At 69.3% G+C, this 55,153-nt stretch carries 55 protein-coding genes and 2 pseudogenes (2 of these 57 running past the window's edge); 29 read left to right on the forward strand and 28 right to left on the reverse strand.

Annotation, left to right across the window (positions count from 1 at the left end; all coding sequences use genetic code 11):
* Both M3Q35_RS12840 and M3Q35_RS12845 read left to right on the forward strand, forming a co-directional pair.
* On the forward strand, positions 1 to 201 hold the final stretch of the coding sequence (locus tag M3Q35_RS12840; protein WP_273941948.1) for a sensor histidine kinase. Its footprint begins 2,325 nt before the window's first position; the window shows 201 of its 2,526 coding nt (coding positions 2,326-2,526); its start codon lies off the left edge, out of view; its stop codon occupies positions 199 to 201.
* A 16-nt stretch (positions 202 to 217) separates the two neighbouring features.
* On the forward strand, positions 218 to 637 hold the full coding sequence (locus M3Q35_RS12845) for a roadblock/LC7 domain-containing protein (RefSeq protein ID WP_273941949.1): 420 nt from the start codon (positions 218 to 220) through the stop codon (positions 635 to 637).
* Between the two features lie 2 nt (positions 638 to 639).
* On the opposite strand, the gene M3Q35_RS12850 is transcribed toward M3Q35_RS12845, so the two are convergent.
* Entirely contained in the window at positions 640 to 1,311 is a 672-nt protein-coding gene (locus M3Q35_RS12850) for a YczE/YyaS/YitT family protein (RefSeq protein WP_273941950.1), read from the reverse strand.
* Positions 1,312 to 2,080: 769 nt separating this feature from the next.
* On the opposite strand from M3Q35_RS12850, the gene ileS reads away from it, so the two are divergent.
* The 3 genes from ileS (at position 2,081) to M3Q35_RS12865 (ending at position 7,406) form a co-directional block, all read left to right on the forward strand.
* Positions 2,081 to 5,158, forward strand: coding sequence for an isoleucine--tRNA ligase (ileS, locus tag M3Q35_RS12855; RefSeq protein ID WP_273941952.1), 3,078 nt, complete (start codon positions 2,081 to 2,083; stop codon positions 5,156 to 5,158).
* Between the two features lie 106 nt (positions 5,159 to 5,264).
* Positions 5,265 to 5,630: a thioredoxin gene (gene trxA / locus M3Q35_RS12860; protein WP_273941953.1), complete on the forward strand. Its 366-nt coding sequence runs from the start codon at positions 5,265 to 5,267 to the stop codon at positions 5,628 to 5,630.
* Between the two features lie 90 nt (positions 5,631 to 5,720).
* Positions 5,721 to 7,406: an ATP-grasp domain-containing protein gene (locus M3Q35_RS12865; RefSeq protein WP_273941954.1), complete on the forward strand. Its 1,686-nt coding sequence runs from the start codon at positions 5,721 to 5,723 to the stop codon at positions 7,404 to 7,406.
* Here the strand turns inward: M3Q35_RS12865 and M3Q35_RS12870 are convergent.
* From M3Q35_RS12870 to M3Q35_RS12885, 4 genes are all read right to left on the reverse strand, one after another.
* Positions 7,357 to 8,580 carry a helix-turn-helix domain-containing protein gene (locus tag M3Q35_RS12870; protein WP_273941955.1) on the reverse strand — a complete coding sequence of 408 codons (1,224 nt, stop codon included), beginning with the start codon at positions 8,578 to 8,580 and terminating at the stop codon, positions 7,357 to 7,359. The genes M3Q35_RS12865 and M3Q35_RS12870 overlap by 50 nt on opposite strands.
* A 78-nt stretch (positions 8,581 to 8,658) precedes the next feature.
* A complete protein-coding gene (locus M3Q35_RS12875) occupies positions 8,659 to 9,285 on the reverse strand; it encodes an HNH endonuclease family protein (RefSeq protein ID WP_273941956.1) in 627 nt (208 codons plus the stop codon).
* A 40-nt stretch (positions 9,286 to 9,325) separates the two neighbouring features.
* Positions 9,326 to 10,084: an alpha/beta fold hydrolase gene (locus tag M3Q35_RS12880; RefSeq protein WP_273941957.1), complete on the reverse strand. Its 759-nt coding sequence runs from the start codon at positions 10,082 to 10,084 to the stop codon at positions 9,326 to 9,328.
* Positions 10,085 to 10,088: 4 nt separating this feature from the next.
* Positions 10,089 to 11,003: a TetR-like C-terminal domain-containing protein gene (locus tag M3Q35_RS12885; protein ID WP_273941958.1), complete on the reverse strand. Its 915-nt coding sequence runs from the start codon at positions 11,001 to 11,003 to the stop codon at positions 10,089 to 10,091.
* A gap of 143 nt (positions 11,004 to 11,146) precedes the next feature.
* Here M3Q35_RS12885 and M3Q35_RS12890 point away from each other — a divergent pair, with 143 nt between their 5' ends.
* Positions 11,147 to 11,872, forward strand: a complete 726-nt coding sequence (locus M3Q35_RS12890; RefSeq protein WP_273941959.1) for an SDR family oxidoreductase — start codon at positions 11,147 to 11,149, stop codon at positions 11,870 to 11,872.
* 33 nt (positions 11,873 to 11,905) lie between these two features.
* Here M3Q35_RS12890 and M3Q35_RS12895 read toward each other — a convergent pair whose 3' ends face one another.
* The gene (locus M3Q35_RS12895) at positions 11,906 to 12,505 is read right to left on the reverse strand and encodes a TetR/AcrR family transcriptional regulator (protein ID WP_273941960.1); all 600 of its coding nucleotides are present in this window, start codon (positions 12,503 to 12,505) and stop codon (positions 11,906 to 11,908) included.
* A gap of 213 nt (positions 12,506 to 12,718) precedes the next feature.
* Here M3Q35_RS12895 and M3Q35_RS12900 point away from each other — a divergent pair, with 213 nt between their 5' ends.
* Complete coding sequence (locus M3Q35_RS12900; RefSeq protein WP_273941961.1) at positions 12,719 to 14,425, forward strand: coagulation factor 5/8 type domain-containing protein; 1,707 nt, start codon at positions 12,719 to 12,721, stop codon at positions 14,423 to 14,425.
* On the opposite strand, the gene M3Q35_RS12905 is transcribed toward M3Q35_RS12900, so the two are convergent.
* Positions 14,422 to 14,808, reverse strand: a complete 387-nt coding sequence (locus tag M3Q35_RS12905; RefSeq protein ID WP_273941962.1) for a VOC family protein — start codon at positions 14,806 to 14,808, stop codon at positions 14,422 to 14,424. The two genes, M3Q35_RS12900 and M3Q35_RS12905, sit on opposite strands and share 4 nt — an antisense overlap.
* Positions 14,809 to 14,900: 92 nt before the next feature.
* Between M3Q35_RS12905 and M3Q35_RS12910 the strand changes: the two genes are divergently transcribed.
* The 3 genes from M3Q35_RS12910 to M3Q35_RS12920 all read left to right on the forward strand — a co-directional run bounded on the left by M3Q35_RS12910 (position 14,901) and on the right by M3Q35_RS12920 (position 18,830).
* A complete protein-coding gene (locus tag M3Q35_RS12910) occupies positions 14,901 to 15,965 on the forward strand; it encodes an LLM class flavin-dependent oxidoreductase (protein WP_273941963.1) in 1,065 nt (354 codons plus the stop codon).
* A gap of 9 nt (positions 15,966 to 15,974) precedes the next feature.
* Entirely contained in the window at positions 15,975 to 17,321 is a 1,347-nt protein-coding gene (locus M3Q35_RS12915) for an NtaA/DmoA family FMN-dependent monooxygenase (RefSeq protein ID WP_273941964.1), read from the forward strand.
* Between the two features lie 276 nt (positions 17,322 to 17,597).
* Positions 17,598 to 18,830, forward strand: a complete 1,233-nt coding sequence (locus tag M3Q35_RS12920; protein WP_273941965.1) for an HNH endonuclease signature motif containing protein — start codon at positions 17,598 to 17,600, stop codon at positions 18,828 to 18,830.
* Between the two features lie 384 nt (positions 18,831 to 19,214).
* Here the strand turns inward: M3Q35_RS12920 and M3Q35_RS12925 are convergent, their stop codons facing one another.
* The 5 genes and pseudogenes from M3Q35_RS12925 to M3Q35_RS12945 all read right to left on the reverse strand — a co-directional run bounded on the left by M3Q35_RS12925 (position 19,215) and on the right by M3Q35_RS12945 (position 23,136).
* A complete protein-coding gene (locus M3Q35_RS12925) occupies positions 19,215 to 19,508 on the reverse strand; it encodes a hypothetical protein (protein WP_273941966.1) in 294 nt (97 codons plus the stop codon).
* Between the two features lie 10 nt (positions 19,509 to 19,518).
* Positions 19,519 to 20,672, reverse strand: a pseudogene (locus tag M3Q35_RS12930) (acetyl-CoA C-acetyltransferase).
* Positions 20,650 to 21,249, reverse strand: a complete 600-nt coding sequence (locus tag M3Q35_RS12935) for a TetR/AcrR family transcriptional regulator (protein WP_273941967.1) — start codon at positions 21,247 to 21,249, stop codon at positions 20,650 to 20,652. Before M3Q35_RS12935 ends, M3Q35_RS12930 begins: the two are co-directional and overlap by 23 nt.
* Before the next feature lie 7 nt (positions 21,250 to 21,256).
* A complete protein-coding gene (locus tag M3Q35_RS12940; protein WP_273941968.1) occupies positions 21,257 to 22,027 on the reverse strand; it encodes an SDR family oxidoreductase in 771 nt (256 codons plus the stop codon).
* Positions 22,024 to 23,136: an acyl-CoA dehydrogenase family protein gene (locus M3Q35_RS12945; protein ID WP_273941969.1), complete on the reverse strand. Its 1,113-nt coding sequence runs from the start codon at positions 23,134 to 23,136 to the stop codon at positions 22,024 to 22,026. The genes M3Q35_RS12940 and M3Q35_RS12945 overlap by 4 nt, the downstream gene beginning before the upstream one ends.
* Before the next feature lie 44 nt (positions 23,137 to 23,180).
* On the opposite strand from M3Q35_RS12945, the gene M3Q35_RS12950 reads away from it, so the two are divergent.
* The 5 genes from M3Q35_RS12950 to M3Q35_RS12970 are packed head-to-tail and all read left to right on the forward strand — an operon-like array spanning position 23,181 to position 28,306.
* Positions 23,181 to 24,620 carry a FadD3 family acyl-CoA ligase gene (locus M3Q35_RS12950; protein WP_273941970.1) on the forward strand — a complete coding sequence of 480 codons (1,440 nt, stop codon included), beginning with the start codon at positions 23,181 to 23,183 and terminating at the stop codon, positions 24,618 to 24,620.
* A complete protein-coding gene (locus tag M3Q35_RS12955) occupies positions 24,617 to 25,459 on the forward strand; it encodes an enoyl-CoA hydratase (protein ID WP_273941971.1) in 843 nt (280 codons plus the stop codon). The genes M3Q35_RS12950 and M3Q35_RS12955 overlap by 4 nt, the downstream gene beginning before the upstream one ends.
* Positions 25,460 to 25,503: 44 nt before the next feature.
* The gene (locus M3Q35_RS12960; protein ID WP_273941972.1) at positions 25,504 to 26,619 is read left to right on the forward strand and encodes an acyl-CoA dehydrogenase family protein; all 1,116 of its coding nucleotides are present in this window, start codon (positions 25,504 to 25,506) and stop codon (positions 26,617 to 26,619) included.
* Positions 26,616 to 27,419, forward strand: a complete 804-nt coding sequence (locus tag M3Q35_RS12965) for an acyl-CoA dehydrogenase family protein (protein WP_273941973.1) — start codon at positions 26,616 to 26,618, stop codon at positions 27,417 to 27,419. The genes M3Q35_RS12960 and M3Q35_RS12965 overlap by 4 nt, the downstream gene beginning before the upstream one ends.
* Positions 27,410 to 28,306: an acyl-CoA dehydrogenase family protein gene (locus M3Q35_RS12970; RefSeq protein ID WP_273941974.1), complete on the forward strand. Its 897-nt coding sequence runs from the start codon at positions 27,410 to 27,412 to the stop codon at positions 28,304 to 28,306. The genes M3Q35_RS12965 and M3Q35_RS12970 overlap by 10 nt, the downstream gene beginning before the upstream one ends.
* Here the strand turns inward: M3Q35_RS12970 and M3Q35_RS12975 are convergent.
* Positions 28,291 to 28,983, reverse strand: coding sequence for a hypothetical protein (locus M3Q35_RS12975; RefSeq protein ID WP_273941975.1), 693 nt, complete (start codon positions 28,981 to 28,983; stop codon positions 28,291 to 28,293). The two genes, M3Q35_RS12970 and M3Q35_RS12975, sit on opposite strands and share 16 nt — an antisense overlap.
* A gap of 137 nt (positions 28,984 to 29,120) precedes the next feature.
* On the opposite strand from M3Q35_RS12975, the gene M3Q35_RS12980 reads away from it, so the two are divergent.
* Complete coding sequence (locus M3Q35_RS12980) at positions 29,121 to 29,885, forward strand: hypothetical protein (protein ID WP_273941976.1); 765 nt, start codon at positions 29,121 to 29,123, stop codon at positions 29,883 to 29,885.
* Here the strand turns inward: M3Q35_RS12980 and M3Q35_RS12985 are convergent.
* Complete coding sequence (locus tag M3Q35_RS12985) at positions 29,872 to 30,315, reverse strand: MarR family winged helix-turn-helix transcriptional regulator (protein WP_273941977.1); 444 nt, start codon at positions 30,313 to 30,315, stop codon at positions 29,872 to 29,874. The two genes, M3Q35_RS12980 and M3Q35_RS12985, sit on opposite strands and share 14 nt — an antisense overlap.
* Before the next feature lie 293 nt (positions 30,316 to 30,608).
* Here M3Q35_RS12985 and M3Q35_RS12990 point away from each other — a divergent pair, with 293 nt between their 5' ends.
* The 3 genes from M3Q35_RS12990 (at position 30,609) to M3Q35_RS13000 (ending at position 34,154) form a co-directional block, all read left to right on the forward strand.
* Complete coding sequence (locus M3Q35_RS12990) at positions 30,609 to 32,375, forward strand: glycosyl hydrolase family 18 protein (protein ID WP_273941978.1); 1,767 nt, start codon at positions 30,609 to 30,611, stop codon at positions 32,373 to 32,375.
* A 100-nt stretch (positions 32,376 to 32,475) separates the two neighbouring features.
* Positions 32,476 to 33,201 (forward strand): TIGR00266 family protein, encoded by a 726-nt coding sequence (locus M3Q35_RS12995; RefSeq protein WP_273941979.1) that lies wholly within the window; start codon positions 32,476 to 32,478, stop codon positions 33,199 to 33,201.
* Positions 33,202 to 33,209: 8 nt separating this feature from the next.
* Complete coding sequence (locus tag M3Q35_RS13000; RefSeq protein ID WP_273941980.1) at positions 33,210 to 34,154, forward strand: cyclase family protein; 945 nt, start codon at positions 33,210 to 33,212, stop codon at positions 34,152 to 34,154.
* Positions 34,155 to 34,187: 33 nt separating this feature from the next.
* Here M3Q35_RS13000 and M3Q35_RS13005 read toward each other — a convergent pair whose 3' ends face one another.
* Complete coding sequence (locus M3Q35_RS13005) at positions 34,188 to 35,810, reverse strand: long-chain fatty acid--CoA ligase (protein WP_273944324.1); 1,623 nt, start codon at positions 35,808 to 35,810, stop codon at positions 34,188 to 34,190.
* A 187-nt stretch (positions 35,811 to 35,997) separates the two neighbouring features.
* Between M3Q35_RS13005 and M3Q35_RS13010 the strand changes: the two genes are divergently transcribed.
* The 7 genes from M3Q35_RS13010 to M3Q35_RS13040 all read left to right on the forward strand — a co-directional run bounded on the left by M3Q35_RS13010 (position 35,998) and on the right by M3Q35_RS13040 (position 42,192).
* A complete protein-coding gene (locus M3Q35_RS13010) occupies positions 35,998 to 37,080 on the forward strand; it encodes a hypothetical protein (protein ID WP_273941981.1) in 1,083 nt (360 codons plus the stop codon).
* Positions 37,077 to 38,177, forward strand: a complete 1,101-nt coding sequence (locus tag M3Q35_RS13015) for a toxic anion resistance protein (protein WP_273941982.1) — start codon at positions 37,077 to 37,079, stop codon at positions 38,175 to 38,177. Before M3Q35_RS13010 ends, M3Q35_RS13015 begins: the two co-directional genes overlap by 4 nt.
* A complete protein-coding gene (locus M3Q35_RS13020) occupies positions 38,174 to 39,778 on the forward strand; it encodes a VWA domain-containing protein (RefSeq protein ID WP_273941983.1) in 1,605 nt (534 codons plus the stop codon). Before M3Q35_RS13015 ends, M3Q35_RS13020 begins: the two co-directional genes overlap by 4 nt.
* Positions 39,775 to 40,374: a hypothetical protein gene (locus M3Q35_RS13025; protein ID WP_273941984.1), complete on the forward strand. Its 600-nt coding sequence runs from the start codon at positions 39,775 to 39,777 to the stop codon at positions 40,372 to 40,374. The genes M3Q35_RS13020 and M3Q35_RS13025 overlap by 4 nt, the downstream gene beginning before the upstream one ends.
* A gap of 74 nt (positions 40,375 to 40,448) precedes the next feature.
* Positions 40,449 to 40,961: an ATP-binding protein gene (locus tag M3Q35_RS13030; protein WP_273941985.1), complete on the forward strand. Its 513-nt coding sequence runs from the start codon at positions 40,449 to 40,451 to the stop codon at positions 40,959 to 40,961.
* Between the two features lie 38 nt (positions 40,962 to 40,999).
* Positions 41,000 to 41,422: a DUF6292 family protein gene (locus M3Q35_RS13035; protein WP_273941986.1), complete on the forward strand. Its 423-nt coding sequence runs from the start codon at positions 41,000 to 41,002 to the stop codon at positions 41,420 to 41,422.
* Positions 41,423 to 41,541: 119 nt separating this feature from the next.
* Complete coding sequence (locus tag M3Q35_RS13040) at positions 41,542 to 42,192, forward strand: hypothetical protein (protein WP_273941987.1); 651 nt, start codon at positions 41,542 to 41,544, stop codon at positions 42,190 to 42,192.
* Between the two features lie 40 nt (positions 42,193 to 42,232).
* Here the strand turns inward: M3Q35_RS13040 and M3Q35_RS13045 are convergent, their stop codons facing one another.
* The gene (locus M3Q35_RS13045) at positions 42,233 to 43,402 is read right to left on the reverse strand and encodes an MFS transporter (RefSeq protein WP_273941988.1); all 1,170 of its coding nucleotides are present in this window, start codon (positions 43,400 to 43,402) and stop codon (positions 42,233 to 42,235) included.
* Between the two features lie 4 nt (positions 43,403 to 43,406).
* Complete coding sequence (locus tag M3Q35_RS13050) at positions 43,407 to 43,808, reverse strand: hypothetical protein (RefSeq protein WP_273941989.1); 402 nt, start codon at positions 43,806 to 43,808, stop codon at positions 43,407 to 43,409.
* Between the two features lie 343 nt (positions 43,809 to 44,151).
* On the opposite strand from M3Q35_RS13050, the gene M3Q35_RS13055 reads away from it, so the two are divergent.
* The gene (locus M3Q35_RS13055) at positions 44,152 to 45,525 is read left to right on the forward strand and encodes a glycoside hydrolase family 28 protein (protein WP_273941990.1); all 1,374 of its coding nucleotides are present in this window, start codon (positions 44,152 to 44,154) and stop codon (positions 45,523 to 45,525) included.
* Here M3Q35_RS13055 and M3Q35_RS13060 read toward each other — a convergent pair.
* The 3 genes from M3Q35_RS13060 to M3Q35_RS13070 all read right to left on the reverse strand — a co-directional run bounded on the left by M3Q35_RS13060 (position 45,503) and on the right by M3Q35_RS13070 (position 47,009).
* A complete protein-coding gene (locus M3Q35_RS13060) occupies positions 45,503 to 45,979 on the reverse strand; it encodes a heme-degrading domain-containing protein (RefSeq protein ID WP_273941991.1) in 477 nt (158 codons plus the stop codon). The two genes, M3Q35_RS13055 and M3Q35_RS13060, sit on opposite strands and share 23 nt — an antisense overlap.
* 89 nt (positions 45,980 to 46,068) lie before the next feature.
* The gene (locus tag M3Q35_RS13065) at positions 46,069 to 46,635 is read right to left on the reverse strand and encodes a glycoside hydrolase family 18 protein (protein WP_273941992.1); all 567 of its coding nucleotides are present in this window, start codon (positions 46,633 to 46,635) and stop codon (positions 46,069 to 46,071) included.
* An 11-nt stretch (positions 46,636 to 46,646) separates the two neighbouring features.
* Positions 46,647 to 47,009: a glycoside hydrolase family 18 protein gene (locus M3Q35_RS13070; RefSeq protein ID WP_273941993.1), complete on the reverse strand. Its 363-nt coding sequence runs from the start codon at positions 47,007 to 47,009 to the stop codon at positions 46,647 to 46,649.
* A 257-nt stretch (positions 47,010 to 47,266) separates the two neighbouring features.
* Here M3Q35_RS13070 and M3Q35_RS13075 point away from each other — a divergent pair, with 257 nt between their 5' ends.
* A complete protein-coding gene (locus M3Q35_RS13075; RefSeq protein ID WP_273941994.1) occupies positions 47,267 to 47,968 on the forward strand; it encodes a hypothetical protein in 702 nt (233 codons plus the stop codon).
* Positions 47,965 to 48,423 carry a protein-tyrosine phosphatase family protein gene (locus M3Q35_RS13080; protein WP_273941995.1) on the forward strand — a complete coding sequence of 153 codons (459 nt, stop codon included), beginning with the start codon at positions 47,965 to 47,967 and terminating at the stop codon, positions 48,421 to 48,423. The genes M3Q35_RS13075 and M3Q35_RS13080 overlap by 4 nt, the downstream gene beginning before the upstream one ends.
* On the opposite strand, the gene M3Q35_RS13085 is transcribed toward M3Q35_RS13080, so the two are convergent.
* The 8 genes and pseudogenes from M3Q35_RS13085 to M3Q35_RS13120 all read right to left on the reverse strand — a co-directional run.
* Positions 48,404 to 49,165, reverse strand: coding sequence for a maleylpyruvate isomerase family mycothiol-dependent enzyme (locus M3Q35_RS13085; RefSeq protein WP_273941997.1), 762 nt, complete (start codon positions 49,163 to 49,165; stop codon positions 48,404 to 48,406). The two genes, M3Q35_RS13080 and M3Q35_RS13085, sit on opposite strands and share 20 nt — an antisense overlap.
* On the reverse strand, positions 49,158 to 50,558 hold the full coding sequence (locus M3Q35_RS13090) for an amidohydrolase (protein WP_273941998.1): 1,401 nt from the start codon (positions 50,556 to 50,558) through the stop codon (positions 49,158 to 49,160). Before M3Q35_RS13090 ends, M3Q35_RS13085 begins: the two co-directional genes overlap by 8 nt.
* The gene (locus tag M3Q35_RS13095) at positions 50,555 to 51,355 is read right to left on the reverse strand and encodes a dienelactone hydrolase family protein (protein ID WP_273941999.1); all 801 of its coding nucleotides are present in this window, start codon (positions 51,353 to 51,355) and stop codon (positions 50,555 to 50,557) included. The genes M3Q35_RS13090 and M3Q35_RS13095 overlap by 4 nt, the downstream gene beginning before the upstream one ends.
* Positions 51,352 to 51,930, reverse strand: coding sequence for a TetR family transcriptional regulator (locus tag M3Q35_RS13100; RefSeq protein WP_273942000.1), 579 nt, complete (start codon positions 51,928 to 51,930; stop codon positions 51,352 to 51,354). The genes M3Q35_RS13095 and M3Q35_RS13100 overlap by 4 nt, the downstream gene beginning before the upstream one ends.
* 132 nt (positions 51,931 to 52,062) lie before the next feature.
* Positions 52,063 to 52,974: a hypothetical protein gene (locus M3Q35_RS13105; RefSeq protein WP_273942001.1), complete on the reverse strand. Its 912-nt coding sequence runs from the start codon at positions 52,972 to 52,974 to the stop codon at positions 52,063 to 52,065.
* A 49-nt stretch (positions 52,975 to 53,023) separates the two neighbouring features.
* Positions 53,024 to 53,512, reverse strand: a pseudogene (locus M3Q35_RS13110) (3'-5' exonuclease); the annotation flags it as partial.
* Positions 53,513 to 53,533: 21 nt separating this feature from the next.
* The gene (locus tag M3Q35_RS13115) at positions 53,534 to 54,250 is read right to left on the reverse strand and encodes a PIG-L deacetylase family protein (protein WP_273944325.1); all 717 of its coding nucleotides are present in this window, start codon (positions 54,248 to 54,250) and stop codon (positions 53,534 to 53,536) included.
* Between the two features lie 23 nt (positions 54,251 to 54,273).
* Positions 54,274 to 55,153 carry the 3' portion of a LacI family DNA-binding transcriptional regulator gene (locus M3Q35_RS13120; RefSeq protein ID WP_273942002.1) on the reverse strand. 137 nt of this gene lie beyond the right edge of the window, so the window shows 880 of its 1,017 coding nt (coding positions 138-1,017); its start codon lies off the right edge, out of view; the stop codon is at positions 54,274 to 54,276.

The raw sequence follows: 55,153 nt of genomic DNA on the forward strand, positions 1-55,153 counted from the left end.
CCGAACAAGCACCTCGTGCCCGGCTCGGCGGCCCCCCGCACGGCGATCCCCGACGTGCAGGAGACGCGGCCGCCGCAGTTCCCGGAGCGCAGCCCGGAGACGACGCGCAGCCGGCTGTCCGGCTTCCAGCGCGGTCTCGGGCGGGCTCGCCGGCACGCACTGGACAGCCCGGACGACGACCTGGCCGAGACCCGTGGCTGAGAGTGGAGAGGACCCGATGACCAACCAGGAACCCGGCGACTTCGCGTGGTTCATCACCGACTTCGTGCGCCGCGTGGCCGAGGTGGCGCATGCCGTCGTGGTGTCGGCCGACGGGCTGATGCTCGCTGGTTCGCACGCGTTGCCCTCGGACCGGGCTGAGCAGGTGTCCAGCGTGGCCAGCGGCCTGGTCAGCCTGGCCAAGGGCGCGGCCCGGTGCTTCGACTACGGCGAGGTGGTGCAGACCATTGTCGAGATGCGGCAGGGCTACCTGTTCCTGATGTCGATCAGCGACGGGTCCTGCCTTGCCGTGCTGGCCGCGCCGAACTGCCAGATGGACGTCGTCGCGTACGAGATGTCCATGCTGGTCGAGCGCATGGCCAGCCGCCTGACCCCCGAGCTGCGGGCCCAGCTGATCGCCGCGGCGGCCCAGGTGTGAGGTCATGAGGGCTGGGCCTGCGGTGTGGCCTGGACCGGCGTCGTTTCCCGTTTCGCCCGCTGCTTGAGCAGCACGCCGATCAGCGGGCCAAGGGTCAGCGCGATGGCCAGCGTGCCCGGGCCGACGGTGCCGGCGCGGATGGCCTGCATCGGGTCGGCCAGGATCAGACCGAGGATGAGGACGGTCAGCTCGAGGCCCGTGCGGACCGCACGCACGCTCCACCCCCAGCGAGCGCACGCGCCGGTCATCAGGCCGTCCCGCGCGCCGGGGCCGAGGCCGGCCAGGATCACCAGGGCGGTGCCGGCGGAGAAGACGACGATGCCCCCGGCCAGCAGCGCCGTGCGCGCTATGAGGGCGTCGGGCGGCGGCACGATCGCGAGCACCGCGTCGCACGACACGCCCGGCAGGATCGTCGTGGCCACCGTACCCAGGCCCGGCCGTTGACGCAGCGGCCACCAGAACAGCAGCACCAGCAGCGCCACGCCGATGATCACCGTTCCCGGCGAAACCCCCAGCATCTTGGCCAGCGCCAGGTGCAGCACGTCCCATGGCTGCGCCCCGAGGTGCGCCCTGATCATCAGCGCCAGTCCCGCCCCCATCGCCGATGCCCCGACGATCACCCGGAACAATCGCCAGGCCAGTTTCACCAGCTGAGGCCGCGCCTTTGTGATCACCACGTTTTCCCGCGGCCGTCGCGGCGCCGCCAGGCATTGCGCCTTGTGCACGGGACGCGGTCGACTCGCCATTCCCCGGTCTGCCGGCGGCCGGAGTCCGAGGCAGGTTCTGGTGGGCACTTGCGTGCCGTCCGGTGGCACCCGGATGGACGGTTCGCCCGTTGTGATCGGATCGTTGTCCGCATCGTGTATTCGGCGAATTTCCTCCACCGGAACCGACCTCCTCATACCCCCGGGAACGCGTTCAGTTTCGACGAACACCCCCGGTTCGGAAATAGCCAGAAAAGGTGAATGCGGTAGCGCCACACGTTCGAATTACCGCATGATGATGCAGGTGCACGTGCACGCGAGCATTTCCCCAGTCCACGAACGGTGCTTGTGATCACTCGAACGGAGTCGGACGGAGACGTCCGACCGTCGGACAGGTTACGGAATGGGTAATTGCCACCCCACCATGAAAGCGCTCCATGCAATCCCATGACGCAATCGCGCCATTAAATTCCGGCAACTCACGCCCACTGTCCCGCCGCCTCGCCGGCGCCAGAACCCCTGGGCCCAGCCGCGCCCGATCGTGTGACAGCCCTCCAACGACCACCGGCCCCGAGGTCGCCGGACAACGTCCACGCGCACCTCCGACGGAAGCTCACCCCGCTGGCGGTACTCCTTGTCCTACCGGCTCAGCGCCGCCACGGCGCGTCACCGGCCTCTTCGGCCGGTGCTCCGGCGCCAGCGGAGGAAACCCGGTTTGACCGGCCGATAGATTGACACGGTGAGTGAACGCGCCTTCCGTCCGCTGCCGACCGAGATCGACCTGCCCGCGGCCGAGCGGGAGATTCTGGCGCGCTGGCGGGCCACGGAGGTGTTCCGGCGGTCGCTCGAGCAGACCAAGGACGGCCCGAGCTGGGGGTTCTTCGAGGGACCGCCGACCGCGAACGGGAAGCCGGGGACCCATCACGTCGAGGCGCGGGTGTTCAAGGACCTGTTCCCCCGCTTCAAAACGATGAAGGGCCACCACGTCGAACGGCGTGCGGGCTGGGACTGCCACGGGCTGCCGGTGGAGCTGGCGGTGGAGAAGGAGCTGGGCTTCACCAAGAAGCAGGACATCGAGGCCTACGGCATCGCGGAGTTCAACGCCCGCTGCCGCGAGTCGGCGCTGCGCAACGTCGCCGACTTCGCCACGATGACTGAGCGCATGGGCTACTGGGTGGACCTGGACAACGCCTATCTGACGATGGCGCCGTCCTATGTGGAAAGCGTGTGGTGGTCGCTGAAGCAGGTCTTCGACAAGGGCCTGCTGGTGGAGGACCACCGGGTGACGCCGTACTGCCCGAGGGACGAGACACCGCTGTCGGATCATGAAGTGGCGCAAGGTTATCAGGATGACATCGACCCCTCGGTGTACGTCCGGTTCCAGCTGACGAGCGGCCCCTGGCAGGGCGCGAACCTGGTGGTGTGGACGACAACGCCGTGGACGCTGCCGTCGAACACGGCGGTGGCGGTGCACCCGGAGGCGACGTACGTGCTGGCGGAGCAGGACGGCGAGCGCATCGTCATGGCGGAGCCGCTGCTCCCGGACAACGCCAAGATCCTGGAACGCCGTACCGGCAGCGAACTCGTCGGCGAAAGCTATCGGCGGCCACTGGACCTGGTGCCGCTCGGCGAGTTCGGGGACGACGCGTTCCGCGTGTTCACGGCGGACTACGTGACCATGGACAGCGGCACGGGCATCGTGCACCTGGCGCCGGCGTTCGGCGCGGAGGACATGGCGGTGGCCCGGCAGCACGGCCTGCCGATGGTCAACCCGATCGGCGTCAACGGCCACTTCCTCACCGACATCCCGCTCATCGGCGGACTGTTCTTCCGTGACGCGAACGAACCCGTGATCAACGAACTCGAAGCGCACGGCCTGCTCGTGAAGCACGAGCCGTACCCGCACAGCTACCCGCACTGCTGGCGCTGCGGCACGGCGTTGATCTACTACGCGCTGCCGTCCTGGTTCATCCGCACGACGGCGATCAAGGACCGGTTGGTCGCGGAGAACGAGGCGACGACCTGGTATCCGCAGCACATCAAGCACGGCCGGTACGGCGCGTGGCTGAACAACAACGTGGACTGGGCGTTGTCCCGCAACCGCTTCTGGGGCACTCCCCTGCCGATCTGGCGTTGCGACGACAACCACCTGACCTGCATCGGATCCCTCGCAGAACTGTCCACTTCGGCCGGTGAAGACCTGACCAACCTGGACCCCCACCGCCCGTTCGTGGACGAGATCTCCTTCCCCTGCCCGGAATGCGGCCAGCAGGCGAAGCGCGTACCGCACGTGATCGACGTCTGGTACGACTCCGGCTCAATGCCGTTCGCCCAGTGGGGTGCGCCGCACCGCAACCTCGAGCAGTTCGAGAAGTCCTATCCGGCGCAGTACATCTGCGAGGCGATCGACCAGACCCGGGGCTGGTTCTACTCGATGATGACGGTCGGCACGCTGGTGTTCGACAGGTCCTCGTACGAGACGGTGTTGTGCCTTGGCCTGATCCTGGACGCCGAGGGCCGCAAGATGAGCAAGCGCCTCGGCAACATCCTCGATCCGTTCGAGCTGTTCGACAAGTACGGCGCGGACGCCGTGCGCTGGCTGATGTTGGCCGGCGGCTCTCCATGGGTTGACCGCCGCGTCGGCGACGATGTGCTGAGCGAGATCGTCCGCAAGGTCCTGCTGACGTACTGGAACGCGGCCTCGTTCCTGTTGCGCTACGCCGATCTCGCCGACTGGCGCCCCGGCGACAATCCGGAACGGCATGTCATGGACCGCTGGCTGCTGGCCGAGCTGCACGGCGTCGTCAAGGACGTGGACGTCGCGCTGGAGGACTTCGACTCGGCCACGGCCGGCCGTCGGATCGCGGCGTTCATCGACGACCTGTCCAACTGGTACGTCCGCCGGTCCCGCCGCCGGTTCTGGCAGGCCGAGCCGTCCGCGCTGGCCACGTTGCACGAGGCCCTGGACGTGCTCACCCGCCTGATGGCCCCGTTCGTGCCGTTCACCACCGATTATCTGTGGCAGCACCTGCACGCCGACGCCGACTCCGTGCACCTCGCCACCTGGCCTTCGGCCGCAGACCTGCCGGCGGACGACGCCCTGGTGGCACAGATGCGACTGGTCCGGGACCTCGTGGAGCTCGGCCGTTCCACCCGGGCCGCCCACAAGATCCGCACCCGGCAGCCGCTGGCCCGAGCCATGATGCACGCTCCTGGCTTCAACGAGCTCCCCCCAGACCTGCGCGAGCAGATCGCCGACGAGCTCAACGTCCGCGCCGTGGAGCCGATGACCACCGACCTGGTCGAGGTCACGGTCAAGCCGAACTTCCGGGTGCTGGGCAAGCGGTTCGGTCCGCGCATGCAGCAGCTGGCCAAGGCCATCGCCGCCGCCGGCTCGCCAACCGACGGCACGCTCACCGTCACCCTCGACGGCGAGGCGATCACACTGTCCGGCGACGACCTGGTGCTCACCGAGCAGCCCCGCAAGGGCTGGGCGGTGACCACCGTGAACGGCGTCTCCGTGGCCCTCGACCTGGAACTCGACGAGGAGCTCACCCTCGCCGGCCTGGCCCGCGACGCCGTCCGGCTGGTGCAGGACACCCGCAAGACCGCCGGCCTCGACATCGCGGACCGGATCCGCCTGTGGTGGCGCAGCGACCGCGAGGACGTCGCCGCCGCGCTGCGCCGGCATCGCGACCTGCTGGCCGAGGAGGTGTTGGCGGTGGACGTGACGGAAGGGGAAGGAGCGGACGCTCCCGCAGAGTTCGCCGAACTGGGCCTCACCATCTGGCTGACCAGGGTCCCCAGCCCGGGCTGACGGTTCGTGACCGTGGCGGACGTCACTGGTCCGTGCCGGTATGCCGTCGATGCCGAGGAATGAAAACCATGGTCGGGCCGTTGTAGGGGTAGCGAAGGAGGTGGCGATGGCCACGGTGGAACTGACCGGCGAGAACTTCGATGAGGTCGTCGGCAAGGGCACGGTGCTGGTGGACTTCTGGGCCGCGTGGTGCGGACCGTGTCGCCAGTTCGGGCCGGTGTTCGAGCAGTCGTCCGAGCAGCACGAGGACATCGTGTACGCCAAGGTGGACACGGAGGCCCAGCAGCAGCTGGCGGCGGCGTTCGACATCCGCTCCATCCCGACGCTGATGGCCGTGCGCGACGGCGTGGTGGTCTTCTCCCAGCCGGGCGCGCTGCCGGCGGCGGCGCTGGAGGACCTGATCGGCCAGGTGCAGGCGCTGGACATGGACAAGGTCCGCGAGCAGATCGCGGCCGCCCAGAACCAGCAGTGACAGCTTCTCCCCGCCGGTTCTGACCCTACATACGGCATTTCTCCCGGTCCTAGCGTGGCCGGGAGAAGCCGTCTGTGGAGGTGGGGAAGCATGCGCGCACTGCTGCTCGTCCGGCGCGGGGCACCGTTGACCAGGTCGCACGTGCACACGTTGCGCCGCAAGGGTTTCGAGCCGTACGTGTTGACCTCGCGGCCGGCCGACGGCGGCGAGCAGTTCCGGCGGATGTGCGCGCAGATCGAGGTCGAGCACGCGATCGCCGAAGGCGTCGCGATCACATCGGACGAGGTCGCCGCGGTCGTCAAGGCCGTCGATGGCCTCGTTTTCTGTCTGACGCAGGCAGATTCGCTTCGACCGCTGATGGCCGAGGCCAACCGCCTGCTGGGCGCGCCCGACGCGTCCCCCGAGGCGCTGCGCACCGCCCTGGACAAGCATCTGATGCGCAAGGCGATCGACACGACCATCGACTCGCTCAAGCTCTCCGACCCGACGCTGCGGGCCAGGATCGACGCCGGCGAGACCTTCGTGGTCAAGCCCCGCCGGGGCGTGGGGTCGCTGTGCGTCGGGCTCGTCAGGACGTGGGACGACGTCGAGAAGCTGCGCCAGGCCTTCGACGAGGGCCCGGGCCACGCGGACATGATGGCCGAGTACTTCGCCGACAACGAGCTGATCGCCGAGTCGTTCTTCGACGGCCGCGAGATCAGCCTGGAGATCGTCCGCCAGGGCGGCGTGGACAAGATCGTCGTCGACCACGACAAGACGCTGATCGAGTTCGGCGCGGACACCGTGCTGGAGCGCGGCATGGCCTCCCCCGTCACCATCGTCACCGACGAGGAGCTCGACAACGCCAAAGTCGTCGCACAGCACGCGATGGACACCCTCGGCCTGACCGACGGCGGCTACCACGTCGAGCTGCGGGTCGACGCCGAGGGCAGCACCGAGATCGTGGAGATCAATCCGCGGATCGGCGGCGGCATGGTCTGGGAGAGCATCAACGCCCAGTACGGCCGATCGGTCACCGACGACTGGATCGACGTGCTCGCCGGCACCCCGGTCACGCCGCTGGGCGAGCGCCGCTGCGGCACCTATGCCCAGCTGGCCTATCCCCGTGAGCAGCGGCAACTGCTGGGCGTGAACCGGAATCCGGCGATGCCCGACCCGGAGATCTACGACGAGCTGATCACACCGGGCGAGGTGCCGATCGCCCACCGCGAGCACTTCGGCGCGCTCGTGCTGTGGGAGACCGCGCTGGCCACGCACGGCGAGGAGGTGAAAGCCCTGGTGCCGGTCGAGTACTGCGAGTTCGTCTACTCCCCGGCCTCAGCGGCCGGCCGGTTCTCCTTGTGCTGGAACCCGATTGGGACACGCTGCGGGCCGCGGTCGCGGTGGACGGCGTGGATGTGGTGGTCTGCCACCAGGGTCCGGTCGTCGTCACGCCGGAGTACGACGACATCCGCGACGGGCTGGCGCTACTGGTCAGGGTGCCCGACTGGTCCACTGTGGATGGAATCATCGACGCCCTTGCCGGCGCGGAGATCGCCGACATCATGGCGCCCCATGACGTCACGCGCCAAGCTGAGGCGCGGCTGCGGAAGGCTCTGGCGTGACGTCGCCAACCTCGCAGACCACGAGGTGCGGCGTAGCGTAGAAGTGCAGCATCAGGTCGCCGTAGGGCACCCACAACTCGCCGTCCTCGTCCATGCCCCGATCATGGCGCTGGACGTGGCCGCTAGCGGCCTTCGATGCCGGGTCCGGGTCCCGTATGCGGAATCCGCATAACCACGGTCGGCCACGGGGCCAACGACCGCAGCTCACGGGTGACGTGCGGGGAGCCGGAGATCCGGGCCAGCGAGGCGGCGCCGGTGCCGGCCGACGCCGCCTCGTCCAGGTCGCCGGTGGTGGCGTAGGCGCGGGCGAGTTTGGCCGTGTGCACGCCCTGGAACCACGGGCAGGTGTGGCCCCAGCGGAGCCGAAGCCGGTGGTAGATGGCGATCGCGTCATGCGGGCGGCCGAGATCGAGCAGGCAGGACGCCCGCTGCGCCTCCAGGTGCTCGACGTCCGTCCAGTAGCCGACGCGGTACTCGTCGGTGGCCGGGTGATCGACGTTGTCGATCAGCATGGTCGCCTGCTCCAGTCGATCGAGGCAGGCTGCTTCCTCACGGGCGAGTGCCAAGCCGCGGGCTTCTTGCTGTAACGCCAACACTTTCAGCGCCGCCCCGACACCGGGTTCGCGTTGAGCCGCGCGGGCAAGGCCGATCATGCGGTCGTGATCACCGGCCGCGAGCTGGCTCATGCGCACGTAGGCGTAGGCCACCATGTCCCGGTCCTCGGCCGCCTGCGCCTGCTGCATTGCACGGGCCGTCCACTGCTCGGCGCCGTCCTCGTCGGTGCTTTCCTCGTGCAGCCAGCCCAGGAACTCCGCGTACAACGCGGCCACCGACAACAACATCCGCCGCATCTCGCCGCTGGCCGACCGCCGCAGCAGGTCCGTGAGCTCGTACAACTCCCGGGCCGCCGGCTTCAACGATGCCGTCACCCGCCAGTTGTCGGCGTCGTTGATCACGCGCCGGGCCACCAGAAGCTGGCCGACGATCTCCCGCGTCACCGGGACCGTGCGCTCCAATCGCCCGCCCAGCAACGCCACCAGCGCATCGGTGCCGCCGCGTTCCCGTAGCTCGGCCGCCGCAACCCCTTGCTCGGCCAGGCCCAGCAGGTGCGGCGGGATGTTCAGCGTCCGCTGCACGATCCGCAGCACCCGCATGTCGTACGCCAGGTTGCTGCCCGACTCCAGCCGCGAGATCGCCGACTGCGAGAACCCGGCCAGCGCCCCGAGTTCGTCCTGGCGCAGGCCGTGGGCCCGCCGTGCGAAGGCGATCACCGCCGACGGCGAGTTGCCCGCCACCGCGTCACGGACCTCCGGCGCGTTCCACACCGACTCGGGCAGCGGCTCCATCCCGCCGATGGTGGCAGATCGGCCCGCCCGACACGACCCGATGTGGCCGAAAGACGCGCGGGTGTCAGCGATGGTCAGTCAGTGGCAGGTGCCGATCATCTGCGTCAGGGCGTCGTGCTCGGTCTGGGAGATGGTGAGCTTGTACTTGGCCTTCACCTTGATCCAGTGCGTCGCGTAGTCGCACCACTCCGTCTTCACCGGCATGTAGCCCGGCGGTGGCTGGTCGCCCTTGCTGCGGTTGCTGTGCGCGGTGACGGCGACCAGTTCGTCCAGGTCGTTGGCGAAGGCGACGCGCTGGTCCTGGGTCCACTGGGCGGCGCCGGTGCGCCAGGACTCGGCCTCGGGCACGAGGTGGTCGATGTCCAGGTCGTGCGGCGAGGTGACGGCGACGCCGTCGTAGAGCGAGGTCCAGTTGCCGGAGTTCACCGTGCAGCCCTTGGACTTCACGTCACGGCCCTGGGCCTTGAGCACGTCCTCCCTGGTGTCGCAGCCGTCGGGCTGCTTGATCCAGCCGCCGCCGAAGCGATCGCGGGAGTAGCCGGTCATCGGCCCGGCGGTCGCGATCTTCAGCGACGCCAGCTGCTGGCTGCTGTCGCTGGGCAGCGGCGCGGCGCCGTCGCCGCCGGCCTTGGCCGGCAGGGAACAGGCGGTGAGAAGGGAGAACAGGGCGATACCGGCGGCCACGCCGGTTCGGGTGCCAGCCATGCGTCCAGGGGTACGGCAAGATCACGCCGTCGACCAGAGGTCATTCGGAGTAGTTGGCCTGCAACGAAAGCACTAGATCAACGATCTTCGCCGGCTGTTCGACCTGTGGGCTGTGCCCGGAGTCGACGATCTCCACCCGAGCGCCGGCGGCCCGGTACCTCGCGGCGGTCGGAGCCCAGGGATAGAACCGGTCGTGCTTGCCGAGGATGACCAGTGTCGGCACGCCGAGTTCGCGCACCTGCTGATCGAGGGGCCGCCGCGCCAGCTTGCGACGCCGGTCGACGATCACGGCTCGGGCCACCGCCGGGCTGGTCGTGGCGTGATCATGCAGCAGCACCGGGTCAAAGGCGAAGCCCGGCGCGAAGGCGTAGGACACCGCGCGGCGCACCGCTGCACGAGGAGCGAACCGGTGCAGCAGTGGACCGAGCACCGGCGCCGCCAACAACCCGTTGCCCGCAGGGAAGGTGGCGCAACTGTAGTCCGGTGCCTGACCGATGATCACGAGCCTCGAGACCCGGCGCCCCAGAGCCAACGCCACGTCGGCACCGTAGGAATGGCCGACGACGATCACCTCGTCGATGCCCAGCGAATCCAGCACGCCAAGGACATCGGCCGCCTGAGAGATCGCGTCGAGACCGGTGTGGCCGCCTGTTCGCCCGTGGCCGCGCAGATCCACGCGCAGCACCCGGCCGTGCTCGGCCAGTAGCGGCGTGACGGCGTCGAACCACCGCACCGATCCGCTGAACCCGTGCAGCAGCAGGAAAACCGGCTGCCCCTGACCGTCTTGGGTGACGTGCACCCGGTCAGGAGATCACAAGGCTGGCGACCTTGTCGCCGCGGACCACGAAGGCCATGGTGCCGGTGCCGTTGAAGCGGTGGCTGCGCACCTTGATCGTGACGTTGTAGGCGTCGGGCTCGCCGGCCGGCTCGACCTTCTCCAGCTCGAAGTGGGCCTGCACACCGATGTTGTCGGTCTTGTTCCAGCTGGCCACGCCCTGGTGCCCGTGGAACTGGCGGCCCCAGTCGTCCAGGAACGCGTCCTCGGTGAAGACGTCCACGAACGCCTCGTTGTCGGCCTTGTTGGTGGTGTCGACGAAGGCCTGGATGGCGGCTGGCGTGCTCACGGTGCTCTCCTTGCGCAGTCCGGGCAGGATGTTCGCGACGAGCGCCCGGGCGAACTCGTCGGTCAGCGGCTCGTCGGGGATGAGCAGCCGGTGGTACACGGCGCCCCACAGCTGGTCCACGACCACCTGCGGGTCGAAGTCGGAACGGAGTTCACCACGTTCCACGCCACGGCGCAGCGTGCGCTCGGCAAGTTCCCGGCGTGGGCGCGAGTAGCGTTCCCGAAAGGACACACCGAGGTCGGTGTCGGTCTGCGCGGCGCCGATCAGCTCGCCGATCACCCGCCCGGCGCGGCTGTCCCGCACCACGTGCACAAAGGCCAGCAGCTGCGCGACGATGTCGCGCTCGACGTCGCCGGTGTCGGGGAACTCGAGGCTGTGCGACACCACGGTCGCGTAGCCGTCGAGGGCCAGCGAGCCCTTGGACGGCCACCACTTGTAGATGGTCATCCGGCTGGCCCCGGCCTTGGCCGCCACCTTCTCGATGGTGAAGCCGCCCATGCCCTCGGCCAGCAGCAGTTCACCGGCCGCGGCGAGCACCTGCCCGCGGACAAGGGCGGCGGGACGTCGACCACGCATCATGCCTCCCGCACGCATATGGACACTCCGTATATGGACATAGTGTATATACAGACTGTCGCCACGCCACGTGACCGCCGTCACGCCGCTAGATATGGACAGGCCGTACACATCGATGGTTATATGTACACAGCGTCCACAACGAAGCAGGGAGAAAGACCATGAGCAGGGTTGCCATCGTCACCGGCGGGTCGGGCGGCATCGGTCGCGTCGTCGCGGAGCGGCTGGCCAAGGACGGTCAGACGGTCGTCGTCGCCTACGCCGGCAACGCCGAGCGGGCCGAGGACGCGGTCGACGCCATCATCGCCGCCGGCGGCACCGCGTCCGCGTTCCAGGCCGACGTGGCCGACGAGACGCAGGTCGAGGCGCTGTTCGAGGACACCGAGAAGCGCTACGGCGGCATCGACGTCGTGGTCAACACCGCCGGCATCATGTTGCTGTCGCCGCTGGCCGACCTGGACCTGGCCGACTTCGACCGGATGCACCGCACCAACGTGCGCGGCACCTTCGTGGTCGACCAGCAGGCCGTGCGCCGGCTGCGCCCGGGCGGCGCGCTGATCAACTTCTCCACGTCGGTCACGCACATCGCGGTGCCGAACTACAGCGCCTACGCCGCCACCAAGGGCGCGATCGACGGTATGACGCTGATCCTGGCCAAGGAGATGCGCGGCCGCGACGTCACGGTCAACGCCGTGGCCCCCGGCCCCACCGCCACGCCGCTGTACTTCATCGGCAAGGACCAGGAGACCGTCGACCGGGCGTCCAAGGCCGCACCGCTGGAGCGCCTCGGCCAGCCCGACGACATCGCCGAGGTCGTCTCCTTCCTGGCCGGCCCGGCCCGCTGGATCAACGGCCAGGTCATCTACGCCAACGGCGGCGTGGTCTGACGGTGCAAGGGGCGGCACGCACTGGGCCGCCCCTTACCGCTTGATCCCCAGCATCACGTTGTGCACCAGGGCTTTCGCGAACTCGTCCGTGATGGGCTCGTCCGGGATGAGCAGCCGGTGGTAGCACGCCCCCCAGAGCTGGTCGACGACCACCCGAGGGTCGATGTCATCGCGGAGCTGGCCGCGTTCGATCGCCTTGTTCATCGCCGTCACGGCCAACTCGCGCCGTGGCGCGGAATAGCGTTCCCGAAAAGCCGAGGCAAGCTCGGGATCGGTCTGCGAGGCGCCGATGAGCTCGGCGATCACCTTGCCCGCACCGGTTTCCGTGAGCAGGTGGGTGAACGCGAGCACCTGCGCGGTGAGGTCGGCCTCGATGTCACCGGTGTCCGGGAACTCCAGCACGGTGCGGACACGGCTGGCGTAACCGTCCAATGCGAGCGCCCCTCGGGACGGCCACCACTTGTAGATGGTCATCCGGCTGGCCCCGGCCTTGGCCGCCACCTTCTCGATGGTGAAGCCGGCCATGCCCTCGGTCAGCAGCAGCTCGCCCGCGGCGGCCAGCACCTGCTCGCGCACCTCGGCGGCGGGCCGCCGGCCGCGGCCCCGGCGGATCGGCTGCTCGGTCTCGGTCATGCGCCCCACCATATATGGACACAGCGTTTCGTCCGGGATCTTGACGCCCGACTATTTTCACGAGTTAGATCACGACTCGAACAAAGCCTCGGTCGGGCGGCGGTCGGGGCCCGGTTCGAGAGGACTAGTCCTGTGTCCGACAGTGAGAGCAGCACCGGTCGAGGCCTGGCGCGCAGAGGTTTCCTCGGCGCGGCACTAGCCGCAGCACCTGTGATGGCCCTGGCCTCCACGGCGGTGGCCGCGGAAGCCGCGGCTCCCCCGCCGGCCACCCACAAACCGGGTGATCCGGACCTCGGCCCCAACGTCTACGTGTTCGACGGCTCCATCCCGACCGCGCAGATCCAGTCCACGGTCGACGCGGTGTACGCCCAGCAGCAGCACGCCGAGTTCGGCTCCGGCCGGTATGCACTGCTGTTCAAGCCCGGCGGCTACGGCATCGACGTCAAACTGGGCTACTACACGCATGTCGCCGGCCTCGGGCTCCAGCCGTCGGCGGCCGGCATCACCGGCTCCTGCCAGGTGCTCGGCGAGGCGCACGGCAACAACACGCTGATCAACTTCTGGCGCGGCGCGGAGAACCTGAACATCGTCCCGCGCAGCGGCCAGGACATCTGGGCAGTCTCGCAGGCCACCTTCTACCGGCGGATCTACCTGCTCGGCGACCTGAAGCTGTCGGACGGCAGCTGGTCGAGCGGCGGCTTCATCGCCGACTGCCGGCTCACCGGGCAGATCAACTCCGGCACCCAGCAGCAGTGGGTCACCCGCAACTCGTCGCTGGGCAGCTGGGTCGGCTCCAACTGGAACATCGTCTTCGTCGGCACGGCCAACGCGCCGGCCACCACGTTCCCCGTTCCCCCGGTCACGTCCGTGCCGAAATCGCCGGTGATCAGGGAAAAGCCGTTCCTGTACGTCGACAGCTCGGGCGCCTGGCAGGTCTTCGTGCCGGACGTCCGGCACGACGCGCAGGCCACCAGCTGGGAGGCGCAGAAGCCGGCGGGCACGTCCATCCCGATCGCCGACTTCCTGATCGTCAAGGACGGCGTGAGCGTCGCCGACATGAACGCCGCGCTGGCGCAGGGCAACCACCTGCTGATCACGCCGGGCATCTACCACCTGCCGGAGTCGCTCAAGGTCACCAAGCCGAACACGGTCATCCTCGGCCTCGGCTACGCCACCCTGATCCCGGACAACGGCGCGATCGCCATCGACGTGGCCGACGTGGACGGCGTGCACCTGGCCGGGCTGCTGATCGAGGCCGGCGTCACCGAGTCCGAGGCGCTCATCCGCATCGGCGCGGCCGGCTCGCGCCGGGACCACAGCCGCAACCCGAGCACCATGCACGACGTGTTCTGCCGTATCGGCGGCACGCTGCCCGGCAAGACCAAGCAGTCGGTGGTGGTCAACAGCCACAACGTGATCATCGACAACACCTGGCTGTGGCGCGCCGACCACGGCAGCGGAGTCGGCTGGACCAGCAACACCGTCGGCGAGGGCCTGGTCGTCAACGGCGATGACGTGGTGGCCTACGGGCTGTTCGTCGAGCACCACCAGAAGACCCAGGTGCAGTGGAACGGAGAGGGCGGCAAGACCTTCTTCTTCCAGAACGAGATGCCGTACGACCCGCCCAACCAGGCCGGTTGGATGGACGGGCCGCACCGCGGCTTCCCGGCGTACGCGGTCGGCGACCACGTGCGCCGGCACGAAGCGTGGGGGCTGGGCAGCTACTGCATCTTCGCCATCGACCGGACGATCGTCGCCGACCGAGCCATCGCCGCCCCGCACACGCCGGGCGTGCGCTTCCACAGCATGATCACGTTCTCGCTGGGCGGCGGGCAGGGCACCATCGCCCACATCGTGAACAACGCCGGCGGGCCGTCGGACTCGACGACCAACCTTGGCATGCTGGCGCAATATCCCTAGGCAGGCTGGATGAGGTCCCAGCGGTTGCCGTAGAGGTCCTTGAAGACCGCGACCGAGCCGTACGGCTCGTGTCGCGGCTCTTCCTCGAACTCGACACCGGCGGCGGTCATCCGTGCGTGGTCACGGGCGAAGTCGTCGGTGTTGAGCAGGAGGCCGACGCGGCCGCCGGTCTGGTCGCCGACCCGGTCCTGCTGCGCCGGCTTGTCGGCGCGGGCCAGCAGGACGGCGGTCTCGGTCGAGCCGGGCGGGGCGACGACGACCCAGCGCCGGCCGGCGCCCTGTTCGGTGTCCTCGCGCAGCTCGAAGCCGAGGGCGTCGGTGTAGAAGGCGATCGCCTCGTCGTAGTCGTGCACGAGCACGGCGACCAATCCGATGTGCGGCATGATCACATCCTGCCTTATTCCCGGTTCGGCGGAATTTCCCACTGCGTGGCCACTCCAGCGGCGGGTGCCGATTCCGGCGCACAATCGCTGGCATGACACGTGGAACTGGTCCGCGACTGGCAGTGGCGCTGGACGGCGCGGGATGGCATCCGGCCGCGTGGCGCACCGAGGAGGCGCGCCCGGCCGAGGTGTTCGGGGCCGCCTACTGGCTGGACCTGGTGCGGGAGGCCGAGGCCGCCACGCTCGACTTCGTCACCTTCCGTGACTCGCTGGCGCTGCCGGCGGACGGCGTGCGAGGCCGGCTGGACGCGGTGCTGGTCGCGGCCCGGGTCGCGCCGCTGACCTCGGGCATCGGGCTGGTGCCGGAGATCGTCGTGACGCACACCGAGCCGTTCCACCTGTCGAAGGCCATCGCCACGCTGGACTACGTGAGCACCGGTCGAGGCGGTGTGCAGGTATCGGTGTCCGGTTCGGCCGATGAGTACCGGAACTTCGGGCGTCGGTCGTTCGGGGCCGATGTCGAGGGCGAGGCTGCGGACTACGTCGAGGTGCTGCGGCGGCTGTGGGACAGCTGGGAGGACGACGCCGAGATCCGTGACGTCGCCACCGGCCGGTTCGTCGACCGGGAGAAGCTGCATTACATCGACTTCGAGGGTCGGTTCTTCTCGGTGCGTGGGCCGTCGATCACGCCGCGGCCGCCGCAGGGGCAGCCGTTGGTGACCGCTTCTTCTGGCGTTGCTGATTCCTCGGTCGACGTGGTGTATGTGACGCCGCAGTCGCGAGGTGAGATCGGGCCGTTGGTCGAGGCGCAGCACGGTCGGCAGGTGTTCGCCGACCTGGTCGTGTTCCTGGATTCTTCGTCAGCGCGGGCCGCTGAGCGGCGGGCTGAGCTGGATTCGTTGGCGTTGCTGGAAAGCGACGCTTTGGTGTTCGCCGGGACTGCTGAAGAGCTGGCGGAGCTGCTGCTGGCCTGGCATGTCGCCGGGCTGGACGGGTTCCGGCTGCGGCCGGCGGTGCTGCCCCACGATCTGCGCGGCATCACCCGGGGTCTGGTGCCGGAGCTGCGGGCTCGCGGCGCGTTCCGCACGTCGTACGAGGCCACCACCCTGCGTGGGCTGCTGGGACTGGACCGGCCCGCCAACCGCTACGTCGCCTGAGGGGAAGCGATGACCAAGCCACTGAAGCAGATCCATCTTGCCGCGCACTTCCCGGGCGTGAACAACACGACCGTGTGGAGCGATCCGGAGGCCGGCAGCCACATCGAGTTCAGCTCGTTCGTCAAGCTGGCGCAGACGGCCGAGCGGGCCAAGTTCGACTTCTTCTTCCTGGCGGAAGGCCTGCGGCTGCGGGAGCAGGGCGGGTTGATCTACGACCTGGACGTGGTGGGGCGGCCGGACACGTTCACCGTGCTGGCGGCGCTGGCTGGGGTGACGTCTCGGCTCGGGTTGGCCGGGACGATCAACTCGACGTTCAACGAGCCGTTCGAGGTGGCTCGGCAGTTTGCGTCGCTGGACCATCTGTCTGATGGACGGGCGGCGTGGAATGTCGTGACGTCGTGGGATGCCTTCACTGGTGAGAACTTCCGGCGTGGCGGGTTCCTGCCGCAGGATCAGCGGTACTCGCGGGCGGAGACGTTCATGCGGACGGCGTGGGAGCTGTTCGACTCGTGGCGGGCTGACGATGTGCTGGCGGACAAGGCTTCTGGGGAGTTTCTGCGCCGGGTTGACGCTGGTGCGTTTGCGCACCATGACGGGCATTTCGACATCGCCGGGCAGTTTCCGGTGCCACGGAGCCCGCAGGGACGGCCGGTGATCATTCAGGCGGGTGACTCCGACGAGGGGCGGGAGTTCGCGGCGGCTACCGCGGACGCGATCTTCACGCGGCATGGGACGTTGGAGGCTGGGCAGGCGTTCTACTCGGATGTGAAGGGGCGGTTGGCGAAGTACGGGCGTGAGGGTCATCAGCTGATCGTGTTGCCGGCGGCGACGTTTGTGCTTGGGGATACGGATGCTGACGCTCATGAGCGGGCTGCGGTGGTACGGCGTCAGCAGGTGAGCGGGGCTACGGCGATCAGGTCGTTGGAGCAGCTGTGGAACGCGGACCTGAGTGGGTTCGATCCGGACGGGCCGTTGCCGGCGTTCGATCCGGTGGTCGGCGAGAACACGATCTCCAGGGGGCGGGCGAGTGATCGCATGCACCGGGATCCGGTGGCTACGGCACGGAAGTGGCGTGAGCTGGCGGAGGCGAAGAGTCTCTCGATCCGGGAGCTGATCATCGAGGTGACCGGGCGGCAGAACTTCATCGGGTCGGCGGAGACTGTTGCGGGTCGGATCAATGAGCTTGTGCAGGCTGATGCGAGTGACGGGTTCATCCTTGTGCCGCATGTGACGCCTGGGGGGCTGGACGAGTTTGCTGACAAGGTGGTGCCGTTGCTGCAGGAGCGCGGGGTTTTTCGGAGTGAATATGGTGGGGCTACGTTGCGTGATCATTTGGGGTTGGATGTAGCGGTGTAGTGGGGGTGGGGGGTGTGGTGCTAGGGCTGGGTTGGGTAGGCGTGCCGCGCGGTTGGCGTTTGGGGGGCGAGCAGGTGGCGGTGGGGAGGTTGGGGTGTGGTTGACGGGGGTGGGATTTAATTCGGTGTGGTCGCGTGGATTTGGTGTGGAGCCTCTGCGCGATGGCCCAAGGGCTAAAAGCGGGCAGGACGAGCCTGCCCTTGGCCTGTCAATTGTACGCCATCGCGCCCCTCCACACAAAATCCACGCGACTAGTTCGAGTTGCCGTGTTGTGGTGTGGCGGGAGGAAAGAAAAGCCTTTCTGCCTGGCGGGATTCACCCGTTAGGGATTCGCGTTCGATCTTGTGTTCGAGTATTCTCAGAAGTATGGAACTCACCCGCGACATCGAGAACAGGGAACCCGCTGGGGCCATGTTCGATCTGGTGGTGGGTGTGGATCCGGCGAGCCTGACACAAGAAGAGTTGGTCAATTTCGTGGGGGTGGCCCGGAAGGTGCGGGCCGTGTGTGAATGGGCCGAACATGAGGCCCTCAACCACATCGACGACCTCACCGAATTGGCGATGGCCACGAAGGTCTCGGAACCGGCGCTGGCCCGGTCGCAAGAGATCGCCGCCGGCCTGGAGACCCATCCCGCGCTGGCGGAGCGGTTCCGCCGGGGAGAGATCGACCTCGCCCGGTTCGCCGCAGTCTGGGAACGCACCCGCCACCTGTCGGACCCTGCCCAGGTCGCCGAAGTCGACCAGGCCCTGGCCGAGGAGGCCGCCGGTATGACTCGGACGCAGGTGTGTCGCAAGGCCACCGCGCTGGTCGCGAAGGCTGACCCGGATGGCTATGAGCAGCGCTGTCACAAGGCCAAAGACGACCGGCAGGTCGGGATCTCTGCCTTGCCCGACGGCATGGCCAAACTGACCTGGATCCTCCCGGCCGCTGAGGCCCACCAGCTGTTCCAACAGATCTGCGCCGACGCCAAGTCACTCCCGAAGGACGAGCGCACCACCGACCAGAAACGCTCCGATGTGCTCTGGGACCGCTTGCGGGGCGAGCACACCAACTGGAACGTCCGCACCTTCGTCACCATCTCCATGGAGACCCTGCTCGGCCTCACCAACGACCCCGGCCAGCTCGCTGGTTATGGTCCGATCGCGGCCGAGGCGGCCCGGGAGTTGGCCATGCACGGCCCCTTCCGGGGACTCCTCCTCGACGAGTACCAGCAGATCAGCGCCATCAGCACCGACACCTACCGGCCCACGGCGCTGATGAAAGAGACGTCCGTTGCTCGGGCCGGCGGCACCTGCACCGCACCCGGCTGCACCCTGCCCATCCAGGAACACGACCACATCACCCCCTGGCCCACAGGCCGCACCCAAGCGACCAACCTCCAGGGGCTCTGCACCTGGCACCACCACCGCAAACACGACAACTACACAGTGACCCAGGATTCAGACGGCACCACTCACTGGATCACCCCGGCCGGCCGCCATCACATCACCCGCCCCATGCGCCACTAACCAGGCAACGGACACCGGGAAAAGGACTTCCCACAGCCACCACAAAAAGGGTGCACAGCGGGAGTCAAAACCCAGCCACCGCCATTCCTTCACACCCCGATCGCCAACTCCCCGAATTGGGTCGATTTTGTGTGGAGGGGCGCGATGGCGTACAATTGACAGGCCAAGGGCAGGCTCGTCCTGCCCGCTTTTAGCCCTTGGGCCATCGCGCAGAGGCTCCACACCAAATCGACCCATAAACCGAAGAACCCCCGGAAAACTACACGGCACGCGCACCAAACCCAACCCCAGCAAAGGGCGGGCGGGCGGGCCACCAAACCCAACCACCGCACACCACCCACCACACCAACCCCCACACCCACCCACAACACAACCACCCACACCCTAAGTCCCAAACAAATCCGCAACCAACCCCGCCGCCGCGACCGGCGCCCGAACCTCAAACCCCAACCGATCGTCCGCCAATCTCAACGTGAACTCAAAAAACGGACAGCACCGCAACTCCGCCGCCGCCAGTCCAGCCACCTGACCTGCCATCCCCACCGGCAGCACAAACCGAATCCCGCGCTCAACCGGCTCGCTCCGCACAGCGGTCGTCAGCAGCCGCCGCCACTGCTCAGCACGGTCCTGTTGCTCCCCGCCGTCAAGCGAGCAGGCGATGATCGGTTCCTCGGACACGCCCCCAAATCTAGGGCAGCCGCTCGATGATCGTCACGTTCGCCTGGCCGCCACCCTCGCACATGGTCTGCAGCCCGAACCGCCCACCCGTGCGCTCCAGCTCGCTCAGCAGCGTCGCGGTCAGCTTCGTGCCGGTGGCCCCGATCGGATGCCCCAACGCGATCGCCCCACCGTTGACGTTGACCCGGTCCAGGTCGACCTTGAGCTCCTTCGCCCAGGCCAGCACCACACTGGCGAACGCCTCGTTGACCTCGAAGAGATCGATGTCCTCGATCGTCATCCCCGCCTTGCCCAGCGCATGCCGCGTCGCCCTGATCGGCGCGGTCAGCATAAAAACAGGATCCGCGCCCCGCGCCGACAAGTGATGCACCCGTGCACGCGGCGTCAACCGATGCGTCCGAACGGCCTCCTCCGACGCCACCAACACCGCACTAGCCCCATCCGAAATCTGGCTGGCCAGCGCCGCCGTCACCCACCCCCAGGCCGCAAGGTCTTCAACGCCGCCATCTTCTCGAGACTCGTCTCCCGCCGAGGCCCCTCGTCAACCGCCACGTCACCCACCGGCACGATCTCTCGCTCGAACCGCCCCGCCCCGATCGCCTCGATCGCCCGAGCGTGACTGCGGAAGGCGAACTCCTCCATCTCCTCCCGCCCGATCTCCCACCGCTGCGCGATCAGATCAGCCGCCCGGAACTGCGAGATCTCCTCCGACCCGTACCGATGAGCCCAGCCGTCACACCCCTCCAACGGCGTCTCGAACCCGAACTGCGACCCCACGGTCATCGCCGCGCCGATCGGGATCCGGCTCATGCTCTGCACGCCACCGGCCACCACCAGATCGGCCGTCCCGCTCAACACCGCCTGCGCCGCAAAGTGCATCGCCTGCTGGCTGGACCCGCACTGCCGATCCACGGTCACGCCCGGCACTTCCTCCGGGAACCCGGCAGCCAGCCAAGCCGTACGGGCCACATCGCCCGCCTGCCCACCGATCGTGTCCACGCAGCCCAGGATCACGTCGTCCACCTCGCCCGGATCCACGTTCACCCGCGCGAGCAGTCCCTCGATGGCGCGGGCGCCGAGGTCGGCCGGGTGCAGGTGGCTGAGCCCGCCACCGCGCCTGCCGACCGGCGTCCGCACCGCGTCAACCAGGTACGCCTGGGCCATCGGCCCTCCCTTGCGCTATGCCGTCCAGCACGATGGACAGGTACTGCCGGGCCACGGCGTCCGCGGTCAGCGCGCCGCCCGGGTGGTACCAGTGCACGGCCACCCACACCGTGTCGCGGATGAAGCGGTAGACCAGTTCCACGTCGAGGTCGTCACGGAAGGCGCCGACCCGGATGCCTTCCTCCAGCAGCCCGACCCACAGCTTGCGGAACTCGGTGTTGCGCTCGGTCAGGTAGCCGAACCGGTCGAAGTTCGACAGGTACGCGGCCTCCCGCTGGTAGATCGCCACGGCGTCGTGGCTGCGGTCGATGCACTCGAACGACGCGACGACCACGGCTTCCAACGCCTCGCGCGGGGCCTCGCCGGCCGCCAGGATGTCCCGGTAGCGCCCGAACAGCTCGTCCAGGAAGCTTCGCAGTATCTCGTCGACCATCGACTCCTTGGAGTCGAAGTGGTGGTAGAGGCTGCCGGACAGGATGCCGGCGGCGTCGGCGATGTCCCGCACGGTGGTCGCGAGGAAGCCGCGCTCGGCGAACATCCTCGCGGCCAGCGCGAGCAGCTCATCTCGACGGCTCATGGTTCTCCTAGGGGTGCTGGCTGCTGACCGACAGCACCTCGCCGGTCAGGTACGAGGCGTAGTCGCTGGCGAGGAACACCATGGCATTGGCGACCTCCCACGGCTCGGCCGCCCTGCCGAACGCCTCGCGTCCGGTCAGCTCAGTGAGCAGCTCCTCGCTGGTCACCTTGGCCAGGAACGGATGCATCGCCAGGCTGGGGGCGACGGCGTTGACCCGGATGCCATGCGCGGCGACGTCGGCGGCGGAGCAGCGGGTCAGGGCCATCACGCCGGCTTTCGCCGCGGCATAGTGGGCCTGCCCGGCCTGCGACCGCCAGCCGATCACCGAGGCGTTGTTGACGATCGCGCCGCCGCCCTGGTCGACCATGACTTTCAACGCCGCCCGGGTGCATCGGAACGTGCCGTTGAGGGTCACGTCGAGCACCCGCGACCACTCGTCATCGGTCATGTCCAGCACGGACCTGGTGCCGCCCAACCCAGCGTTGTTGATCATCACGTCGAGTCGGCCGAAGGTGCTCACGGCGGTGTCGATCAGCGCCTGGACCTGGGCTTCATCCGTGACGTCGCATACTGCCGCGGCGACGCGGCCGCCGTGGTCGGCGGCGAGCTTCTCCAGCGTCTCGGCGAGCCGGCGCTCGTGCCAGTCGCTGATCAGGACTCTGGCGCCCTCTTCGAGACACCGCTGCGCGACCGCCGACCCGATGCCGGTGCCGGCCGCCGCCGTGACGACAACCGCCTTGTCCGCCAACAAGTTGTGGCCGGGCACGTAGTCGATCATCCGCGTGCCTCCCTGGGCAGGCCGAGCACCCGCTCCGCGATGATGTTGCGCTGGATCTCGTCCGAGCCGCCGTAGATGGTGTCGGCCCGGCTGAACAGATAGAGCCGCTGCCACTGATCGAAGTCGCCGTCAACGACCATCGACGAAGCCCCCCGGGCCAGCATGGCCAGCTCACCCAACCGCCGATGCCAGCCCGCCCACAGCAGTTTGCCCACCGACGGGTCAGATCCCCTGGTACGCAACGCATGCGATCTCATGACACTCAGCTCAACCGCAGCCCGGGCCAGCTTCTCCTGCAACACAACGTCTTCCGGATCAGCCAACGCTGCCACAGCCTCCAGCTCACGCCGGAAACCAACCTGCTGCCCCAAAGTCGACACGCCACGCTCGTACGCCAACGTGGCCATCGCGACCGCCCAGCCGCCGCCCGGCTCGCCAACAACAAGATCGGCAGCCGTCCGCGCCCCGTCGAAGAAGACCTCGTTGAACTCGGCCGTGCCGGTGAGCTGCCGGATCGGCCGCACCTCGATCCCCGGCTGCTTCATCGGCACCAGCAGGTAGGACAACCCCTTGTGCCCCACCGATCCCGGTGTCGTCCGGGCCAGCACGAAACACCAGTCGGCCAGGTGCGCCAGCGAGGTCCACACCTTCTGCCCAGTGATCACCCACTCGTCGTCGACCAGCCGAGCCGAGGTCGAGACGGCAGCAAGATCAGAACCGGCGCCCGGCTCGGAGTAGCCCTGACACCACAGCTCCTGGACCGCCCGAATACGAGGTAGGAACCGCGCTTTCTGCGCCGCCGTGCCGAGGTCGATCAGCGTGGGGCCGAGCAGGTTCTCGCCCAGGTGGTTGACCCGGGCCGGCGCGTCGGCCAGCGCGTACTCCTCGTGGAAGGCGACCTGCTCGTCGAAGGTCAGGCCGCGGCCACCGTGCTCGACCGGCCAGGACGGGCAGGTCCAGCCGTGCGCGGCCAGGTGGCGTTCCCAGTCGAGCCGCTCGGCGAACGCCTCGTGCTCGCGGCCGGGCCCGCCGAGCCCCTTGAGCTCGGCGAATCGCCCGACGAGATGCTCGGCGAGCCACCGCCGGATCTCGGATCTGGTCACCGCCATGACCGTAGGCTAGCCTACCAAGCAGTTGCTTGGTAGGAGGTGTTGTGGGTCCCAGCACCATCCCGGCGGCCGTCGACGCGGCCGCCGAGCGCTTCGGCGACACCGAGGCCGTTGTCGACGGCGAGGTGCGCCTCACCTACCGTGACCTGCGCACGCGCGTTCGGCAAGTGGCCGCCGCGTTCGCCGCCGCCGGCCTCAAGACCGGCGACCGGGTCGCGATCTGCGCCCCGAACACCTGGCACTGGGTCGTCGCCGCGCTCGGCGCGAGCTACGCCGGCGGCATCCTCGTGCCGCTCAACACCCGCTTCACCGCCGCCGAGATGCAGGACGTCATCTCCCGCAGCGACGCCGCCGCGCTGGTCGTGGCCACGGACTTCCTGGGCCGCAACCGGCTGGCCGAGTTGGAGGAGCTCGGCGGCGTGCCGGAATTCGTGCTGACGATCGAGGACTGGGCGTTCACCGACGAGGTCGACGCCGCCCCGGTGCGGGCCGACGACATCAGCGACATCCTGTTCACGTCCGGCACCACCGGGCGCAGCAAGGGCGCGATGAGCGCGCACCGGCAGGCGCTGGCCGTCGCCGCCGCGTGGGCCGACTGCGGCGCCGTCGTGACCGGCGACCGATACCTGGTGATCAACCCGTTCTTCCACAGTTTCGGTTACAAGGCCGGCATTCTGGTCTGTCTGCTGACCGGCGCGACGCTGGTGCCGCAGGCCGTGTTCGACGTCGCCCGCACGATCGAGCTGGTCGAGCAGGAGCGGATCACCATCCTGCCCGGGCCGCCGACGATCTACCAGACGCTCCTGGCCCAGCCCGGCTGTGACACCCTGCGGCTGGCCGTCACCGGGGCCGCGCCGGTGCCGGTCACGCTGGCCGAGCGGATGCAGAAGCGTTTCGGCACAGTACTTACGGCATATGGGCTGACCGAGGCTGTCGTGGCGACCATGTGCCGCCCCGACGACGACGCCGAGACCGTCTCCCACACGTCCGGTCGCGCCACCGCCGACTTCGAGGTCAAGATCGCCGACACCGGCGAGATCCTGTTGCGCGGCCCCAATGTGATGATCGGCTATCTCGATGACGCCGCCGCGACGGCGGAGGCCATCGACGCCGACGGCTGGCTGCACACCGGCGATGTCGGGGTCCTGGACGAACGCGGCTATCTGACGATCACCGACCGTCTCAAGGACATGTACGTCTCCGGCGGTTTCAACGTCTACCCGGCCGAGGTCGAGCAGGCGCTGGCCCGACTCGACGGCGTCACCGAGTCGGCGGTCATCGGGATTCCCGATGACCGCATGGGCGAGGTCGGCAAGGCGTTCGTGGTGTCGACACGCCTACTGTCCACCGAGGACGTGATCGAGCACTGCCGGGTCCTGCTGGCCAACTTCAAGGTGCCGAGACAGGTGGAGTTCCGGGCCGCCCTGCCCCGGAACGCGTCCGGCAAGGTGCTCAAAGTCGTGTTACGCAAGGAGTCCCCATGACCGAGGAAGCCGTGCTGTACCACCGCGACGGCGCCATCGCCACCGTGACCATGAACCGGCCGCGCTACCGCAACGCCCAGAACTCCGTGATGACCTACGCCCTCGACGCCGCCTTCGAGCAGGCGGTCAACGACGACGAGGTGAAGGTCATCGTGCTGGCCGGGGCCGGTGACCACTTCTCGGCCGGGCACGACATCGGGACGCCCGGGCGGGACGTGGATGTCTCCTACGAGCGCAAAGCCGTGCTGTGGTGGGACCACGTCGACAAAGAGGGCGGCGACCAGCGCTTCGCCCGCGAGTCCGAGGTCTATCTCGGCATGTGCCGGCGGTGGCGGGAGATCCCCAAGCCGGTGATCGCCATGGTGCAGGGCGCGTGCATCGCCGGCGGGCTGATGCTGGCCTGGGTCTGCGACCTGATCGTGGCCGCCGAGGACGCGTTCTTCGCCGATCCCGTGGTGCGCATGGGAATTCCCGGCGTCGAGTACTTCGCCCACCCCTGGATGCTCGGTCCTCGCGCGGCCAAGGAGATCCTGTTCACCGGCGACCGGTTCAGCGCCCAGCGGGCCTACGAGTGGGGCATGGTCAACCGTGTCGTGCCACGCGCCGAACTCCAGGAAACGGTGATCGCGTTGGCGTCGAGGATCGCCAAGATGCCCCGGTTCGGATTGGCGCTGGCCAAGAAGGCGGTCAACCAGTCCGAGGACCAGATGGGCCTGCGGGCCGGCATGGACTCGGTGTTCGGCCTGCACCACCTGGCCCACGCCCACAACGCCGAGGTGTCCAAGGACTCCCTGGCGGGAATGGACGCCAAGGCGATGCGAGGTGCCGGTGGATCCTGACCGCCCGCCGCCCGCCATGACCGCCGACCCGCTGCGAGGCCATCATGGATCTCGATGACACCGACCTCGAGTTCCGCCGCGAGGTCCGAACCTGGCTGCACGACAACCTTCCCGGCCCGTTGTCCTCAATGGACACCGCTGGCGGCTTCGAGCAGCATCGGGAGTGGGAACGCACGCTGGCCAAGGCACGGCTCTCGGCCGTCTCATGGCCGGAAGAGCACGGCGGCCGCAATGCCTCGCTGACGCAGTGGCTGGTGTTCGAGGAGGAGTACTGGGCGGCCGGCGCGCCGGGCCGGGTGGCGCAGAACGGGATCTTCCTGCTGGCCCCGACCCTGTACGCACACGGCACCGAGGAGCAGCAGAACCGTTTGCTGCCAAGGATGGCCCGGGCCGAGGACATCTGGGCCCAGGCCTGGTCCGAGCCCGAGGCGGGCAGCGACCTCGCGGCGATCCGCAGTCGCGGCGTCCGCACGGACGGCGGCTGGCTGTTGACCGGCCAGAAAACGTGGAGTTCGCGGGCGGCGTTCGCGGACAAGGGTTTCGGACTGTTCCGCACCGACCCGGAGGCCGAGCGGCATCGCGGCCTGACGTACTTCCTGTTCGATCTCCGGGCCCCGGGCGTGACCGTGCGGCCGATCCCCCAGCTGGACGGGGAAGCCGGCTTCGCCGAGATCTTCCTGGACGAGGTTTTCGTGCCGGACGCCGACGTGCTCGGCGAGCCCGGCGCGGGCTGGCGCGTCGCGATGAGCACCGCGGGCAACGAACGCGGCCTGTCGCTGCGCAGTCCGGGGCGATTCTGCGCGGCGGCGGATCGCCTGCTCAAGCTGTGGCGCGAGGTCGGCGATCCGGCCGATACCGCACTGCGCAACAAGGTTCTCGACGCCTGGATGGGCGCGCAGGCCTATCGCCTGCACGTCTTCGGCTCGCTGGACCGGCCGATCGGTGCGGAGGCCAGCGTCACCAAGCTGTTCTGGTCGCAGCTCGACCTGAGCCTGCACGAGACCGCCCTGGAGTTGTTGGGCCCCAACGCCGAACTCGCCGGGCAGCCAGGATCCTGGCTCGACGGCTACCTGTTCGCCCTCGCCGGTCCGATCTACGCCGGCACCAACGAGATCCAGCGCAATGTCGTCGCCGAACGACTGTTGGGGCTGCCGCGATGAAGTTCACCCTGTCCGACGAGCAGCGCCAGTTCGCGCAGGCGCTGCGGGACGCCCTCAAGCAGTCGACCGCGTGGGAAACCCTGCTGGCACTGGGTGTGCACGAAGTCGAGACCGCACCGGACCTGGTCGTCGCGTTCCTCGAGCTCGGCCGGGCGGCCGTGCCGGGGCCGGTGGTGGAGTCGTTCGCCGTGCTACGGGAACCGAAGGCGACGCTGGCCTGGCCGCCGCACGTGCCGTACATAGTCGACGAGGCCGAAGACACCTACGCGATCGTCGACGGCGTCCGCCATCGAGCGATCCCTGAGGAGCCGAGGAAGTCGGTCGATCCGACGCGACGCCTGCACACCTTCCGCCTCGGCGAAGCCATCGATCAGATCGACGCCGAAGCGTTCAACCGAGGTGTACTCGCCTGTTCAGCCCAGCTGATCGGCCTCGGCCGGACGCTCCTCGAACGGACCAGGGACTATGCCTTGCAGCGCAAGCAGTTCGGCAAGACCATCGGAAGCTTCCAAGCGGTCAAGCACCAGCTGGCGGATGTGCACGTCGCCCTGGAACTGGCCGAGCCGCTGGTCTTCGGCGCAGCAGTCACACTGAACACCCGGGACGTCTCGGCGGCCAAGATCGCCGCCGGCACAGCGGCGTACCAGGCGATGCGCACGGCATTGCAGGTGCACGGCGCGATCGGCTACACGTCCGAGCTCGACCTCAGCCGCTGGATGCTGAAGGTCCGGGCGCTGGTGACGGCGTGGGGAACCGAGGCGTACCACCGAGAACGGCTGATGGCGGCGCTATGTCCCTGATCGAGGAGCAGCTCGCCCTCCAGGACACCGTCGCCCGGCTGCTGGCCAAGGACCCGGACGACCTGTGGCCCAAGCTGGTCGAGATCGGCGCGGCGGGCCTGGCCATCCCCGAGGAGTACGGCGGCAGCGGCGCGTCGCTGGCCGAGGTGCAGATCGTCCTGGAGCAGCTCGGCCGCACGCTGGCCGCCGTCCCGCTGCTGGCCACGGCCATCGCGGCCGAGGCCGTCCTCGCCAGCGGCGACAACAACTGTTGTCAACGCATCCTGCCGGCCATCGCCGCAGGTCAGGTGGCCGTGTGGGCCCCGGAGTCGGAGAAATACCTGCTGGACGCCGACCGTGCAGAGGTACTGCTCATCGGCCGTGCAGGCCTGCTATACGAGATGCGGCCCGACCAGGTCGACATCCAACCACTGAAGGCCATGGACGAGTCACGACGCCTGGCCACCGTGTCCGTGGCCGAGCCGACCGGCCTGATCGGCCCCTACGACGAGCAGCGGGTGCGGAACTTCGCCCTCTCGGCCCTCGCCGCCGAGCAGGTCGGCACGGCGGCGAGATGCCTGGAGATGACCGTCGAGTACGCCAGGCAGCGCGTACAGTTCGGGCGGCCGATCGGCAGCTTCCAGGCGGTCAAACACCGCCTGGCCGACATGCACGTGCTGGTCGAGACCGCCCGCTCGGCGGCGTACGACACCGAGCACCCGGTCGAGGCCAAGATCTACTGCTCCGAGGCACTGGAGCACGTGGCCGCCGAAATGGTGCAGCTGCACGGCGGGATAGCCATCACGTGGGAACACGACGCCCAGCGCCTCTTCAAGAGAGCGCACGGCGCCGCGTTCCTGTTCGGCCATCCCGCCGAGCACCTCCGCGCGTATCAGGTGCGGGGATAGCCGAGTCTGAGCACGACCTGCGGCACCAGGTCGGGACCGATCACCTGCCGGGCCACGTTCGGCCGCACCGGCAGCTGGCAGCCGAGCAGCCCCCACACCGTGCCCATCAGCAGCACGGCGCTCAGCGCCGCCCCGGCGGCGAGCTCCTCACCGGGCCGCCCACCGATCACCACGACCACGCCGGCATTTTCCACCGCTTTCGTGCGGCGGAGCAGCCGCAGGCGAGTCTCGTGATCCAGCACGACATCCAGTTGCGCGCCCTCGCCACGGGCCTGGGCGGCGAGTCGGTTCAGCACCGTCCACGGCACCGCCGTCTCGCTGAAATCGGCGTGTTCACCGGCCCGGACGCTGATCGCCGCGGCCATCGCCACCTGCTCGGTCGTCGGCTGCTGCCGTACAGCTCGAATCGAGGCGATGTGGGTCGGATCGGACGGCGTCGTGCCACGGCTGATCAACGCGCTCCAACCGGCCGCGGCCAGGGCGATCCGCAGGTGATGCAGCACGGCGCCCACGCCGAGCAGCACGGCCGACGGGCTGTCGGGCACGTCGACGTGCAGGTGGGCGGCGCCATCGGTGAGCCGCCACTGGTAGCCGCCCTCGTGGGGGGCGAGGTCGGCGAGGTGCAGCACGGACCGCAGCACGGTGTCGCCGCGGGGCACCACATTCGTCATCGTCACGAGCACTCCTGACGTCTGGAGAGGGCTGCCCCCAACTGGCGGGGACCACCGCATCACGACGAGGTTGCGGCAGGGTTGCGTCAGGACTGCGGACCGACCATTTAGGGTATCCCCCGACTGTCCAAGGAGGATCAGACGTGCACGCAGCCGACCTGGCTACGGCCCGCCACCTGCTCAGACCTCGGCGCGTGGTGGTGCCGCACCTGGCCGAGGCCGAGGCGCTCATCGACCACCTCATGCTGCCCGGCGCGGGGGCCAACCTGTACAAGGAGCCCGACGAGCCGAACATCGTCACCTGGGGCACGCCGGGCGAGCCGTCGACGTGGTCCAACCAGAGCCAGTGCGCCTCGTTCGTGACGGCCGTGCTGCGGCGGGCCCACCCGTCCTGGGCCCGCTCCCGGTTCTTCACCAGGCATTTCGGCAGCGCCAGCCCGTTCGCCCGCGACTACCAGCGGGTTTTCGCCGAGGGCGGGGCCGGCCGTATCAAGCCGGTGCGCCGCGTGGCCGACCTGCGGCCCGGCGACCTGATCGCCATCGACTACGCCAACGCGCAGGACACCAACACCGGGCACGTGGTGATGGTGCGGCGGATGCGCGGCGTGTACGTGGCCCCGAACCCGGGCCTCAACTTCGACGGCGAGATCCAGTACGCCGTGCAGGTGGCCGACTGCACCGCCGAGCCGCACGGCCTGGCCGGCGTCGGCAACTACGAGGACTTCCCGGACACGCGCATCGTCGGCGACCAGCAGGCGCAGGGCGTCGGCTACGGCCACATGATGTTCTACGCCTCCGAGCTGACCGGCGAGTTCACCCGGTACCGGTGGAGTGTGAACACCAGCTCGACAGGCGCGTTCAGTGTGATTGAACGCCCCGTCTCGGCGGCCAGGGTCACCGCCGGCTGAGCGTGTCCACCAGCCGTTCCAGCGACACCGCGAACCGCTGCGCCTCCTCGTCCGGCCAGTCGGCGGTCGCCGCCTCGAGGTGACCGACCAGCCGGTCCCGCATGGTCTCCACGACCTGGTCGCCGGCCGGGGTCAGGCGCAGCAGCGTTGCCCTGGCGTCGGCCGGGTCGGGGACCCGGTCGACCAGGCCGGCCTGCTGTAGCCGGCTGGCGTAGCGGGTGGTCGCGGTGCGGTCGATGCCGATCTCCAGGGCCAGGTTGGTCGCGCTGATCGGCTGCCAGCGGGCGATGCCGCTGAGCACCGGATAGGTGGTGGCGTCCACCCCGTCCAGGCCGGCAACCATGTTGTCGTACAGGTGGGTACGGGTGCTGCGTCGCAGCAGCTGCCCGATCGCGGCTTCGATGCGCGCCGAGGTGGTCCGGGACGACATTCGCGGCAGCGTAGCCGCACCGTTGCCCGGCCGGAACACACCGCGCTGATCCCGTGGTCGATCGGGAGGCCCGGAACGCCCGAGATGTCGGCGCGTCCCACGGCCCCGGATCCCCTGGTCGAAGGGTGCACTCCACCGTTCGGACCCTTGACACGGCCGGTGGTCTAGTCCAATTGTGATCAGGCCGTCGCCATGTTCCGCCCCCGCCGTCATTACCCCATCCCGCCCACCGCCGTCACATCCCACCCGCCCACCGCCGTCACATCCCACCCGCCCACCCAATTGGAGCAAGGATGCGTTTGAGAACGGCACTACTGAGTGCGGCCGTGGCGGCCGTCTCGGTATCCGGCCTGGTCGCGAGCGCCGACGCCGCGACGGCGCCGAAGGCCACTCCCCTGCCGACGCATGTGTTCGCCCCGTACTTCGAGACCTACCAGGCAGGCCAGAGCCCCTCGGCGATGGCCAAGCAGGCCGGCGTCAAGTACCTGACCTTCGCCTTCCTACAGACCGCCAGCCCAGGCTCGTGCACCCTGCTGTGGGACGGCACCACCGCCATCGGCTCCGGCACCTTCGGCACCGAGATCGCCGCCCTGCAGGCGGCCGGCGGCGACGCCATCCCGTCGCTCGGCGGCTACACCGCCGACACCACCAACACCGAGCTGGCCGACAGCTGCACCGACGTCTCGAAGATCGCCGCCGGCTTCGAGAGCCTGATCACCACGTACAACATCAGCCGCATCGACCTCGACGTCGAGGTCGACTCGCTGAACAACTCGGCCGGCATCGACCGCCGCAACAAGGCGATCAAGATGACCGAGGACTGGGCCGCGGCCAACGGCCGCAGCATCCAGTTCTCCTACACCCTTCCGACCCTGCCGACCGGCCTCGACACCGGTTACAACGTGCTGTCCAACGCCGTGCAGAACCAGGCGCGGATCGACGTCGTCAACCTGATGACGTTCGACTACTACGACAACCAGCAGCACGACATGGCCAAGGACACCCAGACCGCGGTGGCCGGCCTGGTCAACCAGCTCGGGCAGCTCTACCCCGGCAAGACCGAGGCGCAGCGCTACGCCATGGTCGGCGTCACCGAGATGCCCGGCCGCGACGACTACGGCACCGGCGGCGAGACCGGGCCGCCGGAGATCTTCACCGCGGCCAACGCGACCACCGTCTACAACTGGGCCGTGTCCAAGGGCATCAACCTGCTGTCGTTCTGGGCACTCCAGCGTGACAACGGCGGCTGCCCCGGCACCGGCGGCAGCGACACCTGCTCCGGCATCACCCAGAACACCTGGGACTTCAGCCATGTGTTCGCCCCGTTCACCAGCGGCAGCACCCCGCCGCCGCCGGTCAACGACTTCTCCGTCTCGGTGACGCCCGGCTCCGCCGCCGTCAACCCCGGCGCCGGCACCACCGCGTCGGTGAAGACCGCCGTGACCTCCGGCTCCGCCCAGAACGTGTCGTTGAGCGTCAGCGGCGCGCCGGCCGGCGTGACCGCCTCGGTCAGCCCCAGCTCAGTGTCGGCCGGCGGAACGGCGACACTGACCGTGAGCACGACCTCGGCCGCCGTTCCCGGCAGCTACCCGCTGACGATCAACGCTGCCGGTTCTTCCGTCAGCCATTCGGCCACGTTCACCTTGACCGTCAACGGCACCACCCCGCCCCCGCCGCCCGGCGCCATCGTCAACCCCGGCCTGGAGACCGGTTCGTTGAGCCCGTGGACCTGCCAGTCCGGCGGGGCCGTCGTGTCCACTCCCGTGCACAGCGGCACCCATGCGCTGTCCGTCGCCGCCACCAACAGCCAGACCGGTGAGTGCGACCAGACGATCACCGTGTCCCCCAACGCCAGCCACCAGCTGACCGTGTGGGTGCGCGGCAACTTCGCCTACGCCGGTGTGAAGGGCGGGGCCAGCGGCGAGACCTGGACCTCGTCCAGTGGCTACACCCAGCTCACCATTCCGTTCACCACCGGCGCTTCCGGGACCGTCACCGTGTATGTGCACGGGTGGTACGCCCAGGGCACCGTCTACGCCGACGATTTCGCCGTCTCCTAGTGCTGTCGGTCCCCACCCGGCTCTTCGTGATCCGGGTGGGGACCGTGGGAACCGGCCTGCCATGATCCGCGTCAGAGTCGGGGACCCACTGGGAGGGATCATGCAGGACCGTGTGCACGGCACCGTCATGCCCGTGCTGGACATCATGCTCAATCCGGGCGAAACGGTGTGCGCCGAGTCCGGGGAGCTGTCCTGGATGACCGCGAGCATCCAGATGAGCACGTCAACGCAGGGCGCCGGCAGCGCCGGCGTTTTCGGCGCGTTGAAGCGAAGCCTGTCCGGCGGCACGTTCTTCATGACCAATTACACGGCCATGGGCCAGCCCGGCTCCGTGTCTTTCGCCGCCCACCTGCCCGGCCAGATCTTCCCCGTCGACGTCGCGCCGCAGCCCGGTTACGGCTACCTCGCCCACCGCCGGTCGTATGTCGCCGGCACTCCCGGAGTCACCCTCACCACCGGTTTTCAGCAAAGGCTCGGCGCCGGCATCTTCGGCGGCGAGGGCTTCTTGCTCCAGCGCATCGGCGGCCAGGGCCGCGCGTGGTTGCAGCTGTCCGGCGAGGTCATCCCGTACGACCTCCAGCCCGGGCAGGTGATCCGGGCCCACCCTGGGCACATCGGCATGTTCCAGGACACCGTCCAGTTCGGAATCACCACGGTTCCCGGTATCCGCAACAAGCTCTTCGGTGGCGACGGCATCTTCCTGGCCGAGCTCGCCGGTCCCGGACGCGTGTGGCTCCAGTCCTTGCCGATCGACCGCCTCGCGCACTCGCTCGTGCCGTACCTGCCGCAGAATGAGGGTGGACGGCCCAGCCTGTTCAACAACTAGGGGTGGAAATGACGGCGATGCCCACGCAGGACGACGTGCTCGGGTACTTCGACACGCTGTCGAACTGGGGACGGTGGGGCGACGACGACGAGCGCGGGACGCTGAACCACATCACGGACGGAGTCCGGGTGGCGGCGGCGAAGGCGGTGCGGCACGGCCGGAGCGTGTCGTGCGCGTGGGAAGTGGCCGTGCCGGAGGAGATGGAGCGGGCGACGACGTCGTGCCCGTGCGCGGCCGAGATGCCTGGGGCCGAGCACATGCCGGAGGCGTTCCACAACGATCGGCGCTGGGGCTACTCATCCGAGCGGCTCGGCATCACGTTCCACGGCAACACGGTCACGCACCTCGATTCGCCGTGCCACATCTTCTGGGACGGCGCGACCTACAACGGGCGGCCGCACTCGATGGTCGACGCCGCAACGGGATCGTCGTGGGCGGCGGTCACGGCGGCGGCGAACGGGATCGTCACGCGCGGGGTTCTCCTGGATATAGCGCGGGTTCGCGACGTGCCGTGGCTGGAGCCGGGGCAGGGCGTGCATCCCGAAGACCTCGAGGAAGCCGAACGTCGCCAAGGCATCCGCGTTCAACCCGGTGACGCGGTGCTCCTACGAACCGGCAACGGGCGCGCACGGCACGAAGACGCTCCGGGAGGCGGCTTCGCGCAGACCGGCTGGCACGCGTCCTGCCTGCCCTGGCTGCACGAACGGCAGGTCGCACTCATCAGCTCCGACACCCCACAGGACGTCCAACCATCGGGCTACGACAACATCCTGATGCCGATCCACGCCGTCGGCCTCGTCGCGATGGGGCTGTGGATGGTCGACAACTGCGACCTCGAAGCGTGCGCGGCGACCGCCGCCGAACTCGGCCAGTGGGACTTCCACCTCGCCGTCGCGCCGGTCCGCTTCGCCGGCACGTCCGGCAGCCCGGTCAACCCGATCGCCACCTTCTGACCACACCGGTCAGAAGGTGGCGAAACGAGAAGCTCACCGCAGGCGCTCGACCTTGACCTCGTCGTCACGGAAGCGGGCGCGCAAGGGCTTCTTGTCGAACTTGCCGACCGTCGTCTTGGGGATCTCCTCGACGAAGGTCCAGTTCTCCGGGACCTGCCACTTGGCGACGCGGGCGGCCAGGAAGTCGGCCAGTTCGACGGCGCTGGCCGAACCGCCGTCCCGCAGGACGACGAAGGCCAGGGGGCGCTCGTCCCAACGCTCGTCGGGGATGCCGATGACGGCGGCCTCGGCGACGGCGGGATGGCCCATGAGGTGGTTCTCGAGCTCGACCGACGAGATCCACTCGCCGCCGGACTTGATGACGTCCTTGGCCCGGTCGGTGATCTGGAAGAAGCCGCGCGAGTCGACGGTGCCGATGTCGCCGGTGCGCAGCCAGCCGTTGTCGAACTTCTCCGGGGCGTCGTCACGAAAATAGGAGCCGGTGATCCACGGGCCGCGGACCTCGATCTCGCCGACCGCCTCGCCGTCCCACGGCAGGACTTCACCGAGGGCGTCGACGATGCGCATCTCGACGCCGGCGGCGACACGGCCGGACTTGAGCCGCCACGCAAGATCCTCGGGCGTGCCCTCGGGAACGCCGGCCGGCGGCAGGGCCATGCCGCCGAGCGGACTGGTCTCGGTCATGCCCCAGCCCTGCACGATCCGCAGGCCGTACTTCTCGTCGAACGCCGTGAGCAGCGCCGAAGGAATGGCGGCACCGCCGGAAGTGCCGGCACGCAAGGAAGACAGGTCGATATCGGCCACCGCGCCGTAGTTGAGGATGGCGCTCCAGATGGTCGGCACGGCCGAGGCCAGCGTGGACTTCTCGGCGGCGATGAACCGGGTCAACTGGTCGGGCATCATGAACGGCCCGGGCATGTGCAGGGTGGCGCCGGAAAGGAAGGCGCCGTAAGGAAGTCCCCACGCGTTGACGTGGAACATGGGCACGATGGTCAACACGCGGTCGGCCTCGGTGATGCCAATCAGCGAAGCCGACAACACGGCCATCGCGTGCAGGTACGACGACCGGTGCGAGTAGACGACGCCCTTGGGATTGCCGGTGGTGCCGCTGGTGTAGCACATGGTCGCGGCCGACCGCTCGTCCAGCTCGGGCCACTCGAAGCCGGGCTCCTCGGCGCCGACGAGATCGGCGTAGCGCAGCACGCGGTCGCCGAGGGCGCTGGCGTCGCCGTCACCGACGACGATGAACTTCTCCACCCCGTCGAGGTCGGCCAGGCTGCGGGCGAGCAGCGGCACCAGGGTGTCGTCGACCATGACGATCTTGTCTTCGGCGTGGTTGACGATGTGCGACAGCTGTTCCGGGAACAGCCGGATGTTCAGCGTGTGCAACACCGCGCCCATGCCGGGCACGGCGAAGTACGCCTCCAGGTGCTCCTGGTTGTTCCAGCAGAAGGTGGCGACCCGGTCGCCGGCCCCGACGCCGAGCTTGCCCAGCGCCTTGGCCAGCCGCTCGGCGTTGGCCGCGATGTCGGCGAAGGTGGCCCGGCGGAAGCCGGAGCCGGTGTTCGTCACGCACTCGCTGCCGCCGTACACGGCGGCGCCGTGCCGCAAGATCGCGCTGATGGTGAGCGGGTACTCCTGCATGGTGCTGACGATCACGCGGCGACCTCCGTTGGACGACTCGGCGCTCCCACGCTAGTACCGACCAGTTGGTATGGCAACGGGCCTGCCCGTTCACCAAGAATTCATGACCCGATCCGGCCAACACCCGTTTCCCCGCACCGGCCCGGAGCGATGATCACCGAGGCGGCGCCGCCGCCACCGGATTCCTTGGGAGACAAAGGTGAAACGGCTGATCAGCATCGGCCTGGCCGCCGTTCTGGTGATCGGGGTTGCCCTCGCCGTCATCTTCGGCGGCGGTGGTGACACCGGCAGCACGCAGCTGACCACCGTGCGTGGCGTGATCGGTTCGGAGAAGCTGGCCTTCTTCAGCGACCAGCGGGTCAAGGACGCGTTCGCCAAGCACGGGTTGGACGTGCAGGTGGACCCGGCCGGCTCACGCCAGATGGCCACGCAGACGGACCTGTCGAAATACGACTTCGCCTTCCCGTCCAGCAGTCCCGCGGCCGACCGCATCCAGCGCGACCACTCCGGGGCGCACACCTACGCCCCGTTCTCGTCGCCGATGGCGGTGGCCACCTTCGCCCCGATCGTCGACCTGCTGACCAAGGCCGGCGTGGTGCACAAGGGCGCGGGCGACTACGACGTGCTGGACGTCGCCAAGTTCATGGAGCTCACCGCGAACGGCACGCGGTGGGACCAACTACCCGGCAACACCACGTACCCGGTGCGCAAGAACATCCTGATCACCACCACCGACCCGCGGGACTCCAACTCGGCGGCGATGTACCTGTCAATCGCCTCGTACGTGGCCAACGGCTTCGGCGTGGTCAACACCGCGCAGCAGGAGTCGGCGATCCTGCCCAAGGTGACGCCGCTGTTCACCAACCAGGGCTACACCCAGAACAGCACCGACGCGCCGTTCGAGGACTACCTGTCCGCCGGCATCGGCCGCAATCCGATGGTCCTGGTCTACGAGGCGCAATACGCCGATCGGCTGGTCCGCGACGACGGCTCGATCAAGCCCGACATGCGCCTGCTCTACCTGTCCCCCACTGTCTACTCCAAGCACACGGTGGTGGCGCTCAAGGGTGCCGGCGACCAGGTCGGGCAGCTGCTCACCACCGACCCCGAGCTGGCCAAACTGGCCGCCACCTTCGGTTTCCGCACGCAGGACCCGAAGTACTTCACGCCGGTCGCCACCGATCACAAGCTGCCGACCTCGCTGGTGGACACCGTCGACCCGCCGTCGTTCGAGACGCTCGAACGCCTGCTGGACGCCGTTGGAAAGCAGTACGGCTCATGAGCGAGCGGCCGCTGACCGCGGCGGAACCGGTCGGGACCGTGTCGACGGCCAGTGCGACGGGCCTCGTGCCGGTGCCCCAGGAGCGCCTGGACGAGCTGACCGACGACGCCGAGCGGATCGCCGCTGAACTGGGCGCGATGGACCCGATGGCACCGGATTTCACGGTACAGGTGGGCCAGGTGCTGGCGCTTGGCGAGGACGAGATGCGTGCAGCGGCAACGATCGCCGGCCGGCTGCTGGATCGGGCGGTGCAGGGCGTGAACCCGCCGGCCGAGCAGGTGAGCGTGAGCCTGACCGAGCTGCGGGAACGGATCAACGAGCTGGATCCGAACGGGCGCAAGGTGTTCGGCATCAGCCTGGGCAACCCGGCCAAGAAGCTGCTGGCGCGCTACCAGGCGGCCGACGCGCCGATCAACGCGGTGGTGCGCTCGCTGCGGGCCCGGCAGGACGACCTCAAGCGGGACAACGCGGCGATCCAGGGCGAGCGAGAACGCCTATGGGCGGCCATGGGCCGGCTGTCCGAGGCGGCGGCGATGGCCGGCGCTGTCGACGAGGCGATCGACCGTCAAGCGTCCATTATGGACCTTGCCGATCCGTCGCGGGCCAACACGATCAGGGCCGAGGTGCTCTTCCCCGTACGGCAACGGCATCAGGACCTGCTGACGCAGCTGGCCGTGTGCGTGCAGGGCTATCTCGCGCTGGACGTGTTGCGCCGCAACAACGACGAGCTGATACGGGGCGTGGACCGGGCGGCCGGCACGACGGTGTCGGCGCTGCGGGTCGCGGTCGTGGTCAGTGGCGCGTTGGCCGGGCAGCGCAAGGTGATCGACGAGATGGAGACGCTGCGGGCCACCACGGACGGGCTGATCAAGGCCAACGCGGACCTGATCGCCATGCAGGGCCAGCAGATCCAGCGGATCAGCACCGACCCGGCGGTCGGCATGGACGCGCTGCGGCAGTCGTTCGACCAGATCTACCGGGCCATCGACGACGTCGAGGGTTTCAAGGCCGCCGCCGCGACGGCGATGGCCACCACCGTCTCCGCACTGGAGGACGAGTTGCGCCGAGCCCAGGACCGCTTACGGGAGAACAGATGAGGACGCGGTTCATCGCACTGGCCGCCGTGCTGACCATGGCGCTGGCCGGCTGCTCCGGCGAGGCCACGGACCCGAAACAGCCGCTGGGACAACCGAAAGCGGGCGTCCTGCGGGTGCTGGCCGGCAGCGAACTGGCCGACATGCAGCCCATTCTGGACGAGGCGGCCAAGGCGACCGGGGTGCAGGTCAAGTTCACCTTCTCCGGCACGCTCGAGGGCGCGCAGACCGTCGTCGACGGCAAGGCCGACAGCGCCTACGACGCGATCTGGTTCTCCTCCAACCGTTATCTCACGCTGCTGCCCGGCGGCGCCAAGAAGCTCGGCACCCAGACGAAGATCATGAGCTCCCCGGTGGTGCTCGGGCTGCCGAACTCCGTGTTGCAGCAGCTCGGCTGGCAGGACGGCAAGGTCACCTGGTCGCAGATCGCCGAGGCGGCCGGGCAGCACAGGTTCACCTACGGCATGACCGATCCGTCCGCGTCCAACTCCGGCTTCTCCGCGCTGGTCGGCGTGGCGGCCGCGCTGGCCGGCAGCGGCAGCGCGCTGACCGCCGACCAGATCACCGCGATCACACCGCAGCTCAAGCAGTTCTTCGCCGCGCAGACGCTGAGCGCGGGCTCGTCGGGCTGGCTGACCGACGCGTACCAGAAGCGGGCCAGTGGCGCCGATCCCGGTCCGAAGGTCGACGGCCTGATCAACTACGAGTCGGTGCTGCTGGGCCTGCAAGGCCTGACCGTGATCCACCCGTCGGACGGCGTGGTCACGGCCGACTATCCGCTGACCCTGTTGGCGGCGGCCAACTCCGACGCCCGCGACTCGTTCCAGCGGCTGACCGACCACCTGCGCACGCCGGACGTGCAGCGCCAGATCATGGCGACCACGCACCGCCGGCCGATCGCGCCGCAGGTGCCGCTGGCCAAGGAGTTCACCGACGCCAGCCCGGTCGAACTGCCCTTCCCCGGCACCGAGCAGGCCGTGGACACGCTCGTCTCGGCCTACTTCGACAAGATCCGCCGGCCGTCCCGGACCGTGTACGTGCTCGACACGTCCGGCTCCATGGAGGGCGACCGGCTGGCCGGGCTGAAGGCGGCGCTGATCGGCCTGACCGGCGTGGACAACTCGCTGGTCGGCCGCTACCGGCAGTTCCATGCCCGGGAACAGGTCACGCTGCTGCCGTTCTCCGGCGCACCGGCCGCGCCGGTGACGATCACCGTCGACCCGGCCGACCGGCAGCCCGCGCTGGACCAGATCAAGCGGACCGCCGACGGGCTGGTGGCCGACGGCGACACCGCGATCTTCACCAGCCTCGAGACGGCATACCAGTTGCTGGCGCAACAATCCGACAGCGATCCGGACCGGTTCACGTCCATCGTGCTGATGACCGACGGCGAGAACACCTCGGGCGTCGGCCTCGACGACTTCAAGCGCTTCGTCGGCACGGTGCCGGACCGGCTCAGGGGCACGCCGGTGTTCCCGGTGCTGTTCGGCGAGGGCAGCCAGGACGACATGACGGCCATCGCGACGGCCACCGGCGGCAAGGTGTTCGACGGCCGCAGCCAGTCGCTGGCCGACGTCTTCAAGGACATACGAGGCTACCAATGAGATATCTGGCCTCGACGAAGAACATCGCCGGCTGCGTCGGCGGGCTGCTCGGGCTCGGTCTGCACTTCGTCGACGTCGGCGGCGCGTACTGGCTCGGCGTGGTCGCCGCGCTGTACGCCGCCGGCGCGCTGGCCGCCCCGCCGGAGAAGGTGCGGCTGGTGCCGCCGCAGCCGGCCGAGGAGGCCGAGGCGTTGCTGCGCGGGCTGGACGCGCTCGTGGCGCGGGTGCGCGGGCTCGGCAATCGGATGCCGGCCGAGGCCGTCGAACGGCTGGATCGGATCGCCGAGGTGCTCTGCGGCCTGTTGGCCCGTCCGGCCGAACTGAGCGCCTACCCGGACACGCTGCACGCGGTCGCCCGGATCGCCGGCGCCGACCTGCCGTTGACCGTGCAGGCGTTCCTGAACATGCCGTGGTGGTACGCCGTGACCCGACGCGTTGCCAGCGAGCCGAGCGCGACCGAACAGCTGCTTACCCAGCTTGACCTGCTGGAACAGGAGTCGCGGCGGATCGCCGAGGAGTTCTACGACGCCGATTCGCGCCGCCAGTCCGACCACACCCGCTACCTCAGGGACCGGGCGCGTCGCGACGAGAAGTGACCCGGTTAGCGTAACGTTCGCGCAGGTTGGCAAGATACGCGACACCACTGCACCGACTGCGGGAAGGAACTCGGTTGAACAACCAGACCTCCCAGGTGGACGACCTGCGCTTGGTGGCGACGCCGAGCGCTGTCAATGTCGCCGAGATGTTCGTCCGCTTCTCCCTCATGGAGTGGTCGCTGCGACCGCTTGTGCCGCTCGCGACACAGGTCGGCCGGCACATGGTCGCCGCCGTGGTGGACAACGCCGGCCCGGGGGTCGCCGGCTTCATGACCGTGCGGCTGCGATTGCAGGGCGACGGTCTCGTCGTCGAGGTCGAGGACGAGCAGGTGACCAGCCGCCCCGTGGTGTCACCGGAGGTGGCGGGCGCGCGCATTGGCATCGTGCCGACGGCGTACGGCACGCGGCTGTGGAGCGAGTTGCCGCTGCCCGGCAACATGAACGCCAAGTCGGTGCCGCTGCCGCGCCGCGAGCAGCGCCGTTCGCCCGCGGCCGAGGCGCTGGCCGACGAGCCGCTCGGCGTCGACCCGCAGGTGATGCAGCGGATCCTCAGCGCACTCGGTGGCCCGCAAGATTTTCGGATGTGACCGGTTTCGGCGGCCGAACCCGCGGGTAACCGGCCGCCGTGAATGTTGATCCCGACAGCCTCACCGCGCGGGGCCTGTCCCGCTACGTTTCCGACGTCGCCGCAACGCTGCGAGTGCCCCGGCACGCCGTGCACCACGAGGTGAGCGAGCTGTCCAGCGCTTACCTGGCGTTGCACCGCCGCAGCCCGATGTTCCCCGAGCTGGACCTCATGCTGCTGTGGGACGAGCGGCACGGTTGGTCCGTCGCGCTCGAGACCGCCCCGGCCGACGGCCCGGTGGTGCTGGCCTACCTCGGCGGCGACGTGCTCGCCGAGGCGGACGAGGTCCACCGGTTCGTCGAGGACGTGATCGCCGGCGAGTGTCCAGGCCGGCCCGACGCGCCGGTGGCGCTGGACAGCGAGCAGATCGAGGAACTGGTGTGGCGGCTGGCCGCCCGGGCCGAGGACGGCCTGGCCGCCTGACCATCCACTGTGGACATCCGGCTGCCCCGACGGGCAGGCCCCACCGCCCCGATCTGCGCTTCTTCAGACCGTCCGAACACGACCCGACGCCCCCCACACTGGATCAAGGATCCGCTGCGATGGGGGAAGCAATGGCCGACGGCACCATGCCCCAGGGGCTCGACCCCTTCAACGCCTCGTCGCTCCAGGTCGTGGACCAGTACGCCGACGGCCAGCAGAACGTGCTGTACCTCTATTCCGACCACCGCACGTACTTCCTGCACTGGGCCGGTTCACAGAACGGGCAGCACACCACGGCCGACACCGCGTACGGCTCGGCCTATGAGTGCTACGTCGCGATCGCGCCGACCACCATCCCGCTGCCGGCCGACGTGGCGCAGGTCTTCGACACCCTGAACCAGCTGACGGTCAAGATCGCCGACCTGTCCGCGAGCGTGGTGCAGGACTCCGCGGCCGTGGAGATCTGGGCCGAGCGCGTGCAGAAGGTCGCCGACGTGTTGGTGTTGCTGGGCGCGATCCCGTTCATCGGCACCGGGGTGTCGGCCATCGGCGTCGCACTGCATGCCGCGACCGTTGCCACCGAGGACGTCGCCGCGAAGGTGATGCAGGTCGGGTGGAGCGGCCTCGAGACCGCGTTCCACCTCGACGACTGGTCCACGTGGGTGTGGCAGCACCGCACGGTGTCCGACGAGTGCCGACAGGCGATCGAGTACGCGGGCCACGTCCTGTCGGCCCTCGGCCATGCCCTACTCGAGGCCGTCCGACCCTGACGGCCTTTTCGTTGGCGATGATCGGACTCGTACTGGCTGCCTATGGTGGTCGCCTGAGCCTGCCGCGGACCAGCAGCACCGCCAGCGCCGCGATCACCCCCAAGCCGGCCATCGTGCCGCCGTAGCCGATGCTGCCTACGGCGAAGCCGGCGATGGGCGGGCCGAGCAGGCTGAACGAGGACGTCGACAGCGAGATCGCGCTGTTGGCCCTGGCCCGCAGCTCCGGTTGGACAACGGCGACCAGCCGACTGCCCAGGGCCAGCCGCAGCGCCGGCGCGACGAGCCAGCCGAGACCGAGGCCGATCGCGACAACAGGTGTTGTCGGAGCCAGGCCGACGGCGGTGAGGCCGGCGAACCACAGGCCGCCGTGCAGGCCGAGGATCGCACCGACCGGAAGCCGGCGGTGCAGTCGTTCCGCGACAAGGGATCCGAGCAGGCCGCCGACCGATTGCGCGGCCAGCGCGATGCCGATCGAGCCCGCCGGGAAATGGACGATGGTGGCGAGAACCCCGGCCGTCAGCACCAGGTTCAGCACGCTCACGTACAGCGTCAGCCGGCCGAGAAGCCGGTCCGCGAGCACGGTTCGAAGGCCGCCGCGGATCATCGCGAGGGTGCGGGCCGGCTGCGGCGCGACGGTCAGCTTGGTCGAGATCAAGGCCAGCAGCAACGCCGACACGAGGTAGCTGCCGGCATCGGCGGCGAACGCCCAGGCCGGTCCGGCCGTGAACAGCACCGCGCCGAGCAGCGGGCCGATCATGGCCAGCACGAAGTCACGGGACTGGTTGCGGGACATGGCCCGGGCGAACAGGTCTTCGCCGACCAGATCCGGCAGTGCCGCGGCGGACGCTGAGTCGAAGATCACGGACAGCGCGCCGACGGCCAGCGCGATGAGGCACAGCGACCACAGCGCCGCGCCGCCGACGGCGGCCTGCCAGACCAGCAGGCCGACCAGCGCCGCGCGAAGGACGTCCGTGGCGACCATGACGTGCTTGCGGTTGAAGCGATCGCCGACCACGCCGGCGTGCAGGGCGAACAGGAGACCGGAGCCGTAGCTGCACACCGTCACGAGCGCGACCTCGGCCGGATTGCGCAGCGCGTGCTTGGCGAACAGCGGCAGCGCGATGTAGCTGACCTGGGAGCCGAGGATCGAGCTCGCGCGTGACCACCAAAAGAGCAGGTAATCCTTGTTGCGCCAGAGCGTTGCGGTCAAGGAGCTACTTGGCTGCCGCCGCGGTGCGGATGAAGCGGACCAGGTCCTCGATGTCGTAGCCGAGCTGCTGGCCGCGCGAGGAGGCCATCAGCAGCAGCTGGCCGACGATGGTGGCGCCGAAGCCGTCGCGACCGTCCGGGGCCCACTCCCACAGCTTCTCGATGCCGAGATCGGTCATCAGCAGGCCGTGCGCGGTCCGCACCTCGTGGCAGACCTCGGCGACGGCGTCGAGCAGGGTGGGGGCCTTGCGTTCGCAGCGCAGCCCGAACAGGCCGCCGAAGTCGTCGGGCACGCAGCCCTCGGGCGGGTCGGCCTTGATGGCGTCGTAGATCGGGTCGTCGAAGTCGGGCGCCGGCCACGACTGGGTCACGTGCAGGAGGTGGAACTCGTGGCTTGGCTCGACCACCTTCTACCTCCTCCGCCGACCCGGATCAGACGAGGATACCGCCTGTTCAGCGCCATGGGGTGGCCGTCATTCCGGCGCCGCGGCCCGGATCGCCGGCCGGTCGGACGGTGTCGCCGAGCAGCCCGCCGAGCCGTTACGCCTGGTAGTCGAATGATCGCTGTGCGCGGGTCGACCGATGCTCAGCGTGACGACCGCCGGATCACCGCGGTCGGCACGTGATCGGGAACATCACTGGAATGGCTGCATCGGCGGCGAGACCGCGGACCCGTTGTCGGAACGCGCGTAAACCTTTACAGTTACGGGCGGCCCGCCGCCGCGACCCTCACCGAGGAGGAACAAGTCGATGGCCGGCGCGCTTTCCCGCAGGCAGTTGATCCAGCTCGGCGTGACCGTCACCGGCGCGCTCGGACTGGCCCCGTGGCTCGACGTCCGCCTGGGCTCAACCGTGCCGACGCTGCCGTGGCCGGCGGCGAACGACATCGTGGCCAACACCAAACTGCCCGTGTTCCCGGACCGCACGTTCAAGGTCGCCGACTACGGCGCGGTGGCCGACGGCAAGACCGACAACACCGCCGCCTTCGCCAAGGCGATCTCCGCGGCCAACGCTGCCGGCGGCGGGCACGTGGTCGTGGCCAAGGGCACCTACGTCACCGGCGCGATCTACCTCAAGAGCAACGTGGACCTGAACCTCGCCGCAGGCGCCACGCTCAAGTTCAGCGGCGACGCCTCGAAGTTCCCGACCGTGCTCACCCGCTACGAGGGCATCGAGTGCATGAACCGCTCCCCCATGATCTACGCGCACGGCGAGCACAACATCGCCGTCACCGGCAGCGGGGTGCTCGACGCGGCCGGCACGTCGTCGTGGAACAAGGGCAGCGACCGCGCCTACCTGGATGGCTTGGTGGCCAAGGGCGTTCCGCCCGAGCAGCGGGTTGTCCCGGGTTCCGGGCACAACATGCGGTCCACGTTCATCGAGCCGTATTCCTGCGACACCGTGCTGATCCAGGGCGTCACCCTCAAGAACCCCATGTTCTGGCAGCTGCATCCGACCTTGTGCCGCAACGTCACCGTGGACGGCGTGAGCACCGATCCGAGCACCGCTCACTCCAACACCGACGGCTGCGACCCCGAGTCGTGCGACCACGTCGTGATCAGCAACTGCAACCTCGGGGCGCACGACGACAACATCGCCATCAAGTCCGGCCGGGACGCCGACGGGCGGCGGGTCAACGTGCCGTCGCAGAACATCGTCGTGGTCAACTGCACCATGAACGGCAACTGGGGCGCGATCACCTGCGGCAGCGAGCTCACCGGCGGCATCCGCAACGTCTACGCGTACCAGCTCAAGGTCACCGGTGCCACCAAGTTCGCCTTGTACGTCAAGTCCAACACCCTGCGCGGCGGCTTCGCCCAGAACATCAACCTGGACAGCATCAGCGGCACCTTCGACCGCTCGGTCGCGTTCGTGACCATGACCTACAACGGCCAGACCGGCAACTACCCGCCCAAGTTCGGGCCGTTCAGCATCACCAACAGTTCGAGCACCAAGGTCAACGGCAAGGTCTTCGACGTCAGCGGCCTGTCCGGCGACCACGTCGCCGGCTTCACCGCCCAGGACTGCGCCTTCAACGGCGTCTCCGACACCTCGAACACCCTGTCCAATGTGGACGGTCTGAAGCTGGTCAACGTGAAGGTCAACGGGAAGAAGCTGGGGTGAGGAACTTCTCCAGCTGTTCAACGACGAAGGCGTGGTCGTCGGCTTGAGGTAGGCCGGAGACCGTGATCGAGCCGACCACGCCGACGTTCCTGATCGTCAGCGGGAACGAGCCGCCGTGGGCGGCGTACTCGTTCGGGTCGAGGCGGGACTTCTCCTCGAAGGTTCCGCCGCCGGCCCGGAAGTGGCAGCCCACCTGGTACGAGCTGTGGCCGTAGCGGCGGACCACCCGCACCTTGCGCTCCACCCAGGCGTCGTTGTCGGCCGCCGTGCCCGGCAGCGCGGCGTGGAACAGCCGCTGGCCGTTGCGCTCGATGGACACGACCACCGGCAGCCCCCGGTCCCGCGCCGCGGCCACCATCTGCTGGCCCAGGGCCCAGGCTGTGTCGTTGTCGAAGCGGTCGAAGACCAGCCGCCGCTCCTGCTCGAGCAGCACCGCGAGATCGGGATCAGCCATGCCCTGACTTAATCAACAGTGTTGCAAAAAGGCAAGGGGACACATGCCGATGGCCCCGCCGCGCGGCGGGGCCATCGGTTTCACACCGGTCAGCCGATGCCGTTGAAGATCTTCGAGTAGGCGTAGCCGACCTTCTTGTCGTACGAGGCGACCTCCCAGAACGCCAGCAGGCTCACGCCGTTCGACTTGGCGAACGACAGCAGGGTCTTGGCGTTGGCCTGGGTGAAGTTCTCGTTGTCGTCGTTCTTGCCGGCGATCGGCGTGAGGCCGATCAGGGACCAGGCCTGGGCCGACGAGACGCCGTACAGGCTGGCCAGCTGCTTGGCGGTGCCCTTGGCCGCGGACTCGGCGTCGTTGAGGGCGTTCTCGCCGTCACCGAAGTCCATGGTCATGATGTTCACGGTGCTGACCTTGACGCCCTGGGCCTTGGCGTCCTTGAGCAGGTTGAGCGCGTTGCTCGGCAGGCCACCCGGGTCGACCGGCAGGGTGAAGTCGACCTGAACCGACGGGTCGGCCTTTTGCAGGGCGGCCAAGGCCTGGTTGCGACGGGTGATCGAGGCCTTGTTGTCCAGCGGCCCGCCCTCGATGTCGAAGTCCAACCGGTGCACGTTGTTGGTCTTGACCACGTTGGCGTAGGCGGCCTGCAGGCTCGACACGCTGGTGCAGGTCAGGGCCAGCTCACCCCCTCGGCGCCGCCGAAGGAGATGATCACGTCGCCGCCCTGGGACTGCAGCGAGCTGATCTGGGACTTGAACGCGCCGACGGCGGAGCCGCCGGCCTCCCACTGCGGCGTGCAGCCGCTCTTGGGAATGAGGAACGCCAGCGTGTAGTGGCTGACGCCGGAAGCGCTCTTGTCCGCGGCCATCAAGCCGGCCGTGCTGCTGGACAGCTCCAGGTAGGGCGCGGCGAACTTGGCCGGGAAGGACTTGGGCGTGGCCGCGGTGGCATCGGTGGTGCCGATGGCCAGGGCCGCGGCCGGCAGCAGGGCCGCGGCGGCGATGGTGACGGCGCGACGAACTGCGCTAACCATGGGCAGGGTTCCTTCCTTGCAGGGACGAGGAAGGCGGCGGTTGTACAGGGTTCCCGCCGTGAAGGCTCCCATTGTTAGGAAACCTTCCTGACGGTTTAAGCAGACGCTAGGGCCACCGCCCCCACCCGTCAAGACAGCTGTCGGGTTGGCGCGGTTTGCCCGGTTCGCCGGGTTGGTCGGCGCAAGACGGCTACCCGGAGGATCCCTTTCCCCGGTTCGGGTGAACGGGACGGTGATCGTCTCAGTAGGGTGGAGGTATGGCAGGTGCCGACGAAGCGGCGGGACAGGACGCCCGCAGACCCAACCACTTCGACGTGGTCCTCAGGGGCTACAACACGCGCCAGGTCAACGAGCGCGTGACACGCCTCGAGTACGACCTGCGCACCGCCCTCCGGGAGCGGGACCTGGCCCGGGAAGGCAACGCGGAGCTGGCCAAGCGCCTGGGCGCGGCCGAGGAGGAGCGGACCGCGCTGCGCGACCGGGTCCGCAAACTGGCCGACCAGCCGGTGACGGGTGAGAACGTCAACGAGCGCGTGCGGATGATGATGGACCTGGCGGCCGAGGAGATCGCCGAGCAGCGCCGCGCGGCCGAGCGCGAGCTGGCCGAGCAGCGGGCCGACCTGCAACAGCGCCGAGTGGCGTTGGAGCGCAAGTACAACGAGCACAACGACACCCTCGACCGCGAGTACGACGAGCTCAAGGCCAAGCTGAGCCGCGAGCACGAGCAGCTGATGGCCCGCGCCCGGGCCGAGGCGGCCAAGGTGACGCGGTTCGCCGAGGAGCGAGCGGCGCTCACCGTGCGGGAGGCCGACGAGCACGCCCGTCAGCAGGCCGCCGCCGCGGACGAGCACACGGCCCGGATGCAGGCCCTGCACAACGAGTTCCGCGACCGGCTGGTGGTGGCCCGCTCGACCGCGCAGCAGGCCGTCACCGAGTTGGCCCGGATGGCCGAGGAATGATCTACACCGTCGAGCTGGACGGCCCGGGGCGGCTGAGCACGATGGCCAAGCCGCGCCTCAAGGACCTGCCGACGTTGCGCGCGGCGGGCGTGGACATCCTGGTGTGCGCGCTGACCGACGAGGACTTCACCGACGCCGGCCTGGCCGAGGAGCCGACCGCGGCGGTGGCGGCCGGTCTGGAGTTCGTGCACCTGCCGATCCCGGACTGGACGGTGCCGGACCGCGAGCAGATCCTGCCCACGCTGCGCGAGCTGGCGACCCGCCTCGACGGCGGGGCCAGCATCGTGACGCACTGTTGGGCCGGCATCGGCCGGTCCTCGCTGTTGGCAGCGTCGATCATGGTGCTGCGTGGCCTCGACCCCGACGACGCGTGGGCCCGGATCACCAAGGCCCGCGGTCATCAGGTGCCGGACACCGAGCAGCAGCGCGAGTGGGTCAGAACCTTGAGTGCGTGAACCACTTGTCCAGCAGGTCGGCCTCACCCTCTGACTTGATCCGGGTGTCGTCGCGGCTGATGCGGCCGTAGACGAGCAGCAGCAGGGCATCGGGGGTCTCGGCGCTGACGGTGGCGTCGGGATCGGCGACAGCCGGCACCAGGCCGAACGAGTCAGTGTCGAGGCGGACGGTCCAGTCCACCTCGGTGCCCCACACGCCGAAGCCGATGGTCTGCCCGGTGCCGCGAAGGTTGGCCACGTGCGGCGCGAAGCCCACTGCTGACGGCAGGTTGACCAAGAACTCCTCGACGCCGTCGGCGGCCAGCGTGGGGTCGACGGGCGTGAGCGCGCCGGCGGCGAGCTCGGCGTCGTAGCGGTGGACAAGGCACTCCATCGCCATGCGCCGCGCCCAGAACCGCACCTCGCCACCGGGACCCCACGTGTACATCGGGGCGTCGGGGTCGGCGGCGCGCAACACCTTGCCGACCTCGATCTGCCGCGCCACCAACCATTCCGGGTAGTCGGCAGCCTCGGCCGGCACGCCGAAGTCGACCTCGCCGAACGGCAGCCGCTCGGGCGACCGCCGCTCGATCATGGCGGCGAACCACTGCTGGAGCACACCGACATGCCTGAGCACGTCCGCGAGCGCCCAGTCCGGGCAGCACGGCACGGCGGCCGCGAGGTCGTGCGAGCGGCCGACCTCGCCGATGCGCGTCACCTCGCGCTCGATGGCGTCGCAGTACGTCGAATAGCTCTCAGCCATGCGTTATCCGTCCCTCGACCATGGTCAGCACCACCGGCATGTCACGGAGTTCGCCGCGGGCCGGATCCCGTTCGGCGACCAGCAGATCGGCCACGTCGCCGACCTCGACCGAAGCCCGGCCGCCGGCCGCGGCGGCCAGCGCGACCTCGACCGGGATCCGCTGCTCCGGATGCCATGCGGCCCGGTCGTCGTCGGTACGCGTGACGGCGCTGGCGATGCCGTCCCACGGGTCCAGCGGCGACACCGGGGCGTCGGAGCCGATCTCCAGCGTCGCCCCGGCGGCCAGCAGCGACTGGTACGGGAAGGCCCGGTCGGTGCGGCCGGCCCAGTGCCGGTCGGCCACGTCGCGGTCGTCGGGCGCGTGCGCGGGCTGCACGGAGGCGATCACGCCCAGCTGCGCGAAACGGGGCAGGTCGGCGGGCGACACCAGCTGCGCGTGCTCGATCCGACCCGGGCAGCCGACGGCCTCGAAGGCGTCCAGGGCGATCTGGTTGGCGTGGTCGCCGATCGCATGCACGGCCGGCACGATGCCGTGCGCCCACGCCCGCCGCATCAGCGGCACCAGCTCCGCCGGCGGCACGACCACCATGCCGTGCCCGTCGCCCTCGTACGGGTCGTGGCAGTAGGCGGTCCGGGTGTTCAGCGACCCGTCCACGAACAGCTTGTACGGCCCGACGCTCAACAGCCCGCCGCTGTCCGGCACGACCGCGCCGGTCCGGTGGCCGCGGGCGATCGCCGTCTCCAGCAGGTGCTTGGCGATCACGCCGGCCACCCGCACCGACGGCGTGCGGATGGCCAGCCGCCGCTGCCAGTCGGCGATGGTGTCGGCCAGCTCGTAGTCGACGATCTTGGTCACGCCCCGCGCCGCCGCCGCGTCGGCCGCCGCCAGCACCCACGCATCCGGATCGCCGGCCGGCAGCCGGGCCGTGACGGCCATGCACTCCGCCTCGACGAGTACGCCGGTCGGGTGATCTAACGCGACTTCCTTCAACGCCGCCGGGCTCAGCCACAGCGTGTGCAGGTCGGCGCTGAACAAGGCGACCTTGCGGCCGGGCAGGGCTGCCTCCAGCAGGTCCTTGTGCGGGGCGTCGGGCCACAGGCCGTCGACGAAGTTCGCACCGAACACCCACTCGTCCGGGCTGCCCCGCACGAGTTCGACCGCTTGAGCCGCGGACTTGGCCGCCGCCAAGGAAATCCGCCGTCGGTTGGCGGCCCACTGCTGCATGTGCACGTGCGCGTCGACCAGCCCCGGCAGCAGATACCCGCCCTGGCCGTCGATGCCGTCGCCGGACAGCGCGCCGGGCTCGGTGAACTCGGCGACCACTCCCCCGGCGATCCGCACGTCCACCGGCCGACCGGCCCGGTGCACGTTGCGCAGCAGCAGATCCGTCATGCCGTCAGCCGCTCGCGCAGGAACTCGACGACCCGCTCGCGCGCGGCCAGCGCCTGGTGCCCGGGCCGCTCGCGGACCTCGGCCGTGAGCACCGAGTGCGCGCCCTTGGTGAAGCCGCCGGGGTTGCCCGGCTTGGAGTCCAGCTGGATCACCTCGAACGCGTCGCCGAGGCGACGGCGCAGGGTGGCGAACCGATCGGCCGGCACGGCCGGGTCCTCGCTGAACCGCAGGCCCAGCACGCACAGCCCGTCCTCGGTGCGCTTGACCACGGTCTGCAATTCCGCCTCGGACACGCCCGGGTCGGCCTTGCGGGCCTTGCCCAGCGGCAGCGGCACCGACGGCTGGCTCAGCACCGGCGCCAGCACCACGTCCTCGACCGCGGTGGCCAGCGCGAACCCGCCGGTGAAGCACATGCCGATGACGCCGACGCCCTTGCCCGGGGTCCGCGCGGCCAGGTCACGGGCCACCGCCCGCAGGTACTGGGTGATCGGCCGCTCGGCGTTCACGGCGAACGCCCGGAACTCGGCCGACACGCACAGCCTGCTGATCACGCCCAGCACGTAGCCCACGGTCATCGGCTTGCCCGGGGTGCCGAACGGGGACGGCACGACCACGGTGAAGCCCTGGTCGACCAGGTGGTCGGCCAGGCCGAGCACCTCCGGCGTGATACCGGGGACCTCGGGCACCAGCACGACGCCGGGCCCCTCGCCCTTCTCGTAGCAGTCGTAGGTGAGGCCGGCTCCGGTGAACGGCGCCTTGCGCCAGCCGGTGAGGTCGGAGGTGGGCGCGTCGCTCATGCTGCCGAGTCCTTTCCCGCGACGACACCGCGCACGGCGGCCTCGATCGCCAGGCGAACGATCTTGGGGTCGGGCTCATCGTAGGTCGACACGGTTGCCGGGTTGCCCGAGCCCCACGCCGCCGAGATGGCCAGCACCAGCGTGAGCACGACCTCGGCCGGATAGCGGTCGTCGACCAGCCCGTCGGACTGGGCCCTGGCGATCGCCGCCACCTTCTCGGTGTTGGACTTGACGATCTCGGCCAGCGCCTCGTCGTAGTCGCCCTGCTCCAGCCGGAACCAGCCGGCCAGCCGCAGCAGCCGCGGATTGGCCAGGAAGAACTCGTACAGCCGGCCGGCGTAGCCGGGCAGGTCCGTCGGCGTGAAGGGCACTTCGCCCAGCAGCCGCACCACGTGCGCCTCGAACACGGCGCGGAACAGCGTCTCCTTGTTGGTGTAGTAGACGTAGATCAGGTTCTTGTTGGCCTGCGCCGCCGCCGCGATCCGGTCCACCCGGGCGCCGGCGATGCCGTAGCGCGAGAACTCCTCGGTCGCCGCCTCCAGGAGGCGGGCCTTTGTGGCGTCGGCACGGGTCATGCATCGACCGTAGCAGCGGGCCGCCGGTCATCCGGACCAGCCGCGGGGCGCGGGCACCGACAGCTTCCCCGCGCCCGGCGGCCGTCACCACATCCGCAGGCCCACAAGGCATTCCTGGCCGAAGCGAGGTTGTCAAGCGGCCGCGTCGACGATCCGTCCGCAGGTCGCCGCCAGCTCGGCCGGCCACCCTTCTGGTTCCTCGGAAAGAAAGTCCCGCAGTTCCTGGACGGCCGCCAGCCGAGCCGGGTTCGACGGCCGCTTCTCCAGCTGCGCCAACAGGTTCGTCACGGCCCGGACGCCGTCGGCGTAGTCGTGGACGTCCCCGGCCGGGCTGCCCTTGTCCAGCAGCGCCACGACGATCCCGCAGGCCGCGTCCAGCAGCTCGTCGTCCGGGTCGGCGGCCAGCTCGTCGGCCAGGCCACCGGTCTCGGCGGCGATCAGCGCCAGGTATTCGTCCATGACGTCGTTGCGGTAGCCCTCGACCAGGATCCAGCGCCGGATCTCCGGCCGCTCCGAGCCGGCCAGCCGGTGCACCAGGTGGATCCGCCCCCAGCCGCGCACCTGCCGGGCCAGCTCCCACCACGCCGTCTCCGCGTCCTCGACCAGCCGCGCCAACGCGACCAATCCGGGCAGCGTGAACTCCTCGTGCGCCGCCAGCGTCCGCACGATCTCCACATCGGACTCGTTCCCGGCCAGCCCGAGCAGCGCCAGGCCGAACTTCACCGGCTCGCGGTCGGCCGACGTGGTCGCCAGCCGCCGCCCCAGCTCGCGGATCGAGCCACGCCCCTGGATGCGCGTCACGACGTGGTCCAGCACCGGCAGCGCCCGGGTCTCGCGCAGGCGCCCGTACAACGAGTCCCAGGTGTCCGGGTCGTCCACATAGGTGCTGATCGCCGCCACCACGGCCTCGGCCTCGTCGAACGGAGTCTCCATGGCGGTGTGCATCAGCAGCACGCCGTCCTTGGCCCCCGCCGCCCACCGGACCTTGCCCTCGGGCTCGTCCGGCAGGTCGACGCCGCCGGCCCGGACGATCTCGTAGATCATCGCCAATCCCCCTGTCCACCATGTGCAGCACCAACGCGGCAATGTTCCACGAATCGTCGTCGCCGCGGTGATGCCGCCCCTCCAGCAGCAGGCCGACGACGTCCAGCGCGCGGGCCATCCCCAGCTGGCGGCCACTCCCGGCGAACACCGCCTTGGCATTGGTGTGCCGGGCCCCGAACGGATACGGCACGCCGGTCGCCCGGCATTGCCGGGTGAACTGCTTGCGGTCGTAGTCGCCCCAACTGGCCCAGCCGCGCCTGCCGGCTTCGTGCTCGTCGACCAGTTGCGCGCAGGCGTCCGCGAAGGAGACGCCACCGTCCACTTCGGACTGGGTGAGGCCGGTCAGCGACGTGCAGAACCCGCTGACCCTCGATGCCTTCGGCCGTACCAGGATCCGGTGCTTGGCCAGGCGTTCACGCGCGACCAGGTCGACGACGGTCAGCCCGATCTCGATGATCTCGCTGACCTGCCCGGGCGGCGGGCTGCCTTCCCAACACGTCGCCTCGACATCGACGACGTTCACCAGACGTGCGGTCATACGGCGAAGATTAGCCAGCCGCTACAAGTTGATTACCTCGAAGGCCACGCCGAACTTGGCCCCGAGCAGGCTGCCGACCGGCCGTGCGGACGACTCCAGGAACTCCCTCGGGTCGCTCATCGGGTTGTCGACGAGCCCGCGCAGGTACTCCCCGTGCGCCTCCAGCGACGCCACGCCCTGGTCGAAGCTGGCCGTCACGTCGACGCCGTGCAGCGCGTTCGGGGCGGCGGCCACGAACACGTGCTTGGCCTTCCACGGCTCCAGACCGAGATCCCGGAAGATCCAGCGGTTCGCCGCGTCGCGGGCGGCGTCCACCGCGGCCCGGCCGACGGCGATGTGGTCGGCCTGGTTGGGCACGCCCGGACCCCAGAATTCCCGCCAGCTCGCGGTCACGACGACATCGGGCCGGTGCCGGCGGATCGCCTCGGCGAAGGCCCGCCGCAGCGGCAGGCCGTACTCCACGACACCGTCCTGGAAGCCGTAGAACTCCACGACATCCACGCCGACGACCGCCGCGCCGGCCCGTTCCTCGGCCTCGCGCAGCGGCCCGCACTGCTCCGGGTCGAGGCCGTCGATGCCGGCCTCGCCGCTGGTGGCCAGGCCGTAGACGACGCGCTTGCCCTGCCCGGTCCAGCGGGCGATCGCCGCGGCGACGCCGTACTCCAGGTCGTCCGGGTGGGCGACGAGCGCCAGCACGCTGTCGAAGGACTCGTCGATGGGCTCCAGCGCCTCGGGCATCGTCACGGCCCGAACGGTACCTCTTATGCGGTGTCCCGGCGGATCAACTCGGTCGGCAGCAACACCGACGGCGGCAGCTCCTCGTCCCCCTCGAACTGCGCCAGCAGCCGCCACGTCATGGTCCGCCCCAGTTCCTCTATCGGCTGCCGGACCGTGGTCAGCGGCGGCACCGACGTGGCGGCCAGCCCCGAGTCGTCGAAGCCGACCACCGCGAGGTCCTCCGGCACCCGGATTCCCCGCCCCCGCAGCACATGCAGCGCGCCGATGGCCATCAGGTCCGACGCCACGAACACCGCGTCCAGGCCCGGATGCGCGGTCAGCAGCTGCTCCATCGCCGCCATGCCGCCCTCGAGGCTGAAGTCGGCGTGCGCGATGGCGTCGGTCGGCCGGCCGGCCATGGACAGCGTCCGCCGCCAGCCGGACAACCGGTCGATGCCCACGGCCATGTCCCGCGGCCCGGCGATGGTGCCGATCTGCCGGTGGCCCTGGTCGATCAGGAACTGCGCGGCCTGCCCGGCGCCGTTGAAGTTGTCCGCGTCCACGTACGGCACCTCGACCTTGGCCAGCGGCCGCCCGCACAGCACCACCGGCAGCCCGGAGGCGACGAGCTGGGCCGGCAGCTGGTCCTCGCCGTGCAGGCTGACCACCAGCGCCCCGTCCACGTGCCCGGAGGTCAGGTAGTTGGCCATCTGGCCGTGGTCCTGCTCGTCCTGGGCCATCAGCAGCACCAGCTGCAGCCCGCTGCCGGCCAGGCCGGCGTGCACGCCGCGCAGCACGCGGGCGAAGAACGGGTCCCCGAGCACGCGGTCGCCGTGCTCGGAGACGACCAGCGCGATCGAGTTGGTCCGCTTCATCGCCAGCGACCTGGCCAGCATGTTCGGGCTGTAGCCGAGGCTGGTCACG

The sequence above is a fragment of the Kutzneria chonburiensis genome, from assembly GCF_028622115.1.
In the GTDB taxonomy this organism is placed as follows: Bacteria; Actinomycetota; Actinomycetes; order Mycobacteriales; family Pseudonocardiaceae; genus Kutzneria; species Kutzneria chonburiensis.

Excerpts from the sequence above, each read along its gene's own strand:
- M3Q35_RS12845 (WP_273941949.1), top strand. The coding sequence starts at position 218 with ATGACCAACCAGGAACCCGGCGACTTCGCGTGGTTCATCACCGACTTC.
- trxA (WP_273941953.1), top strand. The coding sequence starts at position 5,265 with ATGGCCACGGTGGAACTGACCGGCGAGAACTTCGATGAGGTCGTCGGC.
- M3Q35_RS12865 (WP_273941954.1), top strand. The coding sequence starts at position 5,721 with ATGCGCGCACTGCTGCTCGTCCGGCGCGGGGCACCGTTGACCAGGTCG.
- M3Q35_RS12870 (WP_273941955.1), bottom strand. The coding sequence starts at position 8,580 with ATGGAGCCGCTGCCCGAGTCGGTGTGGAACGCGCCGGAGGTCCGTGAC.
- M3Q35_RS12875 (WP_273941956.1), bottom strand. The coding sequence starts at position 9,285 with ATGGCTGGCACCCGAACCGGCGTGGCCGCCGGTATCGCCCTGTTCTCC.
- M3Q35_RS12885 (WP_273941958.1), bottom strand. The coding sequence starts at position 11,003 with ATGCGTGCGGGAGGCATGATGCGTGGTCGACGTCCCGCCGCCCTTGTC.
- M3Q35_RS12890 (WP_273941959.1), top strand. The coding sequence starts at position 11,147 with ATGAGCAGGGTTGCCATCGTCACCGGCGGGTCGGGCGGCATCGGTCGC.
- M3Q35_RS12895 (WP_273941960.1), bottom strand. The coding sequence starts at position 12,505 with ATGACCGAGACCGAGCAGCCGATCCGCCGGGGCCGCGGCCGGCGGCCC.
- M3Q35_RS12900 (WP_273941961.1), top strand. The coding sequence starts at position 12,719 with ATGGCCCTGGCCTCCACGGCGGTGGCCGCGGAAGCCGCGGCTCCCCCG.
- M3Q35_RS12905 (WP_273941962.1), bottom strand. The coding sequence starts at position 14,808 with ATGCCGCACATCGGATTGGTCGCCGTGCTCGTGCACGACTACGACGAG.
- M3Q35_RS12910 (WP_273941963.1), top strand. The coding sequence starts at position 14,901 with ATGACACGTGGAACTGGTCCGCGACTGGCAGTGGCGCTGGACGGCGCG.
- M3Q35_RS12915 (WP_273941964.1), top strand. The coding sequence starts at position 15,975 with ATGACCAAGCCACTGAAGCAGATCCATCTTGCCGCGCACTTCCCGGGC.
- M3Q35_RS12935 (WP_273941967.1), bottom strand. The coding sequence starts at position 21,249 with ATGAGCCGTCGAGATGAGCTGCTCGCGCTGGCCGCGAGGATGTTCGCC.
- M3Q35_RS12940 (WP_273941968.1), bottom strand. The coding sequence starts at position 22,027 with ATGATCGACTACGTGCCCGGCCACAACTTGTTGGCGGACAAGGCGGTT.
- M3Q35_RS12945 (WP_273941969.1), bottom strand. The coding sequence starts at position 23,136 with ATGGCGGTGACCAGATCCGAGATCCGGCGGTGGCTCGCCGAGCATCTC.
- M3Q35_RS12955 (WP_273941971.1), top strand. The coding sequence starts at position 24,617 with ATGACCGAGGAAGCCGTGCTGTACCACCGCGACGGCGCCATCGCCACC.
- M3Q35_RS12960 (WP_273941972.1), top strand. The coding sequence starts at position 25,504 with ATGGATCTCGATGACACCGACCTCGAGTTCCGCCGCGAGGTCCGAACC.
- M3Q35_RS12965 (WP_273941973.1), top strand. The coding sequence starts at position 26,616 with ATGAAGTTCACCCTGTCCGACGAGCAGCGCCAGTTCGCGCAGGCGCTG.
- M3Q35_RS12970 (WP_273941974.1), top strand. The coding sequence starts at position 27,410 with ATGTCCCTGATCGAGGAGCAGCTCGCCCTCCAGGACACCGTCGCCCGG.
- M3Q35_RS12985 (WP_273941977.1), bottom strand. The coding sequence starts at position 30,315 with ATGTCGTCCCGGACCACCTCGGCGCGCATCGAAGCCGCGATCGGGCAG.
- M3Q35_RS12990 (WP_273941978.1), top strand. The coding sequence starts at position 30,609 with ATGCGTTTGAGAACGGCACTACTGAGTGCGGCCGTGGCGGCCGTCTCG.
- M3Q35_RS12995 (WP_273941979.1), top strand. The coding sequence starts at position 32,476 with ATGCAGGACCGTGTGCACGGCACCGTCATGCCCGTGCTGGACATCATG.
- M3Q35_RS13000 (WP_273941980.1), top strand. The coding sequence starts at position 33,210 with ATGACGGCGATGCCCACGCAGGACGACGTGCTCGGGTACTTCGACACG.
- M3Q35_RS13015 (WP_273941982.1), top strand. The coding sequence starts at position 37,077 with ATGAGCGAGCGGCCGCTGACCGCGGCGGAACCGGTCGGGACCGTGTCG.
- M3Q35_RS13020 (WP_273941983.1), top strand. The coding sequence starts at position 38,174 with ATGAGGACGCGGTTCATCGCACTGGCCGCCGTGCTGACCATGGCGCTG.
- M3Q35_RS13025 (WP_273941984.1), top strand. The coding sequence starts at position 39,775 with ATGAGATATCTGGCCTCGACGAAGAACATCGCCGGCTGCGTCGGCGGG.
- M3Q35_RS13040 (WP_273941987.1), top strand. The coding sequence starts at position 41,542 with ATGGGGGAAGCAATGGCCGACGGCACCATGCCCCAGGGGCTCGACCCC.
- M3Q35_RS13055 (WP_273941990.1), top strand. The coding sequence starts at position 44,152 with ATGGCCGGCGCGCTTTCCCGCAGGCAGTTGATCCAGCTCGGCGTGACC.
- M3Q35_RS13060 (WP_273941991.1), bottom strand. The coding sequence starts at position 45,979 with ATGGCTGATCCCGATCTCGCGGTGCTGCTCGAGCAGGAGCGGCGGCTG.
- M3Q35_RS13070 (WP_273941993.1), bottom strand. The coding sequence starts at position 47,009 with ATGGTTAGCGCAGTTCGTCGCGCCGTCACCATCGCCGCCGCGGCCCTG.
- M3Q35_RS13075 (WP_273941994.1), top strand. The coding sequence starts at position 47,267 with ATGGCAGGTGCCGACGAAGCGGCGGGACAGGACGCCCGCAGACCCAAC.
- M3Q35_RS13080 (WP_273941995.1), top strand. The coding sequence starts at position 47,965 with ATGATCTACACCGTCGAGCTGGACGGCCCGGGGCGGCTGAGCACGATG.
- M3Q35_RS13085 (WP_273941997.1), bottom strand. The coding sequence starts at position 49,165 with ATGGCTGAGAGCTATTCGACGTACTGCGACGCCATCGAGCGCGAGGTG.
- M3Q35_RS13090 (WP_273941998.1), bottom strand. The coding sequence starts at position 50,558 with ATGACGGATCTGCTGCTGCGCAACGTGCACCGGGCCGGTCGGCCGGTG.
- M3Q35_RS13095 (WP_273941999.1), bottom strand. The coding sequence starts at position 51,355 with ATGAGCGACGCGCCCACCTCCGACCTCACCGGCTGGCGCAAGGCGCCG.
- M3Q35_RS13100 (WP_273942000.1), bottom strand. The coding sequence starts at position 51,930 with ATGACCCGTGCCGACGCCACAAAGGCCCGCCTCCTGGAGGCGGCGACC.
- M3Q35_RS13105 (WP_273942001.1), bottom strand. The coding sequence starts at position 52,974 with ATGATCTACGAGATCGTCCGGGCCGGCGGCGTCGACCTGCCGGACGAG.
- M3Q35_RS13115 (WP_273944325.1), bottom strand. The coding sequence starts at position 54,250 with ATGCCCGAGGCGCTGGAGCCCATCGACGAGTCCTTCGACAGCGTGCTG.